This window comes from Halorubrum sp. FL23, assembly GCF_052439115.2.
Classification (GTDB): Archaea; Halobacteriota; Halobacteria; order Halobacteriales; family Haloferacaceae; genus Halorubrum; species Halorubrum persicum.
Genome location: NZ_JBQVRO020000009.1, coordinates 57672 through 115342 on the forward strand (window position 1 = coordinate 57672; position 57671 = coordinate 115342).

Sequence of the window (57671 nt, forward strand, 5' to 3'; positions counted from 1 at the left end):
GAACTTAGCACTGTGTATCTGCCATCTCAACGCTATCGCCCCCACCGAACCCGATGCTAATGTCGATCTCCTCGTCTATCTGTTGCGAGTTCCGGTCTGTACAATCTATAGTCGTTTTGAGAGTCTGTATTTCGGTTCCATTGAGGAACAGGGATACGGTGTACGGCATCCTGCTCGGAATGCCGGAGACGGCGTTAGTCTCCGTGTGGACGTATGGATCTCCTCCGCTCGCACTCGGTAGTTGGTATGTCTGCTCAAACGCTGTTTGTCCGGCAACTCGAATCTCGACCCGTGCGTCGTGTGCTTCATCGGTGTAGTTCCGAAGTCTGAACCCAAGCGTTCCAACGAATGGTAACGACGTACAGCCGGCGAATCCTACGAGGACAGAGAGACTACAAAGCTGTAAGAGCCGCCGTCGTGACCAAGACATCTGTGTACTCAATACGTTACGGATGTCAGATAAGTTCTTTCTGGTAAGTTAACACTCTGTACTGAACGATCCGTGAGTTCCCTGTACTGACCACAACCGGGTCAGAATGTATCACCTATTGAGGATCTCAACAGAGACTCCGCAGAAGATCTCTACTCGTGTTCTGTTCCGATGGGGAGTTCAAATTCTCCATTCCGAGCTGCTTCAATTGTTCCTTCATCCGATTCAATGATTTTAACAAGAGTTTGAGCGTTAGCGAATTGATTGTCAAGAATTTGCTGAGAGTGGGTGTTGAGGGTCCCACGGATTCCTGATTCGACGATCTCCTCAACGTCTTTGCCGGAGTGTTCCGCGATGTATGGGAGGACAGTTAGCAGGTCTTCGTCAATGTCGACTGTTATTTTTGTCATCGATTGGGTGTCGCAGTAAGAGAAATTATAGCCGTGCCTTCCGGCGTTATTTGTCATCTTTTTGACTATTATTAAAAACACCGATTGTGAGGGTGCCGTTTACCGTGGTGATTCCGAGAGACAGACAAATCAGGGGAAATTCGGCTCTGTTGAAACCCTCGGAATTTGATATATCTGACTCGGTTGCGGTCAATATAGGTGATCTAAACACCGACACACAGCACGAATTTGCCTACATTGTGTCAGGAGCCTTGTGCGAGATACAGAAGACATAGTCAGGAAACCTATAGGATATTACATCTGAGGGGTTCAGTCGAAGAGAACGTAGGATACTCTGAGTACCTGTTCGGGATGTTCAATATACCACCGAGGTACCCCCCAACCGGGCCGTACTTCTTGATGTGGGAGTTCATATAGAGCTTCTACAGCTTCGTACAGGTCGTCTTGTGAAACATCGTCGTGGCCTATGAGTACCGTTTCAGGGCGCTCAGTGGTTTGGTTGTTACCGTTCGTTCGTGGCTCTGTATCTACTCCCATTTCGATAAGCGTCTGAAGAGCCGCAACTCCGTGAATTCGGTTGTCGGTGTAATGGACTATCGGCTCATCTTCGTAGCCCTCGGTAACAAGTACAGCATACACTCCTGCGATTTGGTCTACAGAGGGTATTTCGTCGCCTCCGCTGTCCGAACTAAACCCGTTCTGTAAGTCGGTACAACCCGCCAGAAATAGAGGCAATACAACTATTACATCACGTCGGGAGGGCATAGTCCATTTTGCCAATAGTGGCGTTATAATCTTTCTTCCCAATCGATAACCGGCTGTTTCATGCGAAGATCCGCCTGAAGATGGGATTTCAACAGAGCCAGAAAACTCAGTCGGCCAGTGACTCTGACTACGCCTCGCCCAGATCAGACGGGTAATACTTCCCGAGATCCGCATCCAGTTCATCCACCGCGTAATTGCTTATAGTCGCCACGAGACGCCGCGCCTCAATCAGCTCCGGTATATTATCAGAGTTGCCTGTTGCCGACTTCTCCAGTAAATCCAGTCGCCTATTCACGACAGCAAGCTGCCGCTCAACCCGTTGAAGTCGATGTTCGGGGGAACGGATGTCCGTGGCAGTCGGGTCGAGATTCCACTTCTCCGCCTTCTCCACCCCTTCATCGGTGAGCGTAGCTCGCTTCGGGGGGATGGGCGTGGACGCCCGTTCATCTTCATCAATCTCCACAAGACCGGCCTCAGAGAGCTTCAGCAAGCGACGACGGGTTTTGTCATTATCCTCAATTCCGGTGAGTGTTCGGACTTCACTGGTGTTGAGGCGGTGGTCATCTTGCCGGTGAAGGGCGTCTAATGCGCGGAGTGCGTCACCATCGAGTTTCGTATTGTTATGTTCCATCTTACATTATTCGGTGTGGAAGAAACTCTCTTAAGGGTTGCGCGGATTCCCTACTCGAACCGCGTATGAAACCGATCAGGAAACCTCAGTGGTTCCGATTCACACCCGCGAGTAAGTTGCGCGTAGTGGTTGAGCGCAACGCGCAACGCGAGACGGGTAGCTCTCATTCAGTAGAATATCGGCCTACTCACGTAACTCACCAAAACGCCTCGCATACTAAGGTGGAAATAGAAATTAGAAGAGGAAAATGGGGTGAGAGAAAACGGAGGGAAAAGAAAGATCAGAGATCAAGAGGAGAAGAAGGGTGAATAGAGACGTGAGGGAGAAGAGGAGAGAAGAAACGGTGAGGGAGAGGAGAGGAATAGAACGGGAGAAGAAGAAGAAGAGAAGGGGTCACGGAAGGGAGAAACAGGAGATACAGGAACAGGAGAGAAAACGAACAAGAGGGGTCACGGAAGGGAACAAGAAAGAAGAATCAGAAGCAACCAATCACCCCCAGAAAAGCTGTAGCTGTCATTGCTGTATTGCTGATTATTGCGGAAGCGACCGTAGGGAGCGTCCGAGCCGCGACCGACGAATGGCACTCACGCCTCAACATCCGGCGCGTGTGCGGCACTTGGACACCCCAAACACGGCCATACAATCAATCGTGTTCTCTACAGTGGTGCAGCTGGTTCAGTGACTCTGGGAACGTTGACGACGAGTGAGTGCAAAAGTCACTGTACCTGTGTGCGTCGCCCAACATCTATTCTACCTGTTCTACCTATTACGTCTACTCCACCTAATATGCCAAAAATAGGCTACATAACTATTCTAACCAGTGATTTGGACAGTTTTTATTCCCCATGATTGTACAAGCGAATGCTCCTCACACGAGGAGAAGCCTACCGCTCGTGAGGTCTGTCCAAGTGTTTGATGGAATCCCTGATGAGAGAATCGAGGTTGCTGGCCGCTCAGCGAACAATTGGCCACGTGAACTGAGGCCATCGATTCTTCTTGGGGATTTCCCTTTTGAATGGGTCAAACTACCCAGAATCAGCGTTCCAGTCAGTACACCCAATTCCGAGCCACTGACGCAGGGTTGTTCATTCAGCGCACACGTACAGAAGTACCATGATCGAAAGGGGTGGAGCCGTTCCGAGGAAGTCCAGGAACTGGCCGAAGAACACACCCACGAAGGACTTGAGCAACTGCGCCGAGACATCGAGGCAGAAATTTCGGTCGCCACCGATCGGGAGGCGTTACTGCTGAAGTGTTTCAACGAGTTAGGCAGTTCACAGCGACTTCAATTTCTCGTTGCCCCGTACCCATTCTTCGACCTTCTCGACTCCCTCCTCGCGTGAAACAGGTTGCTTGACACTATCTCCAGTACCGCCCTCATTCACTTCTGTCAGCTGTACAGTAGTGTAAAGGGAAATTCGCCCAAGATTCTGCGGAGGGTCGGGATCATGTTCGACGTCAAAGCAGAACTGAGCATCATCAATTTCTACCGCGTCAATCCCTTCTACAGTAGCCTCCAGCTCTTCTTCCGTCGATGTAGTGTTCACGACGAACAGAAGACCAGAGAAGTCTTCATAGAGAGCAATCTGGGAAGGCTCTACCTCCTCAACAAGCAGATCGATGAATTCTGCCATCGTGACAGAATCCCGGGTGTCAGCAAGAAGATCAGAGATCAGATCGTCAACTGAATTCTGGCCATCATTCCGCTGGTCGAGTTCCCGAATGGTTGCTTGTGTGAGCTTGACCGTCTTCGCTGCAGCAATGTTTGACATTGCGATTAATAATAGTCCACACATACTTATGAACGCTTTAGTAATGACACCTGGCAACTTAGAGAATGAATCGATTAGTTGGCGTGTTGAACAGGTATTATTGATGCTGCTGAACATACGCTTTTTATTTCGGGGTATTGCCGGGGAGAGCAAAGAGTAGACGAAAGCGAAAAAGAAGAGGACGGAAGAGTTACGTGAGGGAACAAGTCAAGGGAATCAGAACTGAAGCGACCATTCACCCTCGGAAAGCTGTAGCTGTCATCACTGTTATCGGATTGCTGTAGTGACCGTAGGGAGCGTCCGAGCCACACCCGAGGAATGGCACTCGCGCCTCAACATCCGGTGCGTGCGCGGCACCTGGACACCCTGCGTGCGACCGTACAATCACTCGCGTCCACCATGGAAGTCGCAGTGACTCGTGGTCGGTTCGCGTCGACGCCATGCGGTGCCGGGAGCAAGAGTCACTGGAAGAGCGGAACAGCACACGCACAAAATAAGAATCCAGATTCAGTGACTCTGGGCAATCGTCACATCCAGATTCAGGCGCGCAGCATTCACGTTCTTCGATACCGTGGACGGGTCTACGTTGCGCGACTCAGCCCATTCCGACTGCGACATGTCGTGAATCTCAGTCATCAGGTAATCCCCCGCTTCGGCAGAGCTACACGCGGCTTCTACCAACGCCCGGTACCGGTACCCATCCGGCAGCCTGTCTTCATTTTCAGACACACCATAATAGAAATGAATCCGGTCGTTCACATCGAACACGTCTCGGAGATTTGTGACTAACTCATCCACGAGATCATCATCTACCACACCGTCTTCTGACGAAATACGGTGTCTGACAAGCCCATTGAGATTTTTGTTGTTGTCTATGTCGGCAGTCACACGACCGTGCTGTCCGGTAATAGATTCGAGATCGTTGGGGTCTGATTGGTCATTCAATTCAGATTTGCCGTAGGTTTGTAGGACATTAAACCAAAATTGCCCAAACTCGTCCCAGTTGTCGAGTAGCTTCGTTGCTACCTCTTTGAGATCCGGGTTCTCATCCTCATCGAGCGACTCAACCCACTCCACAACCCCCTCTCGATCCAAGACTCCAGATTGAGGCTTGAGATAAAGCGATCCGAGAGTCTCCACGGTGTACGTTGCTCCGGACACAGGGCCGGTAGGCCGAGAAACAGACACGAACACGTCTGTCTCGGGGATTCTGTAGATGATGTGTCCACGGTCGGTGGCGAAGTGTTTCCAGTTCTTCGGGATTGTCCAGAGTTGTTCGCCTTCGAGGACTGCGGTGCGGGTGGCGGATGTCGTTCGGGTGGTTTGTCCGCGCTCGTCGGTGATTTTGATGATGTGTTCGTTTTCTTTTTCGTTGTTGTAGGCTTTGAGGGTGCCGTTTTCGGCGTATTCTCGGATCTGTGCGTCTTCTGCGAGCGTCTTAGAGTCATTCGTCATCACAAATGCGAGCATAGTCCATCCGCTTATAGCGGTTGGGCTTGGGCATTCACTATATACATGTTTGGTACGAGATCAAGAGTCACTACAAACCAGATAGAAATCACGAGTATGAGAAAGCCCGCGTATCGCCCCTCCGTCTGTCAGCCGCAGGGACGTTCTGGAAGCGGGCTGCGTCAATCAACAGTGCCCGATGATTTGACGCGAAGCGGCAGACCGTGATAGTCCGCCGTACTGCACTCTATACTACCAGATCCCGACGTAAATAGTTAGTGACCAATCATCGATCACGGTTCGCGTCGACGCCATGCGGTTCCGGGAGCAAGAGTCACTGGAATCCACGGGATCACCACGTAGTCAATCGTCACGCCCGCGATTAACTGAAATCCTTATACGTGTATCTACGCAGACCTGAACCCACTGAGGCCCGCGAATCACCCCGTTTATAAAAATCGAGGAGATTTTTGTGTGAGCAGTTTCGGTGATTCGACCGAGCAGTGACACCCCACCCAGACACTCGGTGATTCTCGTTATCTAAACACCCCGAGAACCCTCGCGTGCCGACCGTGACAGGGGTAAAACCCGTGATCTGTTCCTCCAGCTCACCGTGTTTTCTCGGGTTCAATGTGTGATTCTCGTGATCGGCGTCGATTTTCCGGTGACGGTCGGGGAGTTTAGCCGAGGATTCAGTGACTCTTTCTCCCGGCACCGCACTCAACCTCCTTTCTTCGTCGGTTATCGCGTCCCTGATGTGGGTGAGAAGGTCGTTCTCTACCACTTAAGATATATCACTTAAGTTATTTGTTTATAAATATAATTCCTGAACAGCCTTCTCAAGTCGTCTTCACCTTTTCAAAGAAATCAAGGTATTTTTTGTGTGAGCGATCTCGCGTCTGCGGCCCGAGCCTGCTGACCACGCTCGTTCCACCAACTTTCGCTGATCTCGCGTGTTACCCACGTCACTCGTAGCTTAACTGTATTTACTCGTAGTTCAGCAGGGTCGGGACAGCAACAACCACAGCTACAACAAACCCTTTCTCTAATAGTAAGTTAAATTACGGAAAGACTTAAGTAAGTATGACTAATACTGGCCCGTAGGACGAGCTTTTTCGTTTGAGGATTACCAGAGAGAATCCGAGGACGAGGTAGGACGGGTTTGAGACCGTCCTAACCGCCGAATAAGCAAAAGAGGAGAGGCAGCGCGTCCGAGAACTGTTTTCGGCGTGTTTTCGGGGGGATTGGACGGGGTCGAGAATCTGTCTGGGCTTGGCTCCGATAATGCTCACACAAAATTCTCCCGTGTTTCTTTGAAAGAGAGTAGAACGTCTTTACCATCTGTTTTGAAAGTGAATTTATAAAATAATAACTAATATGATAATAAGAAGGGCGGGTTGGAATCGGATTAGACGACGAAAACTGAACGTAGAGGTCGCGAACCGACACAAATCAGTCCAGAATCACTTACAAAGTCAATTCCGCGCGTGACATCCCGAGTTTGGGGTCGAGTGCGGTACCGGGAGCAAGAGTCACTGGATCCCTCGTGGTGTGTCGCGTGCGTGTATCAATGATTTCTGTGTCGGGGTGTGACTGTTCGGGCGAATCACCGAAACTGCTCACACAAAAATCTCCTCGATTTTTATAAACAGGGCGATTCAGGGATTCACCGGGTTTAGCCCCCCGTGAATGTACGTATAAGGATTCTCAGTTATGAGTTTCTGGGGGTATGATCAGGTGAAACCCGTGTTTTCAGGTGTTTCTGTCTATAGACGGCTGTTTTTGAAATGAAATCGCATCGAGGGTTTATATACGAGTGGACAGCAGTACCAGATAGGACACAACAGTGCCCGAAATTGACGCCCGCCTTTCTGCCGCTGTCAGCGGCGAAAGGGCAGAGTACGTAGAGTATCGTGTCGAAGACGGCGATAGCAAGACGCAGATCGTGCGTGATGCGTTGGATGCGCTGATCGAGCGCGACGGGATGCCGGGAGACGCAGCTGACGACCCGGACATTGACGAGTCTGACGAGGATGTGCTGGACACCGCCAGTGACTCTGACTTAGTCATCGAACCATCGAAGAGCGGTGCGGATGCTGTGAACCTCGCAGATCCGGATGACGACTTCTTCGATCCGGATGTTAGCACGCCGGTTACCGCACCGAATCTGACTGGGTGGAAGGAGTCGGACGCGATTGCGTCGACGTACAGCGACAACAAGACCGGCGAGAAAGGACGAAAGCACGTCTACCTGAGCGTGATCGAGGAGATGCACGAACCGACTCGGCTTGAGGTTCTGGATGCGATTCAGAAACTCGGGGTGGAGAAGGTTACGGCTGAACGCGCGCTGAAGAAGTTGGTGCGTGAAGGGCATCTGTATGCGCACCCGACCACCCCGGAAGGCCTGTTCACCGACGAATTGATGGAGCGAATCCGACTGAAATTGGCTGACAAGAGGCGGATGGGTGATGCTGAATCCGCCTTAACTGATAAGGAGAAGATTCAGTACCCGGATGATTGGTCGCACATGGTCTTCGGGTATGATGAGTTGGTTAGGAAGGTATACTACACGGATAAACAGTCGTACCTCCGCAGTCTCGTTAAGTTCGTGAATCGGTTCTTAGTTACGTCTCTCCACATTACTCCGACTCAGTGGAAGTCAGATAGCATTCACACGTCGCTGACGGCGGATGATCAAACTACTGTGATGAATACTATTGATAGTGAAATTCTTAGGCTTCTGGAGGCTGAGTTCGGCGATGACTTCGGTGACGCTGGTTCTGAATTTAGCCGCATCATGGCGCACACGAAGCGGCTTAATGAGAACGACAAGGGGACCCAGGAGTATGCTGATCTGTGGGGGGACATGAAGGAGTACCTCAATACCTTCAGAGACGTTGCCGACTCGTATGATGACGCCTCTGAGTCCTCTGATCGCTCTGTTCACTCTGACTCTGAAATGAGTGTCTCGGATGCGCGAGAGGTGATGGAGATGGGTGATGGTGATCTCACGGAAGACCGGATCGATTCCCAGTACCGTGAGTTGGCCTCTGAACGGCACCCTGACGTGGGCGACACCAGTGAAGCGTTCATCGAGGTGAAAAATGCGAAGGATGTGCTGATGGACGCTGCGTAATCACGAGATCAAACTCCGAGGATTGGCTTGTATCTGACGCGGCAGTATCTATTGGTTTCTGGCGTTCTGTTTTTTGGCGCGGTGTTTTTCGTAGAGTCACTGGCCAGTGACTCTGGGAGGGTTAGTTGAATTGGTCGGCATGTTTGAGGGTGGCGTCCCGGTCGTCACTGACGTATGACCGGGGTGGTATCCCGTGAGTTGTGTCATACAAGCTGCTCTTGGTGGAGAGTCACTGGAATCGGCTTGATTGTCAAAATAGTCGTAATAAATAGAGTAGGTGAAACAAGTGGAATCGATCCAATAGGCGAAACAGGTGAACTCGGTGAAAAAGAGGAATAGGGAGATAATGAAGTCGGATGAGTGATACGGATGATGAATCCGAGAGCGTTCCAGTCACAAACTGGATGACTCAGCAATCGCTGAAGTCATGCTGTATTGCTGTATGTGTACGACCGTAGGGAGCGCCCCCTGCGAGTCGTGGCGCGCGGTCAGTGTCTATGCTACTCCCGATTCATTCAGTGACTGCGTTCGGCCCGCGACACACCCCGCGTTTCCGCTCGGGATTCGAAGTCTGGAGAGATTTATCACCCACACTGAAGGAATGATATTCCACAGAAATACCACCTATTGGGTGTATTTGGCCGTCTCAATATCTCGGGGGAGGTGGATTAGCTCAGTAGATCTGCGACCTACTGCGTAACAGAGGGTGTCCAAAACCCTCGATCCCGCCAGTGAAGGTGTCGTCGCTCAAGGGTTTAAGCCCGGAAAGGCGGTGCCAGATGGTATGCCTAATTCAAAGGCTTCCGTCATTTGTGTCGCGATGCAGAAAGGTGGCGTCGGGAAATCTACTACTGCAATTAATCTCGCTGGTGCGCTTACAGTCACTGGCTCGGACGTCCTCTTCGTAGATCTTGACCCGCAAGGAAATGCCTCGGAGACACTCGGTTTTCGGGAGGAGTACATGAGCGAGAGTCAGAGTATCTACGATGCTCTCGTCGGTTCCAGTGACAGCGATCCTGACATCGGTGATCTCGTCGCGGAACATGACGAGATGGATGTGATCCCAGCTCACCGCCAGATGGTTATGGCACGTCAGGACATCACCGATCCGACGAGATTCAGGTCATGGCTTCAGAGTCAAAAGGGGAGTTGGGACTATGTTGTGGTTGACACGCCCCCATCACTGGGGCCAGTGACTGACAGTGCGGTCCTCGCTGGGGATGAGCTTGTGCCTGTTGCCCAGGCGAGATCATCGTCGAAACGATCAATCACCCTCCTGTTGGATCAACTCGATGAACTCGAGGATCACTTCGGGAAGGTGCCTGAAGTTTCTGCCGTCGTGTGTAATGGGATCCGTCCTGATAGCGAATCTAAGGAGATGGTTTCGTGGTTGGACGACTTTGGTGTTCCAGTCGTTGGTATTCGAACTCGGGTGGCTCTCCAGCGTGCTGAGTCAGCAGGGGTGTCGACGTTCGAGCATGGGGAGACGAGTGGCATGGAATCAGAGTATCGTCGGCTTGCAGAGGCAGTCACTGGGGGTTGTCGTGATGTCTGATGGTGATGAGGGTTCTCGACGACGAAAGCGTGCGACGTCTGAGCGAATGCGTCGGTATACAGATTCCTCTGGAGAATCAGAGAAGACGTCAGAAGCAGAAGGGACATCAGAAACAGGAGAAACGTCAGAAACGTTGGAAGCGTCAGAAACGCCAGAGACGGAAGAGAGAGTAGATCAAAATGGCACCATTGAATCACGGTTACAGTGGGTAGGCGGGACATCAGTTCGAGACCGAGCGAATCTCAATTTCTATCTTCCCGATGAGATCAAATCCGAGATCGAAGCTACGTACTTACAGCTCAACATTGAGTACCAAAAGCAGTATGGAGAGACGTTGAAGAAGCATGAACAGTACTACCCACATCTGCTTGAGCAGGGGCTGAATGAGGACGCCCTCCGGGAGCAACTCGGGTTGAGCTGACACGTCCACAGGGCAATAATGATCTTCTGTACCTGATACCAAGCTGCAGCCAGTGACTGCCTCAGAGATGGTTTATTCATATCTGACGCTGACTACCAGTCACTGTCGTTCATCGCTCAACTTTGCGAGTTCGCCCTCGACAGAGTCCACGAGAGCCGTGTATGTCCTGTCAGCTAATGTGTTGAGGTCACTCCAGTGACTCTGTCTTAGCCTCGATCATGTGGCGTTCTGTTGCCAGCCGAACACTCCTGTCGTCACTATCATTCCAGTCATGAACCCTGTTCCATGCGCAACCACATTCACGAACCGCCCTCCCTGAACGTCAATTTGGAATAACAGGGAAACCAGCACTACCAGGACAACCCACCCGGTACCGACACGTACACCGACATCACCGTTCTGCATCCAGACACGTCGTACCCGCTGCACCAGATCGACACGACTCACACCAATAATGAAGAGAACCCCGCTCGTCGCAACAAGGCCGATAGCCGCTGTTTCTGGTACTATATCGGATGTGATCGATAACCCTGTGAGCGACGCGACTGCCAGCGTCCCCGCCGTTACCACGCCAACAGAATATCCAAACTGCGCTGTCACCGTTGCGAGCAATACTACGTACAGCATGCCACCGAACGCACTCACTACAGCTGAAAACCCGGTTGCCGTCGTTGATCTGGCAACGACCTCCCACTGAACCATGAGAACCCAGTAATCAACGAGCTTTGTCACTGGCGGCCCAATCACGACACACGCAACTGTAGCGAGCCAGAATACGCGGCGATACCCCTGCTTAACGAGAAGTGCGTATGTGGAACTGATCACGATTCCGTACCACGCGAGGTTCGACAATAGGTGCGACCAACTATCATACAGTGTCGCCGCTGTCCATGCCGTCACTACTGACGGTTCACCATACGTGAACACGAACACTGTTCGAAGTGACTCGGGGAGTAACACATGTACCGCAATGAGGAACACGCCAAACCCAGCCAGTATCATCCCATCTACTGGCTTGTCCTGTACAGATGCCGGCAGTACTCCACTCATTATAGTGGCGCAATCGAGGAGGGCTAAAAACACTCAAAAATCAGTCGCTCTCGCTGGGGGTTGTATATTAGGGCTTTGTTAAAATCCTCAGTGACTGATGATTTAGCGGGCTATGCTGAATACAGAGCGCCTATAGTGAACAGTTACTTCCAATCTTACAAAGAATTTTCATATACTACGAGCATTTTATCCAGTAGAGTGAGGAAAGACATATTGCGTCTACTCCAGATTTCAGTACTCCCATCTACATACATCGGTAGGCAATCGGAAATTGAAGCCGCAGGAGTCTCAGAGCATGTATACTGGATACCAGCCGACATCATGCGTGCTCCGGCGAAAGCCACAGTGTTCAACACCATCAGATTAAACGAGAATCTTACTGAGCGATTCCCACAAGACGTTGTAGAGTACATTTTTCTCCATGAGCGGGGACACGCAGCTCGGAGTCGAATAAATCAGGTGTGGTTCCTTCTCGGGACAACGCTGACCTTCTTACTTGCTGGGGTAAGTGTTGGATTCGTAGTTGTGTTCGGCTTGTTTGCGGCAACGAACCCCATACCATAAGTGATTGGACTGCTGGTTCTCTCGCTGTGTTTGTCAACCGTCTTTTCGTGGTTGTTCTGTCGGGTGAAATTCAAAGAGGAACTCCGTGCGGAACGATATGCACTCAACCAGCTCGGCGAGGATGAGTTTCGACGCCGAAGCGAGACGTATGAGGAGATAGTCGATCGGAGTCGGTATGATCGATTCAAGCGGCGATTATTCTACCCATCAGTCGATACCGTGATTTCGGAACACGAAGACGGCCAGCGTGGACAGTGTGGGTGAAAGTAACCGGGTTAGATCAGGCAAGTCAATCATAGATAGATTAGACTTGCCGTGTGTAATCCCCCCGCCACTGGCTGCAAATGCTGACGAAACTGAATTTCAACAGGATTCGTATAGAATCTTCTCAGATGGATCTGAGCGGTCGGCCCACTAATCCGGGGCTACAGAACCCCAAACCGGGAGCTACCACCCCGTGTTATTGAGGTCAACTGCTGATCTTAAACCTGGGGAAGGAACCCGATTACTGCGTTGTTGAAACTGAATAGAGCCATGGCATCTCGTGTTAGTTATTTTCTATCGAGGGTTTAACTCACAAGATCGTGGATCAATATATGATGACATCACAAATTGAAGCCCAAATCCCACCACTCGCACAGATCAAGGACGCAGTCACTGCAGGATACGCTACAAGCCTGTACATCGCCGAACGAGACAAAGGACCCCATGGAAAACGTCTCGCGGTCTTAGAGGTTGATCCGGACTACCGGGTCGAATGTGTGCTCGATCTCCAAGATTTCGGCTTCGAAGAGCAAACGATGGAAGCGATGTACACCGTGCCAATAGAGGGTACCCCGCTGATGGTTGATCTTGGAGAAATTGAGTCAGATACGCAACTTCGAAAGCTGCTGTCGTGTTTGGAGGCTCGTGACGATAGCTGCTAATCCAAAAATAAAATCGGTGATACTCAGAAGTCGTCAAGACAATAATGCTCTTCGTGGATTCGCTCAACTGGGCATTACTTACCCACAACTAAGTTGCCATCCTTGACAATTCTCTCATCACAACGGTCGCACCCCAAGTGAGTCGCTGGAGGTGGGCTTGAGTCTCTGGAAGTGTATCTCACATCTTTATGACTTCTGTTCGGAAATGTAACAGATTCGAATTTTAGGCTTTCCGGCCAGAAGTCCTTAGAACCGCACGCTGGGCAGCGATAGCCGATTTCACGCGCCCAATTAGCGGCCTCTTCAGAAATGTTGCTCATCCCGAATAGAACCGAGATCGTTCCGTGCTTAGTGGTTGCGCGCTCAGTCCTAACCGTCGATTTACCAAGAGTCACTGAATTTGATGGGACCACTGAATCGAATAGTATTTAGATTTCTCAGGAAGGCCATCCAACAAAAGCGGCGGGATTACGGTCCTTGATACAGACCAATTAGATAGACTCCCCAGTCGCGAACCTAATTATGTCTACGCAAACTACAGGAGACGATAACCGAGAACAGCTTCAGGAACTGCTACGGGATCTCTTTCAATTCGACGCTGCCGATCTCGATTTTGGTGTCTACCGGATACTGAACCAGCGTCGAGATCGAATTGAGCAATTCATCGAAGAGGATCTTCTTGACGCTGTCGACGAGAGTCTCGAATCTCTGGCTGAGGCGAAGCGCACCGAGATAGAAGAGGAACTCGAAGAGAAAGCCGAAGAACTTCAGAAGGGCTGGGAAGACAACATCTTCAATCCTGATGGCTCCCTAAAAGATCAATACGCAAACCTGGGACAGAAGGATCTTGAAGAGTATCAGGACCTTTGGGAGACCCGAGAACATGTCGCCGTCGCTGAGGAGACAGAAGCCCGCATCTTTAACGACCTGTACCGATTCTTCTCTCGGTACTACGAGGACGGAGACTTTCACACCAAGCGCCGGATCTCCTCGAAGGACTCGAAGTACTACGTCCCGTACAACGGAGAAGAGACGTACTTCCACTGGGCGAACAATGACCAGTACTACGTCAAAACGAGCGAGCACTTCACGGAGTATCGATTTGATGCCAACGAGTGGACCGTCGAGTTCCGCTTAGAGGAGGCGGATGTGCCACAGGACAACGTCAAGGGGGACAGTCGATACTTCGTTCTCGGTCGTGGCAACCCGGTTGCGATGGACGCTGACGAGCAGATGGTGACGATTCGATTCCAGTACCGACAGATCACCGAAGACGAGGCGGACGACTACGTCGAGGCATACAACGAGGCGACGGGCGACGACCGAAGTTCCTTCGCGCACATGACGCCCGATATGCGGTGTGACGCCCTCGAAGGGCGTATCGTAGGTTACGTTGAGGAAACGGTAGCGGAACGCATCCTCACCGCTGAGAAGGATGACAACGCCACCTCGACAGTGCTAAAGAGCCACCTCAATCGGTACGTCTCGGAGAACTCGATGGACTACTTTGTCCACAAGAACCTCCAAGAGTTCCTTGAGGGCGAGCTTGAATTCTTCCTCCAGAATGAGGTACTCGACGTCGACGAACTGATCAAGGCGGATAACGGTTCGTCTCCTCCGGTGCTTCAGGCTCGGACAGTTCGTGAAATTGCGGAACGCATCATCTCATTCCTTGCGCAGATAGAAGACTTCCAGAAGCGGCTCTTCGAGAAGAAGAAGTTCGTCGTACAGACCGACTACATGGTCACGCTTGACCAGGTCCCTGACAACCTGTACGACAAGGTTCTTGAAAACGACGAGCAGCTGGAACAATGGCAGGATGTCTACAATACAGATCACTGGGATATGGATCTGAAGTGGCAGGGTGAGTTCGATCAGTCATTCTTGAACAACCACCCCTACGTGATGATCGACACCGCGTTGTTCGACGACGAGTTCAAGCTGAAACTCTTGTCTTCATTCGAGGATATTGAAGAAGCCACGGACGGAGTGCTGATTAATAGCGAGAACTTCCAGGCACTGAATCTCCTTATGGAGAAGTATCGTAATGAGGTTGACTGCACGTATATCGACCCACCGTACAACACTGGTGGACGCGAGTTCATCTACAAGGACAACTACCAGCACTCGTCGTGGCTATCTATGATGGCGGATAGACTTCAGATTGGTCGCCAGATCTTATCTGGTGAGGGAGCCTTCTTCGCAAACATTGATGATAATGAACATGGCAACTTACGCCAACTTATAGATAATATATACGGGGAAGAGAATTTCGTTGCCAATGTGGTTTGGGAGAAAAAATATGCCCGTCAAAACGATGCAACGTGGTTCAGTACATCGCATGACCATCTCTTGGTCACGGCGAAGGACAAGAAAAAATGGGAAATCCACCCTCTCCCTCGAACTGAGGATCAAAACAAAGCATACACAAACCCCGATGGTGATCCCAGAGGGCCTTGGCAGTCAGTTGTATACACTTGCAATAAGACTGCTGAACAACGACCTAACCTATACTATCCTATCGAACATCCGAAGACAGGAGAAGATATTTGGCCCAGTAAGACGCGAGTCTGGGCGTTCGATCAAGAAACACACAAAAAGAATGTAGAGGAAGATCGGCTTTGGTGGGGAGAAAATCAAGAGAAGACAAAGCCCAGACAGAAAGTATTCTTGGACGAAATGGGCGGTATTGTGCCGAAAACCATCTGGTCAAGAGATTTCGCTGGTGACAACCAGAAGGCACAGAGAGACCTCGCCTCACTCGGATTGGGAGGAACCTTTTCAAATCCAAAGCCGACCTCGCTCGTACAGCGGGTTAGCCAAGTCTCGATGTCCAAGGGGGACACACTCTTGGATTTCTTTGCGGGTTCAGGGACAGCAGCAATTGCAACCCTACAACTGAACCGCGAGGACGGAGGAAACCGCGACTATATCATGGTTGAGATGGGGAAATATTTCGATACTGTTCTCAGACCCCGAATTCAGAAACGTGTTTTCTCGGATGATTGGGATGAGGGTGTGCCTGAAGATCGAGATGGTCAGACACATCTCGTTAAATATCATCGTCTCGAATCTTACGAGGATGCGCTCAATAATATCGCTCTGAGAGAATCCAGTGGCCCCTTACAGGATTATTTGGAGGAGGAAGTAGAAGACTACACTTCGGGATATATGCTTGACTTCGAATCACAAGATAGTGCTTCACTTCTTCCCGAAGGCTCGTTTGAGGAGCCGTTCAACCACGAGTTGAAGATTGAGCAGAATGGGACGAGCCGAGAACCAACGACCGTCGACCTCGTCGAGACGTTTCACTACCTCATCGGAGCCGACGTCCGCCAATACTGGCGGGAGACGCATCAGGACCGAAAATACGTCGTTACCGAGTGTGAGGTCGATACAGAGTCGGGCATTGAAACAGCCCTCACAGCATGGCGACCGACAGAGGATATAGACTACGACGAAGAGGAAGAATGGTTCGACGACGAGTTTGACACCGAATCGTACGACCGCGTCTACGTGAACGGCGAGAGTCAAATCACGCAGTCAGAACCGCTCGAAATTACGTTCCGAGAGCAGATGGAGGAGGGTCCCAATGTCGCGTAGTGCGCTCGAGAAGCTCCGGAAGCGAATGGCGTTGACCGCCTACTTCCGTGACGCCTTCGGCGTCGACAACCCGAACGACCCCAGCTCAGTCCGCCAGTACTACGAAGAACTGGACAACCAAGAAGAGGGGTACGACGACGAAGGGCGTAGCGATGTCTATCGGTTCGTCTCGTTCAAATCCGACAGTGAGGTTCTAACGTCCGAACAGTTGCTTCGGTACGACGAGAACGTCAAAACGCACACTGAAGCACTCAACGAACGCCGATCGGACCCGATCACGCTGAAGCCATTCCAGGTTCTGGCGTGTCTGATGACGGAGGCGTATCTCGATAGGGTGGTGAACAACCGAGAGGCGTTTCTGACCAACCTCAACGAATTCGTTAACGAGCAGAACGACGAAAAGGGACTTATCAAATTCCCTGAGTTCGACGATAGCGACCTCGACAAACTGGCGTTCTGGATGGCAACGGGCAGTGGGAAGACACTGCTCATGCATATCAACTACTATCAGTACCTCGACTACGTGGAGGACTCGGATGACTTCCCTGAGAACATTCTCCTTGTGACACCGAATGAGGGTCTCTCAGAGCAGCACATTGAGGACCTGCGCGAGAGCAGTATTCCGTGTCACCACTTCAACGCCGATACTATCGAACTACAGAGTACAGGGAAAAACCCGGTCAAGGTCATTGAGATCCAGAAGTTGGTCGAAGAGAAGAGTGGTGAGGGTCTCAGCGTCGAAGTGGAGTCGTTCGGTCACAACAACCTTGTCCTCGTCGACGAAGGCCACAAGGGTTCTGGAAAGGGCCAGACATGGCGGAAGCTCCGCGAGAGTCTCGCCGAAGACGGGTTTACCTTCGAATACAGTGCGACATTTGGGCAAGCACTTTCGAAGGCAAGCGTCGATGTTGAGGAAGAGTACGGGAAGTCGATCCTCTTCGACTATTCGTATCCACGGTTCTACGATGACGGATACGGAAAGGACTACCACATCGTTAATCTCGAGAGTGAGGTCGACACCGACATCCGTGATCGGTACCTGCTCGCGAACCTACTCACCTACTACGAGCAGATCTACGTGTTCAACCAAGACCCAGAGACAATCCGAAACACGTACAATATCAGATACCCGCTTCTCGTCTTCATCGGTCACACGGTAAACGCAACGACAAAATCTGAGGTCAGCAAAAATGAAGACCGGACCCTCTCCGACGTCGAGAAATCACTGGACTTCATGGCAAGAGTCCTCAAGAACGAGGATAACTGGGTCCCGAAGGTTATCGATCGCGTTCTTCAGAAGGACGCTGGCCTGGTTGACGACGATGAAATCGACCCGTTTGGGGACGCACTTGAGGCACTCCGTGCCACCAGCCTTGACGGCGAGGAAATATATGCCCAGCTACTGGAGGAGATGTTCCACGTCCGTGCGTCATCAGGCCTTGACCTCGTCAATATCGAGAACGCAGATGGAGAGATTGGTCTTCGAGCGAGCGGGACAGATGACTACTTCGGCGTAATCAACATCGGTGGGGACCGGGTATTCCTCGATCGAGTCGATGGTGTATACGAACATATTACCGTCGAATCAGATCAATTCAAGAAGTCGCTCTTTCGCTCGATCAACAAGCGTGACTCATCAATTAACGTTCTCATGGGATCACGCAAGTTCATCGAGGGATGGGATTCCTGGCGTGTTTCTACGATGGGGCTAATGAACTTCGGAAAAGGCGAAGGCTCTCAGGTCATTCAACTCTTTGGAAGAGGGGTTCGGCTTCTGGGGAAAGACCGAACTCTTAAGCGATCTTCGGAACTCGAAGCCAATCCGTCATCGAATCTCTCTCTCTTGGAGACGCTGAATGTTTTCGGTGTTCGCGCCGATTACATGGCGCAATTCCGAGATTACCTCTCCGATGAGGGTATCGACACGGATCCGCGTGATGTGGTAGAGATCGAGACACAGACGCAAGATCATTTCAAAAATCAGGGACTACTTGTTGTACGCCCGGAGGTAGACTCGGAGTACGCTGACGAGGTCAGCCTTGAGCTTGAAGCAACAGCCGACCTCACACCTGAGATTGACATCATGCCCCAAGTTGGAGTCTTGTCGTCTCGCGATGAATCTGCCAATGACTTCGATGAGAAGGTGCCACGAACAATACCAGAAGAGTATCTTGATCTACTCGACTGGCACGAGATCTATCGAAAGGTCTGGCAATTCCGCAAACAAAAGGGCTACCGGAATCTCATCTCTGAGAAAAAAACGCTACAGGAGATACTCTCAAACGAGTACTATACCTTGTACTGCCCGCAGTCAATGCTTGAAGTCAATCACTTCGATGATCTTGAGCAGGTGCAGCAGATTGCCGTTATGATCCTCCGGAAGTACATCAAGGATTTCTATTCTGAGCAGCAGAGCAATTGGGAACAGAGTCAGTTGTCCTACGTTTCAATGGACGATGAGCTTAGTCGCGAGCAAGGAAACTTCCTCGAGAAGCACACACTGTCCGTCAAAACAAGCGCCGAAGACTTCCTGAGCGAGCTACAGGAGACAGTCGAGAATGACTCGTTGTATACAACTTCTAATGGAAAACCAAATCGGGTTCATTTCGATCGTCACCTGTACCTCCCACTCATCGCCGAGGAGACGGGCGTTGACGAAGATGACATTGACTATTCGCCACCACCGCTGAACGAAGGTGAGGAGCAGTTCGTGAGGAACCTAAGGAACTATTTCAGATCCGGTGACGGTGAGAAAATCCTCGGCTCGTGGGAGGTGTACTTACTCAGAAATCAATCTCGCGGAAAAGGAGTCGGATTGCTCAGTGATGGGAATCGGTTCTTCCCCGACTTCATCATGTGGTTACAGAACGAAGACGAACAGCATATCGTTTTCTTAGAACCGCATGGCATGGTTCGTGAAGGGGAACCGCTCGAAGATCACCGCGTCAAATTCTACGACGGGATCGATTCATATGAGAGCGAATTAGCGGAGCGCACGGACAAAGACCATGTCTCGCTACACTCCTACGTCATCTCTCAAACCGGTCTAAACAACCTTCGAGATTTGTCGCGGGTGGACACCCGCGAAGAGTTTCACGACGTAGGACTCTACTTCCCAAACGAGATCAATCAGATCGTAACAGATGTCCTTGGGGGTGTGTCTACAGAGCCTAAGGAAACGAACGCCGAATAACGGAAGTAGAATCTATATTCTATCGGACGGCATTCCAGAACCAGCTTCTGAGTCGTATTCGGTGTCGAGTGTAGTGTGTGCTGACCGTAACTGCGACTGATATTTTTTCCTCAGATAATGAAAATAAGATATTAGAATTTTTGACTGATATACTTAGTCAGCTTTAGATTGAGTTGGTTTATATCCCTTCGTTAGTTGAGTTCGGGCCTTATCGGTGGTTTCTATCTCTCCATAGATTGAGTCGTCTAATCTGTCGTACCACTTCCGGCGGAGATTGGGCATATCATCATTAAGCTCTCGTCGACGAGTTTCAAGATCATCATACTTCTCTCGTAGTTCCTCGGAAGTAGCTGAGTCATCGGGAAGATCAAGTGTTAGGAAATCCCGATACTCGTTCAACAGTTTGTGATAGGCCTCCCCAGCTCTATAATTCGCCTCAGCTTTCTTTTGTGGGTTTGTTGCTGTTTTGTATCCTGCTGCGACTGCTGTGAGGATAGCCAGTCCAACCGTTAGGTTCGGAAATTCATTCCAAACCAACGCAGTTGTGACGAGAGCTGCCCCAGCTGTCGTCCCGATGTCGAGAAGACGACTTCTACGCGAATAAGAATCTGCAGCCTCAAAATGCGCTTTATATGTCCACAGCGTGCTGTCAGCTCCATTGGCGGCCCGATCTGACAATCGGTCTAACGTGTTTGAATCCTCGCTGCTGACTTCCAGGGAGCTATTCATTTGTCAGAGAATCCGTCACCGTATACCTCACGAAGCCGTTCCTTCGCCGCTTTTGTTCGCCCCTCTTGTTTCAGTCTCTGCGCTGTTTCGAGGGCCTCCGCCGCTTCTTGAGCCTTCTGTACTGCCTCTCTTCGCTCAGCTTGGCTCATCCCAGAATCAACCGGTTCGTTATATATCGGTTCACGGGTTGTCTGTTGTATCCGATTCGGGAGTGATTCTACAAAATCCGATGCCAGATCATGGTAATTGTTCGGGACACGCCCGCCAGTCTTCGACTTATTAGCAAAGTAATTGTAGACCATCACCTCCATCGTGTATCCTCGCACAGGTACGTTGTTATTGTTGGCCCAGGTCTTCATGCTCCTCGCCAGACCCGCAACCTTCCCATTATGTACATCGTTCCGCGCCTCAAATTGCTGCTTGTACCTTCGAGGGTTCGTTCCAACCCATGACTGCTGTCCGTGAGTATCTGGAATTGCGTAACCATCGTTCTGGCTATCAAACGGATTGAGACCTTGGGATGGGTCCTCCGCATGAGGTACCTGATTATAATCGAATGCCGGAACGATTTCTATCGTCGAATCGTGATATTGCACGCAAACTGCGTTCTGGTCGATACTGACGTTTGTCTCGGAGAAGCGTGGATCATTTTCGATACGGCGCTTAATAGCTCGAAGACAGTTTTGAGGTCCATTTTCTTGCGTTATCCACTGCCGGTGCTGATCCGCGTCAAGGACAACCATCATATCGGCATCCGTGTCCTGGGACATCGGGCCGACCACAGTTTCTCTGGTGAAAGATCCGATAAGCTGGGAGTCAGTGACTCCAATTTCTTCCCGAAGGATCTCCTCAAGAACATCTCGACGACTCGAAATGGTCTCGCCTTGCAGGTCAGTGAGTCGTGTCTCGTCGACAAAATTTTGATAGGCTTCGTCGACCTCATCGCCCTGTGAGATTGTCTCCTGAATTGTCTCACCGAGTGGCCCCGTATTGGGTGAACCACGCCCATCGTCGCTGTAATTGTACCCAGAACCGGAACTACGTCCCATTGTTATGCCACCTCCTGTGGGCTATCAGCCCACATACCAAGCGTGGATTGACCAATTCCAAGTGCGGAGTTGACCTGATCTTGGAGTTCGACAAACCGGTTTCTATACACTTCTGACGATGCCTCACGTAGATGTACTCTCGTTCGCCACTGATTCAAACCAGCTGCGGCAGTTACCTGCGGTGGTAGTCGGCGGAGCATGGCCGGCGACAGAAGTCCAATCAGCAGGATGTCACGGTCGGGCATCATTGAAACGCCCAACTGAATATCCTTGAGTAACTCCCCGAATCCACCGCCTTCTAAGAAGTACTGCGTCCCATAGAAGGCATAGAACTCAACACCAAGCACGTCGAAAGCGGGTTTCACTACACTCCATTCTTCGCGTGTGAGGGCCTTTGGCAGCGGAATTATGCTAACAGAGGTATTGTCCGATTCTTGTGCGAATGCAAGCATTCGATTGAGGTACTTTCGTAGTCGATCTTTGCGTTCTGAACGCTCTGTGTCACGGTAAATCGGTATATCACAGGGGATGTGATAATCAGGAGCGAATTCGCTGATCATCTCGAATTCGTCCCGCCAGTGTAGTCCAGATAGGTACTCGTCAGTCACTGTTGATGTCGTGATTACGTCGATACCCGATGGGAAATATGATTCAGCCGTCTGAGACCGATTCAACAGCCGGTCTACGTCCGAGAGCCGAACGAGGATCTGTGAGATCTCAGGCACTGATTCAAGAAATTCGATGTGCGCTTGCTGTGGCTCAATCAGTGGAATACAACCGGACGGTGAATTGTCGGAGTTAACTATACTCCCCGGGGTCTGAACAGAGTTTTCTGGACTCATGATCTGGCTCGTCTCCCTGGTATTTTCGGACGGAGCGGGTGATTTCAGGTTGCTCCGAGTTTTTGGGAGACATTAGCGGACTGTACGGCGTGAGTGAATTTAATAGATTTGCTGATACAATCGATAGTAACACTGCAATTGAGACAATGAAGAATGAGATAACAGTCTCAGATAGGGTCCATATTGTTCCTCTGGGATACGAAAAAGACCGTATACTGGAACCGTTGCGCGAACTCAAGGCGGACCGAGTGATACTGCTTCTACATGAGAACGAAGGTCATGATCCATGGTATCACAAGGAAGTCAAAAAGACATTGCGTGAAAGCTCGTTAGATCTGGTAGAGCGAGATTGCAACATCTTCGACATGTATGGCTCAATCGAAAGGATCGCCAGTATCGTTGACCAGCATACAAGCGATGATGTGTATGTGAACTTAGCTACAGGGTCGAAGGTAACTGCTATCGGAGGAATGATTGCCTGTATGCTAACCAACGCCACCCCATACTACGTCCGCGCAAAAAAATACGGACCCGAGGACGAAGAAGGACCACCAAATGACCCAGTTAGCTCTGGTGTTGAAGGCATAGACAATTTACCCTCATTTCATATTGATGAACCCCCAGCAGAGCAAATCCGGATACTGAGATTTGTTTCCGAAAAAGGGCCAGTAGCGAAGAGTAATCTTAGCGAATTTGGAAAGGAGACGGACCTTCCATTCATGAGCAATCATAATTCTAAGCATAGAACTGGGGAATATCGGTTGTTAGACAGCCACATTATCAAACCACTACTTGAGCGGGATGCAATCAAGGTAGAAGAAATTGGACGAAGAAGTGAGGTCAGGATAACCGATGATGGGAAAAATACTCTCAGGGCCTTCAATTATCTATTATGAACCGACCTCATTGGATAGACAAAATAACGGTCCAAAGTTATAATTAATCCAGTAGGGATCGGTGGGGTGTGTCGATATTTCGTTTAGTTATTTCTCTTCCATTGAAGCCAAGAGACAGTCATTGATGCGGCCCCAACTTTCCGATAGATCGTATACACTGTAGAGAGTGTGATACCGATACTTGCGGCACCTATTCCATTCCCTAATTCAACCAGAATCATCACACGAGGTGCAGCTCGTCCTATGAGAGGTATTGAATTCAGTATTAATGATGAATCGAATACAAAGGGAATGAGGGTGTATATCGACAGAAGGAGTGCATCTGGGGAAGGTAATATCCCGGTTACAACACCTGCTGCGACTGCTAATACAATTACAAACGCATATTTTCGCACTACTTTTCGTCCCTTTCCGATGGTTGTCTCAGGTGAGTTTGAATCTACATTACGAAAATAATGGAAGGCTGAGAAGAAATCGTCAAGCATGGTTTAGATAGTTTGTCACATCAGTATAAAATTTCTCCAAGAAGTGGCGTGACGACTGCCAAATCTCTATATCGCCGATAGTACCGAACCCGGTAGTTCTCCTGAGCTACTCAACCCCGTTGATACTCCGTTCTCTATCGAACCCTTTTCTGTGAGATGTCACTCGACCCCAATCATTAAGTCGAATGCCGTTTTGGTTCTTCGCGAATCGACAGACGGCGTCGACCGCCGTCACGGAGCGTGACGAAATCACCCCCCAGAATGAACCCGAAATACCGTAGACCGCTACGCTGTCTGGTGGTTTGCTCTGTATCCACGGCGCGAAGGATTGTGACGGGCGCGACGGGATTTGAACCCGCGGCATCTTGGTCCGGAACCAAGTGCTCTGTCCGCTGAGCTACGCGCCCTCACGACCGGATATCCGCGGCGAGCGTTTAACGCTTCTGACTGCGGTCGTCCGAGTGGGTCGATGGCGGGGGATCGCCGCGGAAGATGCGCCGATCGATGGAGAACGATCGCCCGCAACCGTCGGGTATCGCCTCCGATTATCCCCGGTGATATTTTCAGGGCGCAACTTTATCCGATCGCGTTCGAAGGGGAAACCGAATCAGCGTGACTCTCCGCCCAACCGATCGCCCGTTGGCCGCCCGTCGCGACGCTCCCGCCGGCGATCGCCGGGAGTTGACCGACGGATGCGACGACCGATCCGATCGGGACTCGGCGGGAGAGAGGAGCCAATCGGGGGCGGGCGGTGGTGTCGACCCCGTCGAGGACGCCGCGCCGACCGACCCGCCCGTACCGGGTGCCGACCGGTTCGTCGCGGCCGTCGCGGTCGACGGCGAAGTGTTGTTCGCCGGGCCGTCGGTGCCCGCGGTGCTCGGAGTCGAGCGGGCGTCCCTCGTCGGCGAGGACCTGTTGGAGCACGTTCACCCGAACGACCGCGACCCCGTCGCCGACGCGCTCTCCGCGGTCGCGACCGACCGCGTCGTCACACACCGACTCCGCCACGCGAACGGCGGATTCGTCTGGGTCGAATCCGTCGTCGACGACGAGCTGGCCCCCGAGTTCGGGGGGCGCGTCGTCACCGCACGCCGCGTCGACTCGGAGGCGGCCTTCCCGGAGCGGTTCCGGGAGTTCCTGGAGTACGGGTCGGATCTCGTCACCGTCGTCGACGCCGACGGTCGGGTCCGGTACGAGAGCCCGTCCGTCGAGGAGGTGCTCGGCTACGAGCAGGGGTCGACCGTGGGGCGCTCGCCGCTCGGCTACGTCCACCCCGACGACCGCGAGCGCGTGACGGAGCGGTTCTACCGCGCCCTCAACGACCCCGACGAGACGCCCACGATGGAGTACCGCTACCGCACCGCCGAGGGCGACTGGGTCTGGCTGGAGTCCCGGACCCGGTCGCTGCCCGCCGACGCCGCGGTCGGGCGCCTGCTCATCAACTCGCGGGACGTGAGCGAGCGGAAGGCGCGCGAGCGCCGGCTCACCGACCGCAACGCGCGGCTCGACCGCTTCGCCAGCATCGTCTCGCACGACCTCCGAAACCCGCTGTCCGTGATCCGGGGGTCGATAGAGATGGCGAAGCTGAAAGACGACACCGAACCCCTGGAGCGCGGGGAGCGCGCCGCCGACCGGATCGACCAGCTGGTCTCGGAGCTGCTGACGCTGGCGCGACAGGGCACCGGGATCGACGAGCCGACCGAGTTCGCGCTCGGGGACGTCGCCCGCGAGGCGTGGGACACCGCCGGACATGCGGACGCGAGGCTCGTCGTCGGCGCGGACGCGCAGGTGCGCGGCGACCGCGGCCGCCTGCGACAGGCGTTCGAGAACCTGTTCCGGAACGCGACGGAACACGCCGTACCGGACGGGGAGAAGGGCATTCGGCCGGGCGACGGCTCCGGCGACCCCCGGCTGACCGACGGCGGCGAGGACGCCGTCCTCACCGTCGTCGTGACCGCGACCGACGAGGGGTTTCTCGTCGCCGACGACGGGCCGGGAATCCCCTCGACACACCGCGAGGAGGTGTTCGCCCCCGGCTTCACGACCCGCGAGGACGGGACGGGGTACGGGCTCGACATCGTCCGCGAGGTCGTCGAGTCGCACGGCTGGACGATCGGTCTCCGGGGCGAGAGCGCGGCGCCGCCGTGTCCCGAGGAGGTGCCGGTCCCTGACGGGGCCTGCTTCGTGGTCCGAGGGCCCGACCCCGACGCGGCCGAAACGGGCGAGCCGTGGATCGATCGGTAACCGGCGTCGGCGCATCGTGTCGCTTCGGCGCGTTGTGTCGTCCCGTCGCGTTTATTCCTCCCGCGCGCCAATCCGACCCGTGCCCCCCGTGGACGTGACCGTCCGGCCGGTCGAGCGCGCCGACCTACTCGCCGTGGTGCGGATCGAGCGCGAGTGCTTCTCGGACCCGTGGCCGTACGACGCCTTCGAGCGGCTGCTCGACGAGCCCGCGTTCCTCGTCGCGGAGCGGGAGGGGGCGGTCGTCGGCTACGTCGTCGCGGACGCCACCCCGAACCACGGGCGCGACATCGGCCACGTGAAGGACCTCGCGGTCCACCCCGAGGCGCGCGAGCGGGGGATCGGCCGGACCCTGCTCCGGTCCGCGCTCGCGCGGCTCCGCGCGGTCGGCGTCGCGGTCGTGCGGCTCGAAGTGCGCGAGAGCAACGCGGCCGCGCGGTCGCTGTACGCGGACGAGGGGTTCGACCCGATCCGCCGCGTCTCGAACTACTACCGGGACGGGGAGGACGCGCTCGTGCTCGTCATCGACCTCGCGGAGTGGACGGCGGGGGAGTGACGCACTGCGCCGCCCACGCGGGCGCCCTCGGTTGACAAGCCTTAGTGCCCCGGAGGCCAACCCCGTGGTATGAGTTCGGTTCCCGAGCGGGCGGATATCGACGAGGCGTACAAGTGGGACCTCCAGAGCATCTACGCCGACGACGAGGAGTGGGAGACCGCCTACGAGGCGGTGTCGGAGCGGATCGAGGAGCTGACGGCGTACGAGGGACGGGTCGCCGACGACGCCGCGACCCTCCTCGAACTGCTGGAGCTGCGCGAGGAGATCTTCCGCGATCTCCAGCAGGTGACGACGTACGCCCGGCTCCGCAGCGCCGAGGACACCCGGAACCAGGAGTATCAGGCGATGTCGGCGAAGGCGTCCTCGCTCGGCTCCGAGGCGTCGAGCGCGGTCTCCTATCTCGAGCCGGAGCTCCAGTCGCTCACCGAGGCGGAGGTGGAGTCCTTTATCGACGCCGAGCCCGCGCTCGCGGAGTACGAGCACTACCTCGACGACGTGTTGCGGATGAAAGAACACACGCGCTCCGCCGAGGTGGAAGAGGTGCTCGCGGACCTCTCCGAGGTCACGGACGCGCCGAGCGAGATCTACTCGATGCTGACGAACGCGGACATGAGCTACGGCGTCGTCGACGACCCCGACGGCGAGGAGGTCGAGATCACGCAGGCGAACTTCACGAAGCTCCAGAAGAACCCGGACCGCGCGTTCCGCGAGCGCGTCCACGAGACGTTCTACGACGAGTGGGCGAGCGTGCGCAACACGGTGGGCACGTCCTTGGAGAAGGCCGTCCGAGAGCACGCGACGAGCGCCGAGATCCGCGGCTACGACTCGGCGCGGCAGGCCGCGCTCGACGGCTCGAACGTCCCGGTCGAGGTGTACGACACGCTCGTCGACAGCGTCGACGACAACCTCGACGTGCTCCACCGCCACGCCGGCCTGAAGGCCGAGGCGCTCGGCGTCGACCGGCTGGAGAGCCACGACCTGTACATGTCGCTGACCGGCGATCAGGGGCCCGACGTGGAGTACGAACAGGCCCGCGAATGGGTGATCGAGGCGGTCGCGCCGCTGGGCGAGGCGTACCAGGAGCGGATGGCCGAGGGGCTCGACTCGCGGTGGGTCGACGTGTACGAGAACCGCGGGAAGCGCTCCGGCGCGTTCTCCTCGGGGACGTACGACACCCAGCCGTTCATCCTGATGAACTACCAGGACGACATCGCCTCGATGTTCACGCTGGCGCACGAGCTCGGCCACTCGATGCACTCGGAGCTGGCCGGCGACGCCCAGCCGTGGCACGACGCGAGCTACGAGATCTTCGTCGCCGAGATCGCCTCCACCGTCAACGAGACCCTGCTCACCCACCACCTGCTCGACACGGTCGAGGACGACGAGCTGCGCACCCACGTGCTCGACGAGTACCTCGAGCGGTTCCGCTCGACCCTCTTCCGGCAGACGATGTTCGCGGCGTTCGAACAGCGGATCCACGAGCGCGTCGAGGCCGGCGAGGCGCTCACCCCCGACGCGTTCGACGAGATATACGCCGACCTCAAGGGCGACTACTACGCGCCCGCCGAGCTGACCGGCGGCATCGAACGCGAGTGGGAGCGGATTCCGCACTTCTACTACAACTTCTACGTCTATCAGTACGCGACCGGCATCTCCGCGGCGGCCGCGATCGTCGAACGCGTCCTGGAGGAGGGGGAGGACGCCGCCGCCGACTACCGCGAGATGCTCGCCGCGGGCGGCTCCGACTACCCCCTCGACGTCGTCGAGCTCGCCGGGATCGACATGGCCTCGCCGGACCCGATCGAGTCCGCGGTCGGGATCTACGACGACTACCTCGACGAGGTCGCGGCGCTGCTCGATCTGGAGTAGTCGGGGAGCGCCCCGGACGACGCCCGCCGTTAACTCGTCGCCGCCGCGCGCGACGGCGGACGGAAAATCGACCGCAGCGAGGGGGTGATATAAGTATCCGCCGGGGCGTTTACGATGGTAATGAATGACAGTCAGGAGGAGGCGGTCGGAGTCCTCCTCGATGCGCTTCCGGATCTCTTCTTCGCGGTCGGCGAAGACGGGACCATGGAGCTGTGGAACGACGCCGTTCCGGAGGTCACCGGCTACGACGAGGCCGCGTTACGGCGGATGACGCCGGCGGAGTTCGTCCCCACCGCGGACGACGATCGAGTGACCGAAACGATCGCGGAGGCGCTCGAGGCCGGAGCGGGAACCATCGAAGCGGAGCTCACGACGGCGACCGGAGAGCGCATCCCCTACCAGTTCAGCCTCCGCCCGGCGCCCGACGAGAGCGCGCTCGCATTCGTCGGCATCGGACGTGACATCGCGGCTCGAAAACGCGCCGAGAGAGACCGGGACGGGATCCTCAACCGGATGCGTGACGGCTTCTTCGCGGTCGACGACGAATGGCGGATCACCTACGCCAACGAGAAGGGCGAACAGCTCCTCTCCCGAGCGATGAACCGCCCTCGCGAGACGACGCTCGAGGGGTTACACCTGTGGGAGGAGATCCCGGACGCCGTCGAGACGACGTTCTATCGGGAGTACAACCGCGCGATGGAGACCGGGGAGCCGGTCTCGTTCGAGGAGTACTTCCCGCCGCTCGAGGACTGGTTCGAGGTCCGGGCGTTCCCGGACGACACCGGGCTCTCGATCTACTTCCGCGAGATAACCGAGGAGCAACGGTACCGCGACCGGCTCGAACACCGCGAACAGGTGTTAAAGGAGCTTCACGACATCACCGCCGACCGCGACGCCAGCTTCGCCGAGCAGGTGCAGCGGCTGCTCGTGCTCGGGCGCGACGAGTTCGGCACCGAGTTCGGCTCGCTCTCGGAGATCGTCGGCGACAAGTACCGGTTCGAGGTCGTCGACGCGGACGACGACACCATCCAGGCGGGCGATGTCGTCCCGCTGGAAGCGACGAACTGCGAACGGGTGGCGGGCCGGAGAGAGACCATCGCCTGGGGGGACGTCGCACGGGACGCGCCCGAGGAGACCGACCGCGCCGGCTACACCGACTGGGGGATCTCCTGTTATCTCGGGGGGCCGGTGTACGACAACGACGGGGTTTACGGCACGTTCTGCTTCTACGGGACCGACACGCGCGCCGATCGGTTCTCCGAGTGGGAGGTGACGCTCGTCGATCTGATGAGCCGGTGGGTGAGCTACGAGCTGCAGCGCGAACAGATCACCGAGAAGCTCCAGCGACAGAACGATCGCCTCGAGCAGTTCGCGAGCATCGTCAGCCACGACCTCCGCGGTCCACTGAACGTGCTGCGGGGACGGCTCGAACTCGTCGAGGAAACCGGTGACCCGTCGGATCTGGCGGGGTGTTTCGACGCGGTGGAGCGGATGGAAGCGCTCATCGACGACGTGCTGTCGCTGTCGAAGGCGGGGGACGCGATCGACGACATCGAGCTGATCGGCCTCAGAGAGTGCGCGACGCTGGCGTGGGACGCCGCCCCGACCGAAACGGCGAGCCTCGAGCTCGCGACCGACGCGACGGTGACGGCGGACGCCTCGCGGCTGCAACAGCTGTTGGAGAACCTCTTCCGGAACAGCGTGGAACACGGTTCCACGGGCAACCGGACCTCGTCCGGTGACAGCGTGGAACACGGCGGCGAGGACGTGACGGTGACCGTCGGACGGCTCGAAGACGGCTTCTACGTCGAGGACGACGGCCCCGGTATCCCCGAGTCGGAGCGGGGCGACGTGTTCGACAGCGGGTACACCACGACGGACGACGGAACGGGGTTCGGGCTCGCGATCGTCGCCGACATCGCCGACGCGCACGGGTGGACGATCCGGGTCGCGGAGGCGGAGTCCGGCGGCGCCCGGTTCGAACTCACGAACGTCGGGGTGCGAGACGGAGCCGCGGACGGTCAGCGAGCCGGGTGAGTCGGCGGAGTCGCGGTCGCTGGACGGGAGTACCGGAGTGACGAGCCGTCGCCTCCGCGACCCTCCGACGCAACCCTTACGCCTCGTGACCGTCAAAACCGGGTATATGACCGACGAACGCGACGGCGACCGCCACGAGTTCTCCGCCGGGCAGGGCGTCGACGCCGACTACGAGGAGTTCACCCTCGACCCCGAAGAGATCGACGCCGACCCGAACACGGTCGACCCCGTCGACTCGCGCGTCCTCACCGACATCATGGACAAGCGCAACGTCGAGAGCGACGCGATCGACGTGGAGCGGCTGATCGACGTGGGGCTGTCGTACATGGGGATCAACCGCTTCGAGGAGGCGACCGAGACGTTCGAGCGCGCCGCCAGCTTCGCCGAGGAGGACTCGCTGGAAGCACAGGAGGCGTGGGTGAACAAGGGCGCGGCCCACGCCGAGTTAGAGGAGTACGACCGAGCGATCGGCGCCTACGAGGAGGCGCTGCGGATCGACGACGACTCCGAGCACGCCGCGACCGCCGAGACCAACCTCGCGTACGCGCTCTGGGAGTCGGGCCGCGGCGAGCAGGCCCTGGAACACGCGGAGCGCGCCGTCGAGACCGACCCGCGCTTCGCGGAAGCGTGGTACAACCGCGGGTTCCTGCTGGTCGAGCGCGGGCTCGCCGAGGACGCCGTCACCTGTTTCGACAACGCGGTCCGGCTCGGCTACCGGAGCGCGGGCGTGTTAGAGGAGAAGGCCCGCGCGTTGGAGGAGGCGGGCGAGCACGAGCAGGCCGAAGAGGTGGCCGACCGCGCCGAGGAGATCCGCCGCGAGGCGGAAGAGCAGATGGTCGAAGAGCAGACCGGACAGGCGCCCGGTCCCGGCGGACAGGCCGGCGGTCGGCCCGGCGCAGGCGGACAGCCCGGTGGACAGCCCGGCGGGCGAGGCGGTCGCGGCGGCGGACGCGAGGAGCCGGAGCGAGAGCTCCAGGGCGAGGGGCCAGAGGGGTTCTAGATGCTCCTCCGCGAGCGTGAGACCGCCGAGGGGCGGCTCGTCTCCGTCTGCGACGCCGACTGCCTCGGCGAGACGTACGACAACGGGCGCGCGACGATCACCGTCACCGAGGAGTTCTACGGCGGCGACGACGCGGTCGAAGCGACCGCGGAGGAGGTCGTCGCGGGGCTCCAGCGCGCGCAGGTGGCGAACATCGTCGGCACGGAGGCCGTCGGCGTTGCCGTCGATGCGGGGCTCGTCGACGAGGAGACCGTACTGGAGTTCGGCGAGACCCGACACGCACAATTACTTTGGCTCTGACCTGCGGGTATGAAGCGACTCACGCGATCGGAACTGACGGCGGTGTTGGGTCCGCATCCGCCGTCGGACGCGTTCTGGAACCGCGCGATCGACGCCGAACGCGCCGTCATCGGCGTCTCCGCTGAGGTCGTGGCAGGCGAGGCGGACGGTGAGAACGCGGAGCAAGCGCGTCGGAACCGCCGGCGACGCGGGGGGAGAGGGCCGGACGGACCACTCTCGACGGGCGACATCGTCGACGTGGGAGCCCACGCGTTCGTCGTGGTCGGCGTCGAGGAAACCCGATCCGGCGGACGGCGGTACCCGATCGAGCTGGTCGAGCCGCGCCGAGACGACCGACGAAGCGGGTGACCGGGCGCGCTACAGGTCGGCGACGTCTTCGATCGCGTCGGTGAGCGCTTTGACGCTCTCGACGGTGTGCTCGCCCATGTGGCCGATGCGGAACGTCTCCTCGCCGAGCTGCGAGCCGTAGCCGTTCGAGAACGCCATGTCGTACTCCTCGCTCACGTCCTCGATCGTCGCGGCGACGTCGATCCCCTGCGTGTTCTCGATGCAGGCGACCGTCTGCGACTCGTACCCCTCCTCGGGGAACATCGCGAAGTGCTCGTCCGCCCAGTCGTGGACGTACGCCATCATCTCGCGGTGGCGCTCGTCGCGGGCGCGGTGCCCCTCGTCGAGCATGTGTTTCATCTGCTTGCGGTACGCCAACATGATCGGGATGGCAGGCGTCGAGTGCGTCTGGCCCTTCCGGTCGTAGTAGTCGATGGTGCGCCGGAAGCCGCCGTACCACGAGGAGGTCCCCTTCTCGACCTCGCGGTCGTAGGCGTCGTCGCTGACGACGCAGACGGCGAGTCCGGGCGGCATCGCGAACGCCTTCTGGGTGGACGCGAAGATCACGTCGATGTCGTGTTCGTCGATGTCGACGTAGTCGCCGCCGAGCGCGGAGACGGCGTCGACGACGAAGTACGTGTCCGGGTAGTCGGCGATCACGTCGCCGATCTCCTCGATGGGGTTGCGGACGCCGGTCGACGACTCGTTCATCACGGTCGCGACCACGTCGTAGTGTTTGTCCGTCGATTCGAGGTGGTCGCGGATGTCCTCGGGTTTGACGGCCTCGCCCCACTCGTACTCCAGCCGATCGACGTCTTTGCCGAGCCGCTCGGCGACGTTGGCGTGGCGCTCGCTGAAGCTCCCGCAGGTCGGCACGAGGATGTTCTCGTCGACGAGGTTGAGCGTCGACGCCTCCCAGAACTCGGTGCCGGAGGCAGTGAGGACGATCACGTCGTTGTCGGTGCCGAGGAACGTCTTCGTATCCTCGACGATGGTCGTGTACAGGTCGGTCATCCGGTCCATCCGGTGGCCGAACGTCGACTCCGTCATCGCCTCGATCACGTCGTCGCGGACCTCGGTCGGGCCGGGGATGTACAGCGTCTTGTCGTCGTAGTCGTCGCGGTATTCGCGTTTCTTCGTCACGGGATCCACCTGATGATTGCTACGGGGACGCGTGGGGGTATGTTCCTTGTGATACGCTCAAAACGACGGTGTCGTCCGTCGGGCGGGTCGCGGCGGTGCCGTCGGCGAGCCGCGGCGGTGCCGGGGTCGGAGCGCGTCTCACTTCCAGTGCCAGAAGTCGTTCCCGTCGTCCTCGACGGGGTCCGTGCGTTCGCGGAGGGCGGCGACATCCGCCTCGGTGGGCTCGTGATCGTCCGGGAGCGCCTCCATACACTCGAAACAGAGGAAGAACTCGGAGCCGTCGGTGAGCTCGAGCGTCAGTCCCTGCGTCGACTCGAACGCGAAGTTCCACAGATCGCCGATCCCGCCGGCGATCCTGACGGACCGCTCGCAGACGTCGCACGACTCCGATGCCATGCGCGAGATAGCGGTTCGGGGCGCTAATGCGTGTCGCTGTCGTCCGTGGTCGGCGAGGTGTGTTTCGCCGTCCGTCAGCCGTCGTCGGCGGCGATCACGTGCGCGTCCGCGGGGTCAAAGCCGACGACGACCTCGCCGGAGAGCGGGTCGCGCGTCCGGACCACGAGGTCGCGCCCGCCCCAGTCGAGGGTCACCCGCGTCGTCTCGCCGAGGAACTCGGCGCTGGCGACGGTCGCTCGGAGTCGGCTCGCTCCGTCGCCGATCCGCAGGTACTCGGGCCGCACGCAGAAGGTGAGGCGGTCTCCCGGTGTGACGCCGGAAGCGGTCGCTTCGTCGATCGCGACCCGCAGGGTCTCGCCGTCAACGTCGACGGCGGCGATTCGGGTGGTGCCCTCGCGCTCGCCGTCGCGCGCGACAGGCTCGCCGACGTCCACTACCCGCCCCGCGAACACGTTGTTGTCGCCGACGAACGCCGCGACGAACCGGCTCGACGGCTCCCGGTACACCGTCCGCGGGGGTGCGACCTGCTCGGGGGTCCCGTCGCGCATCACCGCGACGCGGTCGGAGATCGCCAGCGCCTCCTCCTGATCGTGGGTGACGTAGACGGTCGTAATCGAGAGCTCCGACTGAATCGTCCGGACCTGCACCCGGAGGCGCTCGCGGAGCTGCGCGTCGAGCGCGCTCATCGGCTCGTCGAGGAGGAGGAGGTCGGGTCCGGGCGCGAGCGCGCGGGCCATCGCGACGCGCTGCCGCTGCCCGCCCGAGAGGCTCTCCGGGTCGCGGTCGGCGGCGTCGGGGAGGTCCACCAGTTCGAGCAGCTCCGCGACGCGCTCCTCGCGGCTCACCCCGTCGGGCGGGTCGGCGAAGTTGAGCCCGTACCCGACGTTCTCGCCGACGGTCATGTGCGGGAACAGCGCGTAGTTCTGGAAGACGACGCCAACGTCGCGGTCCTCGGGCGGCACCCCCGCGACCGAGTCGCCGGCGAAGCGCACCGTCCCCGCGGTGGGCTCCTCGAACCCCGCGATCAGCCGGAGCGTCGTCGTCTTCCCGCAGCCGGAGGGGCCGACGAGCGTGAAGAACTCGCCCTCGCGCACCCGGAGGCTCACGTCGTCGACGGCGGCGGTGTCGCCGTACCGCTTGGTCACGCCGTCGAGTTCGACGGCCGGGTCGGCGCGAGACGGCTCGGCGTCACGCTCAGAGTCCACGCATCTCACCTCCGAGCCGCTCGATGACGACGAAGCTGAGCCCGGTGACGACGAGGAGGACGACGCCCATTGCGGTCGCCGGTCCGATCCGACGCCCGATGAACCGTTCGATGGCGACCGGCATCGTGTACGCGTCGGCGCCGGTGGCGAGCACCACCGTCGCCGTGAACTCGCCGATGGAGATGGCGAACGCGAACGCCGCGCCGGCGACCACGCCGGGCCACACGAGCGGGAGCTCCACGTCGCGGATCACCCGCGCCCGCGACGCGCCGAGCGCTCGCGCGGACTCGATCAGCGAGCGGTCGAGCCCCTCCAGTCCGGGCGCGACCGTCCGGACGACGAAGGGGTAGCCGGCGACCGCGTGCGCGACCACGATGGCGACCGCGCCGGTCGCCGCGAACCGCCACCCGGCGACCTCCACGCCGAAGACGAGCCCGCGGAGGAGCCCGAGCCCGACGATGATCCCGGAGACGGCGAGGGGCGCCATCGCGGCCGTGTCGACCAGCTTCCGCCCCCGGTACCGCCGCGTCGTCAGCACCGCGACCACGACGCCCATCGGGAGCGCGAGCAGCGTCGCCGCCGACGCGAACGCCAGCGAGTTGCGGATCGCGGGCCACGGGCGCACCTGAAACGCCGCCCCCGTGCGCTGGCGGTCGAGGAGGAACCGGTAGTGCTCCAGCGTGAGCGCCCCGTCCCCGCCCGTGACGCTCGCGAGGACCATCGAGGCGATGGGCGCGACGAAGACGAGCCCCGCGACGACGGCGTAGGCGGCGAGGCCGAGCCGGGGGAGCACCTCCCGTGCGGTCGGCGCCGTCGGGACGAGGGGTTTGCGCGGAAGGGGCCGAACCCCCCGCGAACTGACGCTGTTTCGCGCCTCGTACCGCAGGTACGCGAGCAGGACGCCGAGCGAGATCGCCAGCTCGACGATCGCCAGCGCCGCCGCCTCGGCGTAGTTCAGGTCGCGGACGAGCCGGTAGACGAACACCTCGACGGTCGCCAGCTCGAACCCGCCGAGCGCGAGGACGATCGGGAAGGTGCCGAAGGTGAACACGAAGGTGAGCGCCGCGCCCGTCAGCACGGCGGGGTACACCTGCGGCGCGACCACGTCGAAGAAGGCCCGGACCGGCCCCGCGCCGAGGCTCCGGGCCGTCTCGACCGCGCTCGCGTCGACCGACTCCCACGCCGCGGTCGTCACCCGAGCGACGAGCGGCGCGTTGTAGAACGCGTGGGCGATCACGATCGCCTCCAGCGTGAACATGAGGTCGACCGGCGGGAGCCCGGCGGCACCGAGAACCCGGTTGAGCGTCCCGTTGGTGCCGAACGTGGCGACGAAGCCGACGGCGACCATGATCGACGGGAGGACGAACGGGACGATCGTCAGCGACCGAAGGGTCCGGCGGCCGGGGAACTCGAAGCGCGCGAGGAGGTACGCCGCGGGGAGCCCCAGGGCGACGCTGGCGACCGTCGACAGCGCGGCCTGGTACGCGGTGAACCCCACGATCCCGAGCCGGCGGTCCGGCGAGAGGAGCCCGCGCGCCACCGCGACCGGTGACTCCCCCGCGAACAGCCGGGCGAGTTCGCCGAAGTAGAACGGGTCGCGCAGGAGCTCGCCGAACACGGCGAGCGTGGGGGCGCCGTCGACGAGCACCGCCTCGATCAGGACGGTGCCGACCGGGTAGTAGAACGCGCCGACGAGCAAGACGCTCGTGACGGCCGCGAGCGCGGTCAACAGGCGTCCTCGGAGGCGCCCGTTGAGCCGGTCGCGGAGCGTCCGACCGCCGCCGGCGGCGTCGCGGTTGGCGTCTGGCACGCCGCCGTCAGTTCCCGGCGAACTGCCGCTCCCAGTCTTCGACCCACTCACTGACGGAGCCTTGGAGCTCGTCGTACGTGAACGTCACCGGTTCGGAGGGTTCCTGCGCCAGTTCGGCGTAGTCGTCCGGGAGCTCGGCGGTGTCGGTCGCGGGGAAGGCGACGTTGCGCTCGGCGATCTGCCCCTGCACGTCCGGCTCCAGCATGAACGACATGAACTCACGGGCGAGCTCGGGCTCGTCGGCGTCGGCGAAGACGGCCATCCCCTCCGGGGTGGCGTACGCCTGATCGTTCAGGAATCGGATCTGGTGTTCCTCGAGGTCCGCGCCCTCCATGTCCGCGAACACCTGGTCGGTGGAGTAGGAGACGACCATCGGCGCCTCGCCCTCGCTCCAGGCGGAGTAGGCGTCGTCCCACGAGCCGAGCACGCGCACGTCGTTGTCCTGCAGCTCCGCCCAGTAGTCGAGGTAGTCGTACTCCGGGTCGCCGTCTCCGCCCTCCACCACGCCGTCCGGCCCGTCGCCGAACCGGTGGACCGTGTGGAGCAGGAACGACCGGCCCGTCGCGGAGGCGCCGGGGTTCTGGGCGATGAGCGCGCCGGCGTGCTCGTCGGCGAGCAGGCCATCGAACGTCTCCGGCGCCTCGGTGGCGGTGCCGTCGTACACGAGGCTCACGTAGCCGGTGTCGAAGGGGACGGCGCGGTCGAACGGGTCGAACAGCAACCCCTCGCGCACGTCGTCGAACCCGGCGACCTCGCCGCGCTCGGCGAACAGGTCGTCGTCGAGCGTCTCGTCGACGCGCACGAGGTCCTCGGTGGTGAGCCCGACGTAGAGGTCGGCGTCGATCGACACTCCCGAGCTGGCGCGCTCGACGTAGTAGTTCAGCTCGTTGTCCGGGGTCGCCCACTCCAGTTCGGCGTCGACGCGCGACTCGAACTCCTCTTTGAGCCACTCGCCGGGGCTCACCGAGGGGGCGTCGATGAAGCTACTGTAGGTCGCGACCGTCAGGGTGGGCGTCTCCTCGTCGCCTTCCCCGCCGTCCTCGCCGTCCGTCCCGTCTTCGCCGTCCTCGCCGTCTGTCCCGTCCCCGCCGTCGCCGTCAGTCCCGTCGGAGCCATCGGAGCCGTCCGTCGGCTCGGCGCTGCACCCCGCGAGCGCGATGGCCCCCGCCGCGCCGCCGAGCGCGAGGAACCGACGCCGGGTCTCGGTCGTGTCGTCGTAGCCCATTACCGAGTTGTTACACCCGGTGGTTACATAAGGGATCCGTGTCGCCGGCTCCGGATGCGGACCCGCCGGCCCCGGCGATTCCGGAGCCGGCGACGGGGACAGCGGCGGGACCACTCTCGGGGGGGATCGGGGGAGACGCGACACGCGATCGAGCGGGCCGTCTCACCGCCGATAGCGCCGCCGACACCGATTTAGCGCGTCTCCCCCTTCGATCCCCTATGAGTAAGCGACCGACCGGACGAGAAGCGGCGGCGTCGAGCCGAAGTACCGCCGGGGTCACGCGGCGACGCCTGCTCGCGGGCGGCGCAGTCGCCGCGGTCGCGGGGCTGTCGGGCTGTCTCGGGGGGCGCGACGGACCGGTACCGAAGCCGGAGGTGACCAGCGACCGAATCGACGACTGGCGACAGATCGACGAGTCCGAGAGCACCGTCTTCGAGCGGTCGTACGGGCCGATAACGGTCCGCGCGCGGGAGTCGACGCGAATCTACGAGTACGTCGACGTCGCCGAGGCGCTCGCGGAGACGGTCGACGCCTCGGGATCGCCCGTCGTCTTCTTCGCGACGCGGATCGACCTCCGCCCGGCGGTCGACCAGCTTCCGGCCGGCGTCGGCCGCGACCGGCTGATGACAGAGGTGGAGGCGGCGGCGACCGACGCGTTCCGCGCGCAGCTCCGGAACAGCGGCATCGAGAACGTCGAGGTCGTCGACGAGGGGATCACGACCGTCCGAAGCGGGCACACGGCGACCGCGTGGAAGCTCACCGGCGAGTACGCCGTCGACGGGTCGGTCCCGCTGCCGGACGGGTCGACGACCGCGGTCAGCGAGACGGTCGGGATCGAGTCGCGGCTCGGCGTCTGGCACGACGGCACCGACGTGATCGTCGCCGGCGGCGCGTACCCGACGGAGCCCCTGATCGAGGTCGTCGACGACGCGCTTCCCGACCCGATCGACGCGGAGACGTCGGTGACCGAGCTCGGCGACGCGGAGAGCGCCGACGCGCTCGCGACCGACCCCGCCGCGTTCGACGAGGACGTCTCGCAGCTGCTCATCTCGGTGACGTGAGCCGACGGGGAGGACGGCCGAACCGACCCGTTTAATCGGCGGCCGCGGCTGTACCCCGGTATGAGCCACTTCCCTTCCTTCGAGGTGATCCCCGCCGTCGACGTGCAGGACGGCGAGGTCGTCCAGCTGGTCGGCGGCGAGCGCGGCACGGGAAAGCGGTACGGCGACCCCGTCGAGGCCGCCGAGCGCTGGACCGAGGCGGGCGCCGAGACGCTCCACCTCGTCGACCTCGACGGGGCGTTCGAGGGCGAGCGCGTCAACGCCGACGCGATCGAGGCGGTCGTCGAGTCGGTCGGCGGGGACGGGGTCGGCCTCCAGCTCGGCGGCGGCATCCGGACCGCAGAGGGGGCGAGAGAGCTCCTCGAGCTGGGACTCGACCGCGTCATCCTCGGGACCGCGGCCGTCGAGACGCCCGAGATCGTCGCGGACATCGACGAGACTCATCCCGGCAGCGTCGTCGTCAGCCTCGACGCGAAGGACGGCGAGGTCGTCGTGAGCGGCTGGACCGAAGGGACCGGCCTCGACCCCGCCGAGGCCGCGACGCGCTACGAGGAACTGGGCGCGGGCGCGATCCTCTTCACGAACGTCGACGTGGAGGGGCAGCTCGAGGGGATCGACCGCGACGCGGTCGAGAGCGTGGTCGCCGCGGTCGACGTTCCGGTGATCGCCTCCGGCGGCGTCGCCAGCGTCGACGACGTGGTCGCGCTGCGAGACGCCGGCGCGGCCGCGGTGGTCGTCGGCACCGCGCTGTACGAGGGGCAGTTCACGCTGCGGGAGGCGCAGGCGGCCGCGGACGGGAACTGAGTCGACCTCGCCGCGCGCTCGATCGCGGCGCTCCGCTCACTCCTCGGGTCGCTGGCGTTGGACGACCAGCACCGGACCGAGGAAGCGCTCGGCCACCTGCTCGGACGGCATCCCGAAAACGAACGTGGTGACCGACGGATCGGTCTCGCCCATCACCACCGCGTCGTGGGATTCGGCCCGGCTCGCGATGGCGTCGATCGGGACGTCCTCCGCCTCGATCGTCGTCTCGATCCGGTCGGGCTCCACCCCGCGCTCGACGAGGTCGGCTTTCACCCCGTTCAGGAACGACTCCCCGTCGGCGGGGGACTCGTCCCCGCCGAGGATGTGGTACAGCGTCACCGCGACATCCGCGTCGGCGAACAGCCCGGCGACGAGCCGGGTGTTCCGCCCGACGCCGACGGTCCCGCGGAGCGCGACGAGCACCGACTCGACGCCCTCCGTGCTGTTCGGGACCAGCACCGCGAGGCAGTCGTGTTCGTAGCTGAGCCGGTCGATGGTGGTCTCCTCGTCGTGGGTGAACACGAGCCGCGTCTGGACGTCGGCGCCGGCCGCGACGAGCTGCTCCGCGAACTCGTCGAGCTTCGACATCGCCGTCTCGCCGAACTGCTCGCGCGCCTGCTCGGTCGCCGTCTGGTCGGGGATCGTGTGGTATCCGAGCAGCACGACGCGGGCGTTCGCGAGCAGTTCGGGCGTGCCGTTGGGGATCGACTCGCCCTCCAACACCTCCAGCGGGACCAGCACCGACGGTCGGTCGGCCCGGTCGGCTTCGTCGATCTCGCCCCGACCGTCGTCGATCTCGGGCTGTGCGCCGTCGTCGTCCGTGGGTGTCTCGGTCATCTCAGAAGTCACCTTTGAGTTCGACATCGGTCGCGTAGTACCGGTACCAGCCGTAGGCCGCGACCATGATGGCGGCGCCGATGCCGATCGACGCCGGCTGCATGAACGCGATGAGGGCGAAGCTGGCGAGCCCGCCGACCGCTGCGACCGTGAACCCGGCCGGACAGCGGAAGGAAGGCGTGTACCAGTCGGGCCGCTCCCGGCGGAGCTGGATCAGCGCGACGCAGATCAGCCCGTACATCACGAGGTGGAGGAAGGAGGCGACCTCCGCGAGCAGCTCCACCTGCCCCGTCGCGGCCAACACGACGATCGGGCCGCCGGCGATGCCGAGAGCGACGTGGGGCGTGCCGTACGCGAGGTTGAGCCGGCTCGCGGCCTCGGGGATGATCCCGTCGCGGCTCACGGCGTACACCGCGCGGGAGGCGCTGAGGATCGAGGCGTTCGCGCTGGAGAACGTCGCCAACAGCCCGGCGACGACGATCGCAAGCGCCCCCGGAAACCCGATGAACGACCGCGCGACCTCGACCATCGCCGTCTCCCCGAACTGCCCGAGGCGGGCGCTGCCGAACGCGCTCGTCGCGACGAAGATCGTGACGACGTAGAAGACGCCGACGAGGATCACGGAGCCGACCATCGCCAGCGGCAGGTTCCGGGACGGCTCTTTGATGTCGCCGGCGACGGTCGCGACCTGCGCGAAGCCGAGATACGAGGTGAACACGAGCGCGGCGGTCTGTAACACCGGGAGCGCCCCGCCGGGCGGGAAGAAGCGCTCGGGGGTGCTCTCGGCGCCGAACACGCCGAGGGCGTCGAGGCTCCCGTAGCTTAGAAACAGCGTGAGGATGACGAGCAGCACGATGACGATCGCGTTCTGGAGCGCCGCGGTGTTCTCCGTCCCGAAGAGGCTGAGCGCCGTGAGCCCGACGCCGAAGGCGACGCCGAGGGGGACCGCGGGGTCGATCGGGAGCGCGATCCCCGCCTCGAGGAACACCTGTCCCGCGTAGCTGCCGAGCCCGACGAGGTAGAACGCGGAGGCGAACACGAGGCCGAGCCAGAGCCCGAGCCCGACGATCGCGCCCGGACCGGTGCCGAGCCCGCGCGAGATGAAGAAGTACCCGCCGCCGCTGCGCGGCATCGCGGTCGCGAGCTCCGACGCCGGGAGCGCGACGAGCAGCGCGACGACCGCGCCGATCGCGAAGGAGAGCGACGCCGCTGGACCCGCGTTCTCAGCCGCCAATCCGGGGAACACGAAGATCCCCGCGCCGATCATCGTCCCGACGCCGATCGCGAGGCCGCCGACGAGTCCGATCGTCCGTTCGAGCTCCCCTTCGCCGGTGTCGGCGTCGACGACGTCGGCGAGGGCGTCGGAGGCCTCGAGATCGGGCGGTGCCGGCGCTGACTCGCGCGTGTCGGCGGAGTCGGATCCGTCCATACCGTGCGGAGACGATTCGCCGACGTGCCAAATATCCACCGCCGAGGACGGGACACCTGATTCCGGCGCCGGGGCGGGCGGGGGTCGTCGATCGGTCGCCGGGGAAACGCCCCGCCCCCGCCCGATCCACCCATCGCGTCCGGGCTCCGGTCGGGTCAGCACACCCGCAACCCACTTACGAATCGCCCGCGACGGGCCGGTATGAGCGACCACGAGCGCGCGGCCGCCGTCTCGCGGGAGACCGGCGAGACGACGATCGACCTCACCCTCGCGATCGACGGCGACGGCGACAGCGAGATCTCGACGGGGATCGGCTTCTACGACCACATGCTGACATCGTTCGCCAAGCACGGCCTCTTCGATCTCACCGTCGACTGCGACGGCGACCTCGAGATCGACGACCACCACACGGTCGAAGACGTGGCGATCTGCCTCGGCGAGGCGTTCGACGATGCGCTCGGCGACAAGCGCGGGATCCGGCGGTACGCCGACCGGCGCGTCCCCCTCGACGAGGCGGTCGCGAGCGTCGTCGTCGACGTGGCCGGGCGACCGTACTACGAGTTCTCCGGGGAGTTCTCCCAGGAGTCGGTCGGGGAGTTCACGAGCGTCATGGCCGACCACTTCGCGCTGTCGCTGGCGCACAACGCCGGCCTGACGCTCCACGCCGCGGTCGAGACGGGCGACAACGCCCACCACGAGGTCGAGGCGCTGTTCAAGGCCCTGGCGCGGGCCCTCGACGACGCGACGCGGCTCGACGGGCGCCGCAGCGACACGCCGAGCACGAAGGGCGAACTGTAGGGTCGACGGCGGCCGCACGGCCCTCCGAGACACCCACCGCCCCGTTCCGACGCTTTAAATCGGGTCGGGACCCACCCTCCACCAATGCAACCGAGTTCGCTCTCCGGGCTCCCCGCGGGCGTCGGCGAGGCGCTCGAAGCGGAGGGCGTCGCGGAGCTGTACCCACCGCAGGCGGCCGCGGTCGAGGCGGGCGTCGCCGACGGCGAGAGCCTCGTCGCCGCGGTGCCGACCGCCTCCGGGAAGACGCTCATCGCCGAGCTCGCCATGCTCTCCGCGGTCGAGCGCGGCGGGAAGGCGCTGTACATCGTCCCCCTGCGCGCGCTCGCCAGCGAGAAGAAGACCGAGTTCGAGCGCTGGGAGGAGTTCGGCGTCACCGTCGGCGTCTCCACCGGGAACTACGAGTCCGACGGCGAGTGGCTCGCCACGCGCGACATCATCGTCGCCACCTCGGAGAAGGTCGACTCGCTGATCCGCAACGGCGCCCCGTGGATCGACGACCTCACCTGCGTCGTGAGCGACGAGGTCCACCTCGTCGACGACCCGAACCGCGGCCCGACCCTCGAAGTGACCCTCGCGAAGCTCCGGAAGGTGAACCCCGGACTGCAGACGGTCGCGCTCTCGGCGACCGTCGGCAACGCGGACGTGATCGCCGAGTGGCTCGACGCCGAGTTAGTCGAGTCCGACTGGCGCCCCATCGACCTCCGGATGGGCGTCCACTTCGGCAACGCCGTCGACTTCGTCGACGGGAGCAAACGCGAGGTGCCCGTCGAGCGCGGCGAGGACCAGACCGCCCGGCTCGTCGCCGACGCCCTCGACACCGAGGAGGACGGACGGGGCGGCTCCTCGCTCGTCTTCGTCAACTCCCGGCGCAACGCCGAGTCCTCGGCCCGGAAGCTCACCGACGTGACCGGCTCCCGGCTCACCGACGACGAGCGCGACCAACTCCGCGAGCTCGCCGACGAGATCCGCTCCGGCTCCGACACCGACACCGCCGCCGACCTCGCTGACGCGGTCGAGCGGGGGTCCGCCTTCCACCACGCGGGGCTCCGGAGCGAGGACCGCGCCCGCGTCGAGGACGCGTTCCGCGACCGACTGATCAAGTGCATCTCCGCGACGCCGACGCTCGCCGCCGGCGTCAACACCCCCGCCCGCCGGGTGATCGTCCGCGACTGGCGCCGGTACGACGGGGAGTTCGGCGGCATGAAACCCCTCGACGTGCTCGAGGTCCACCAGATGTGCGGGCGCGCCGGGCGCCCCGGGCTCGACCCGTACGGCGAGGCGGTCCTGCTCGCGAACGACGCCGACACGAAAGAGGAGCTGTTCGAGCGCTACCTCTGGGCCGACCCCGAGCCGGTCCGCTCGAAGCTCGCGGCCGAACCGGCGCTCCGGACCCACGTGCTCGCCACCGTCGCCTCCGGGTTCGCCTCCACCCGAGAGGGGCTCCTCGCCTTCCTCGACAACACCCTCTACGCCACCCAGACGGACGACGAAGGCCGGCTCGCGGCGGTCACCGACACCGTCCTCGACTACCTCGCCGTCAACGACTTCGTCGACCGCGACCGCGACGGCGGGACGGAGAGCCTGACCGCGACCGGCATCGGCCACACGGTCTCGCGGCTCTACCTCGACCCGATGAGCGCCGCGGAGATGATCGACGGGCTCCGGTCGGTCGCTCGAGACGCCGGCGGGGCGACCGCGGGCGCCGGGGGAGAGACCGGCGAGTTCGTCAGGACCGGCGACGCCGACGGCGACGAGCCGGGGTTCGGCACGTACACGCGTCCCGGCGAAGGGGGAGAAGCGGGCGGAGACGGCGAATCGGGCGGAGACGGCGAAGCGAACGAGACGGGCGGGGAGGGGTCGGAGGCGCCCGCGGTCACTCCCCTCGGCCTCTACCACCTCGTCAGCCGCACCCCCGACATGTACGAGCTCTACCTGAAGTCGGGCGACCGCGAGGAGTACACGGAGCTCTGCTACGAGCGCGAGGGCGAGTTCCTCGGCGCCGTGCCCTCCGAGTACGAGGACGTGCGCTTCGAGGACTGGCTCGCGTCGCTGAAGACGGCCCGCCTGCTGGAGGACTGGGCGAACGAGGTGGACGAGGACCGGATCACGGAGCGGTACGGCGTCGGGCCCGGCGACATCCGCGGAAAGGTCGACACCGCCGAGTGGCTCCTGCGCGCGGCCGAGACCCTCGCGCGCGACGTGGAGGGCGTCGACGGCGACACCGTCGTCGCGGTCCGCGAGGCCCGGAAGCGGATCGAGTACGGCGTCCGCGAGGAGCTGCTCGACTTGGCGGGCGTCCGCAACGTCGGCCGGAAGCGCGCCCGGCGGCTGTTCGAGGCCGGGATCGAGACTCGCGCCGACCTCCGCGAGGCCGACAAGGCGGTCGTCCTCGGCGCGCTTCGCGGCCGCGAGCGCACCGCCGAGCGCATCCTCGAACACGCGGGACGCGAGGACCCCTCGATGGACGGCGTGCGGCCGGACAAGTCGGCCTCCGCGGCGGCGACCGCCGGCTCCGCGAGCGACGAGGACGGCGAGGGACAGGCGAGTTTGGGTGATTTCCGATGAGCGACGGTGACGCGGGAGGCGACGGCACGCCCCCCGATCCGTCCACCCCGCCTCACCGGCTGGTGGCGGGGACCGCCGCCATCGACGACCTCGACGCGTTCCTCGCGGCGCTCGACGAGATCGCGGGCGAGACGGGCGCGGTCGTGCAGGCGTTCGACGCGGATCTGGTCGTCTCCGCCGCGCACCTCCGGGAGGCGACGCGTCTCGCCGCGCGCTCGATCGCCCGCGGCGAGGCCGTCGCTCGCGATCCGGGCGTCGAAATCATGTTGTACGCGGCCGGGAGCCGCCAGATCGACCGCGCGCTCACGCTCGGGGTCGAAGCGGGCGAACAGCGCGCGGTCGTCCTCGTCGCGGAGTTCGGTGCGGTCCCTGGCGCGGGCCGATCCGACGCGGACCTCGACGCGGCCGCCGCGTCGGTCGCGGCGCTGCTCTCGTCGCCGACGGCGCCCGTCGCCGAGCGAGGGGCGTTCGACCCGTCGTTCGATCCGGAGCGGGTCCGGGAGTTCTACGACATCGGCGAGCGCGAGATCGCGGCGACCGCCGGGGGAATCCCCGATATCGTCCGCGAGCGCGTCGCGTTGCTCGACGTCGAAAAGTAGGGATCTGAACCCCCTTTCTTCGATTGGAAAACGCAGTACGTGGCGGTGTTTATGTTCCAGTCGAAACGAGATCCGATGGCGGTCGAGCGGCCGCATCGCGGGCCTCGGTGCGTCGGGGACACGGGACCGACGGCGGGCGCGATGGGAGTCGGTCGGCACGGACCGAAGCGAACCGCGAGAATAGTCCATCCTGGATTCGAACCAGGGTCGTTGCCCCCAGAAGGCAACAGGATTGGCCACTACCCCAATGGACTGTGCGCACTCACCGATAGCCAGTGGGTGTTTGTAAGCGTTGCGCGTCGGCGGCCCTCTGTCACGCGTTCACAGACGTTCCGAGCGGAGCGAGATCGATCGGGGAGGGCGGACGCCGCGGCTCCGCAGGAAACCGATCGCCGAACGTGTGTATATCGATGCGCTTTAGCCGGTCGGATAACCACGAACCTGTATGTACGTCGGACGATTCGTCGTCGTCGCTCCCGGTATCGGCGCCTACCGCGTTTCCTCGCGCTCGTTCCCGAACCGCCGCGTGACCGATCGCGACGGGACGCTCACGGTCGGCCCGACGCCGGACGCCCCCGAGACGGACAACCCGTACGTCTCGTACAACTGCGCGCGCGCGGTGCGCACGCCCGCCGACGAGCCGCTGGCCGTCGTCGGCAACGGCTCGCACGTCGACCCGATCGCGGAGAAACTCGAACTGGGCTACCCCGCCCGCGACGCGCTGGCGACGCCGCTGCTCGCGCTCGACTTCGAGAAGGACGACTACGACACGCCCCGGATCGCCGGCGTCGTCGGCGCCGAGACCGCGACGGTTGGGGTCGTCCGCCGCGACGGGCTCGTCGTCGAGGCGGTCGAGGAGCCGACCATCGTCGCCACCTACGAGACGGACAGCCCCGAGCCGTACGCGTTCGCGGCCGCAGACGCCGAGACGCCCGACGCCGCAGCGGCCGCGACGGAGGTCCTCGGTGCCGACTTCGAACACCCGGTGTGCGCCGCGGGCGCGACCGTCACCGCCGACGATGTGAGGCTGGCGTTCGACAACGACGCGGAGTAACGGGCGGTGAAGAACGCGGTGCGACCGACCGCCCGTCCGGCTTCAGACGCCTTTTGAGCCCGGCGGGCGACACGCGGGCATGGAACGGATCACCGCGGCCGATTACCGCGACATCGCCAAGCCGGGAGACCCGCGACTCTCTCCCGACGGCGACCGCGTCGCCTTCCTGCGACGAGAGCCGGTCGACGACGAGACTACGGAGTCGACGGTGTACCTCGCCGATGTCGACGGGGACGACCCCCGGCGGCTGACGCTCGCCGAGGGCTCCGACGCGGAGCCGCGGTGGAGCCCCTCGGGCGACCGGATCGCGTTCACCGCCACGCGGGGGGCCGACGACGACCGCCAACAGCTGTGGGTGCTCCCGCTCTCCGGCGGCGAGGCCCGACAAGTCACCGACGTGGTCGGCGGCGTCTCCGAGATCGCGTGGTCACCCGACGGCGAGCGGCTCGCCTTCGTCCAGTCGGTGACCGACGCCGACCGCGAGGCCGACCGGGATCTCGCGGTCCCGGAGGAGTACGAGCCGAACGACCACCCGGACCCGCGCGTCATCGACCGCACCGTCTACCGGTCCGGGCAGCGCTACTTCGACGGCCGTCGGTCACACGTCTACGTCGCCGACGCCGACGCGGCGGTCGACGGCGCCACCGGCGGCGATCCGGCCGCGGGGATCGAGCGCGTCACCGGCGGCGACGCGGACTTCGGGACGCCCGAGTGGGGCGACGCCGAGACGCTCTACGTCACCGAGCAGGTGGGCGAGGACCCCGACGACTCGGTCGAGATCGCGATCTGCGCGCACGACTTCGCGACCGGCGAGACCGAGACCGTTCACGAGACCACGGAGTGGGAGGCGGCGCTCGCGGCGACCGGAGACGGCCGAATCGCGTTCACCCACGCGGATCCCGAGCGGGTCTCGATGCAGCAGACGGATCTCCGCGTGCTCGACCGCAAGAGCGGGGAGGTGACGGAGCTCACGGCGACCCTCGACCGCGGCGTCGGCCGCGCGATCGCCCCGCAGTGGGGCCCCGACGACGCGACGCTGTACTTCGCGACTCCGGACGAGGGAAAGACGGCCCTCTGGCACGTTCCCGGTGACGGGAGCGCGGAGCCCGAGCGGCTCTGTCGCCCCGGGGCAGTGTCGGGTGGCACCGTCGGCGGCGACGCGGGCGCCGGTCCCGACGAGGTGACCGTCGCGTTCGCCGGCAGCGAGTGGGACCACCCGGGAGACGTCTTCGTGTTCGACGCGGGAGCCGGCGAGACGACGCGGACGACCGAGCTCAACGCCGACTACCTCGCCGAGCGCGCGGTGGCCGAGCCCGAGGAGGTCCGGTTCGAGTCGGGCGGGACGGAGATACAGGGGTGGCTGTTGCTGCCGCCGGAGACCGGTCCGGACGGCGAGGGGAGCGAGGCGGACGAAGCTGAGGAGCACCCGCTCGTGGTCGAGATCCACGGCGGCCCGCACGCGATGTGGTCGACGGCGGGGACGATGTGGCACGAGTTCCAGACGCTGGCGGCACGCGGGTACGCCGTCTTCTGGTCGAACCCGCGCGGCTCGACCGGCTACGGCGAGGCGTTTCTGCAGGCGATCGAGCGCGACTGGGGCGCGGTCACCCTCTCGGACGTGATGGCCGGCGTGGAGATGGTGGCGGACCGGCCGGATGTCGACGAGACGAACGCGTTCGTCACCGGCGGCTCCTTCGGCGGGTTCATGACGGCGTGGGCGGTCGGACAGACCGACTACTTCCGCGCGGCCGTCTCCCAGCGCGGCGTGTACGACCTGACCGGGCTCTACGGCTCGACCGACGCCGCCTACAAGCTGGTCGAGGGCGATTTCGACACGGTCCCGTCCGACGAGCCAGCGTGGCTGTGGGAGCAGTCGCCCACCGGCCACGCCGACGGGGTCGACACCCCGACGCTGCTGCTCCACGCCGAGGACGACACCCGGACGCCGATCTGCACCGCGGAGCTGTACCACCGAATACTCCGGAAAAACGGCGTCGACACGCGGTTCGTGCGCTATCCGCGCGAGGGACACGAGCTCTCCCGCTCCGGCGAGCCGGCCCACGTCGTCGACCGCATCGAGCGGATCGCTCGCTGGTTCGACGGCTACTCCGAACACCACGACGCGCCGCGCGCGCTCGACCGTCCCGACGAGGAGGGGCTAAGCGCCGACACGGAGGAAGCGGACGGTGAGAAAACGGACGGCGAAGAATCCGGTTCGGAGTAACCCGGGGAACGAGAGAAACGCTACGCCCGGTCGTTCGGGTCGAACTCGTCGATCGCGGCGTGGACGCCGCCGACCCACTCGTCTAACGCGTCGTGGAGGCGCTCTTTCGCGTCGGGGACCGGAACCGCCGTGTACTGATAGACGTAGCCGCCCGAGTCGAGCAGGCGGCGGCGGCGCTCGACGAGCCCCTTCTCCCGCAGCGTCGACAGCGATCGGTTCACGTTCGACCGGTCCCGGTCGAGGGTCTCGGCGAGTTCGGCGACGGTGCTCCCCGGGTGATCGAGCAGCGTCAGATACGTGCGGCTCTCGTGGTCCCGGACGCCGAACACGCAGGAGAGCACGTGCTCGAAGGAGGGGGACACGTCGCCGACGAGGTCCTCGATCTCGGGGTCGCTCATGGGCGCGATTCGGTGGCGGGCGGGTTAAAAGTCGCCATCCGGCCTCCCAGGTGGCAGCGGTGCTCAGTCGTCGTCAGAGGCGTATCCCATCCGCCGGACGCATCCGCGCATCCCCGACTCGTCGCTGTGACGGTGGAGGTTCGTCGGCGTGTCGCAGTGGTAGGTCTCGCCGTCGTACCGGAGCACGACCTCGTGATCGCCGCCGGCGACCTCGACGTCGACGAGAATCCGCTGCCCCTCGTTGAGGGCGTCGATGATCTCGTCGGCCGACAGTTCGCCGGCCGCCACCCGGAGTACCTCGGTCATTGGCGTCCGTTCGCGGCTCCGCGAGTTAAGTTCGGCGTGTTCGCGTTGGCGGGACGGGATCAGGTCATCGTCGAGTCCGGACCGCCCTCCTCCTGTGGCGGTTCGACGCCCTCGGCGGCGGCCACGTCCTCGGTGCGTTTCTCGGCCTCGACGTGCCAGCGGTCGATCTCGGACTCGTACTCGGCGAGGATGTCGCTCACCTCGGCTTTCAGCTCGTCGTCGTTGATGTTCACCTCGAAGACGAACGTCTCGCCGTCCTCGCCGCGCCCCACCTCCTGAATGTTGGCGCTGACGAGCTCGTTGTCGAAGTAGTACGGCGCCATCTGGGTCATCACCTTCCGGTAGACGGCGTCCTCGACCTTCCGGAGCGCCTTGCGGCTCGCGGAGTCGGCCGCGCGGGCGACGTGGCCGATCGACTCACCCCAGCTCTCCACGGCGCTCTCGGTGTCGTTCTCCTCGACCTTCTCGTAGGACTCGGTGAGCTTCTCGCCGGCCGTCTGGAGGTCCTCACCGGGTGACTTCCCGGCCTGTTCGCCCTCGCCCTCGTCGACGGACGCCTGCTCGGCGGTCTTCGCCGACACGTCCTCGTCGATGCGCTCGTGAGACTTGGGACGCCAGTCGTCGAACTCGTGGAACGGGTCGCCGTCGGCGCCCGTCTCCCGGAGCGCCAAGGCGATCCGCTCGCCGTGCTCGACGACGTCTCCCCAGTCTCCGCGCACTTTGAAGCCGGAGATGCTCTCTTCCATCGCTTGCACCCGCTACGGCGCGAACGCGTATAAGTCCCTGCGACCTGACGCGAGCCGACGGCTATCGTCGGTACGCGATTCGGCGACCGAGCGCGTCGATTCGGTCTTTGAGATCGCTCAGGAACCCCGCAGGCGAGACGCGCCGGATCGATGTCTCGTCGACCTCGATGCGCTCGCCGGCGAACGGGTCGCGCTCGGCGCGCTCGTCGCTCGACTGGTCTTCGGACACCGCGCCGACGACCGTCGACATCGAACACCGGCCACACGCCTCCGTGCGGATCTCTTCGTCAGTCATGTTGCGTCTACCCGTGTGTGAGGGCCGCAGCGGGTTAAATTCCGGTGCCGACGCGGATCGACCGCAGTTCGCCTCCGATCGGCTCGTCCGCGCCGACGGCTGCCGCCCCCGACGGGCTTTTCACGCGCTCTGTGGAACGTGCTCCCATGGGATACCGCCTCGTCGACGTGGAGTCGGTCGAACCGGCGTCGGACCGCCCCTGCGAGTGTCGAAAGTTGGCCGATCCGGGCGGCCTCGACGCCGCGGCGATCAACCGCTTTCGCGCGGCGCCGGGGGAACAGCTCCCGCTCGCGTACCACTACCACGAGACGCAACAGGAGGCGTTCTACGTCCTCGAGGGGAGCCTCGCCGTCGAGACGCCGGACCGGACGTACGAGGTCGCGGCGGACGACCTGTTCGTGGTCGACCCCGAGAGCCCGCAGCGCGCGTACAACCCGTCCGACGCGGACGGAGCCGTGACGGTGCTGGCGATCGGCGCGCCGCCGGTCGCGGACGACGCGGTCGCGTACGACCCGGACGATGAGTGAGCGGGCCGAGCCGGGCGACGACGCGCCGGCCGCCGCCGGCGACCGCCGCGACACGGAGGAGCTACCGGCGGAGATCCGCGAGGCCGTCCCCGATTACGACGACGAGTACTTCGACCGCGTCTCCGACCGGCTCATGTACAGCTACGACCTCGATCGCGACGTCGTCGTCGACGGGGAGCGGTTCGGCCTGTACGCCGAGATGCGCGTCCGCAACCAGAAGCAGTTCCTCCACCCAGCGCTGAGCTACGCGGACCACGACATGCGGGAGTTCGTGTTCGCTCGCCGGGTGTCGCGTCCGCGCGTCGACGACCTGGAACGCCTCGTCGAGTTCGCGCACGAGGTCGCCGACGAGCGCGTCGACGGCGACGAGGAGCACTACGGCACCGACGTCACCGTCGTGCTCGTCGCCGATCGGATCTCGGACGGCGTCGCCGACTTCGTCGACGGCTTCCGAGACCGCACGCTGTTGAAGTTCGGCTACTACGGCCACTACGAGGTGAACCTGATCGTCGTCGCACCCGACGCAGAGCGGCTCGTCGCCAGCGAGACCGCCGACACCGCCGACGCGTTCCGACTGTGGGAGCGCATCGATCAGCCGGACGAGGGGCTCTTCTCGCGGGTCGCCAAGCGGTTCTGGCGGTAGGGACATCGCTCGCGGGGGCGAGAACGGCGGCGGAAAGCGGACCGCGCGGGGAACCGGTCGGCCGGGTCAGTCGTCGCCCGGTTCGGCGGCCGGGCGGTCCCCGCCACGGACGCTCGTGATGTTACCGTAGCCGATGCGCACGAGCGACAGCGCGAGGTAGACGAGGACGACCGCGAGCAGGATGCGGACGACCATCGAGATCTGATTGCCGATTCCGGTGACGCCGCCCTGGATCAGGTTGACGAACAGCCACTGGTAGCCCGCCAAGAACGCCAGGGCGATCACGGTGATAACCACCATGATCGCCATCGGGACGCCCGTGCTGACGAGCTGTTTCTTCTCGTCCCAGTTGGCGAGCCAGACCGTCCCGGTGAGCAGCGCGAGCGCGGCGAGCAGCTGGTTCGCGCTTCCGAACAGCGCCCACAGCGTCGCCCACTCGCCGGAGATGACCAGCGCGTACGCGATCGCGCCCTGGAGGATTGGGTTCACGTAGCGGCCGCTGAAGAACGAGCCGAGGCCGGCCCCCGATCCGGTCCCGGTCGGGGTCGCCTTCGTGCCGACGATCTCCTCCATCATGTACCGACCGAGCCGCGCGGCCGTGTCAGTGGAGGTGAGCAGGAAGCTCACGAGCACGAGCGCCATGAACGGGGCGCCGAACGAGGCGGGGATGCCCAGGCTGGTGAGCATGATCCCGCCGCCGGTCGCGAAGTTCGGCAGCGCGCCGCCGATCCCGCCGGCCGCGGCGTCGGAGGCGAAGCCGGCGATGGCGAGCGCGGACAGCGCCGTCGCGGCGAGCAGCCCCTCACCGAGCATCCCGCCGTAGCCGATGAGGCGGGCGTCGCTCTCCTTGTTGAGCTGCTTCGCCGTCGTCCCCGAGGAGACCAGCGAGTGGAACCCGCTGATCGTCCCGCAGGCGATAGTGACGAACAGCATGGGGAAGAGCGGGTACGGCGCCCGGCTATCGACCCCCATGAACCCCGAGAACGGACTGATACTGCTGTCGATGACGAGCGGCTCCGCGGACGTCCCGAAGATCGTCCCGACGACGATCGCCACCAGCGCGCCGCCGACCCCCGCGTACAGCAGGAACGACGAGAGGTAGTCGCGCGGCTGGAGCAGCGTCCAGACCGGGAGCGCGCTGGCGATTATCGCGTACACGATGATGACGGGGACCCACGCGGCGGTGTTCCCGCCGAGCGCGGCCGCGCCGGGCACCCACGAGCCCGTGCTCCCCTCGAAGAGGACGAACGTTCCCGCGGCGTGCGACGCGTCGCCCGCCAGCTCGAAGAACGCGAACGGGTACTGGATACCGACCCAGACGCCCGCGAACACGGCGGCGACGAACACGACGGTGCCGGGAATGAACGGCCCGTCAAGCTGGTAGAGGTACACCCCGAACACCACCGCGAGCGCGATGTACACGAAGCTCGCCGTCGCGGCCGACGGGAACGCGTTCAACACGATCCCGACGACCAGCGCGAACACCGCGACGACGAGGATGATCGTGAGGAACGCGAACCACAGCAGGAGGTTCTTCCCGCGCTCTCCGACGTACTGACCGACGATGTAGCCGATCGACCGCCCCTCGTGACGGATCGACCCAGACAGCGAGATGAAGTCGTGGACTGCGCCCATCAGGGGGTTCCCGATGGCCACCCACAGCAGCGCCGGGACCCATCCCCAGATGGCCCCGGCCGTGATCGGGCCGACGATCGGCGCGCCGCCCGCGATGCTCGAGAAGTGATGCCCCAGTAGTACCGGTTTCTTCGACGGTACGTACTCCTGTCCGTCTTCGTACTTGTGTGCCGGCGTCTCCCGCTCGTCATCGAGGTCGACGAACTGTGAGAGATACCGCGAGTACCCCATGTACCCCACGGAGAACGTGCCGAGCACGGCGACGACGATCCAAATTACACTTGTCATAGGTTCCCTGCCTCGTGGTATCGATTCACGATCGACTACTTAAACATTATCTTCAATAGTGATACAACGGGGAAACTCCTCGCAGAGAAGCGATTTCGAGCGGCCGATGTCGGTTTTTTGTGTGCTTCAGCGAGTAAAATACACTACGTCCGGATTCGGTCCCTATCGCGCGCGATCACGGCGTTCGGTGGCTCCAGTACAGCTATCGGCGATCTCGCGGCGGCCGCGGTTCGGTCCGTTTCACCGATCGGCGCGCGCGGAGGGATCGTCGGCGGGGGCGCCGTCGCCGTCCGTCTCGATGTCGAGCGCGGCCGCGACCTCCGAGAGCACGTCGCCGCGGACCTCGGTGGTCCGCGACTCGATTTCGGCGACGAGCGGGGGGTCGAACCGCTCGCGGACCTGTCGCAGGCGGTCCCGCTCGGTCGCCACTTTCTCGCGGAGATAGCGCGCCCCCCGGCCGGCCTCGTCCTCGTCGGGTTCGGGAGTGAGCTTGTTCGCGACGAGCCCGCGAACGCGCAGGTCGCGCTCGTCGAACCCCTCGATCGCCCGTTCCGTCTCGTTGACCGAGAGCTGGTCGGGGTTCAACACGAGGAAGAAGGCGGCGTCGTTCCGCATCGCGTCGCCCGCGAACTCGAAGAACTCCTTGCGGCGCTGGAGCCGCTCGATGACGGGGTCGCCGTCCATCAGCCGTCGCGGTTCCATGTCGCCGATCGCGGCCTTCTCGAACAGGTCGATCGACTGCTTGCGCTTGTACAGCAGGCGGTCGATCCAGTCGCCGAGGAACTCCGGGAGCCCGAGCAGGCGCAGCGTCGAGCCGGTCGGGGCGGTGTCGAAGACGACTCGCTCGTACGCCTCGCCTTCCTCGCGCATCACGCTCACGAACGCGTCGAACAGCGCCGCCTCGTAGGCTCCGGGAGTCCCGTGTGACAGCTCCAGCTGGCGGTTGATCTCCGAGACCATCGCCGCCGACACCTGCTCGGAGAGCGACTCGCGGATCTCCTGGAGGTGCCGCTGCATCTCGTCTTCGGGGTCGATCTCCATCGCGTCGAGACCGGGGACCCCGTCGACCGGCTCGGGGTCGTCACCGAACTGCTGGTCGAACACGTCCGACACCGAGTGAGCGGGGTCCGTCGAGACGACCAGCGTCCGCACCCCGTCGGTCGCGCAGCGGGACGCGTACGCGCAGGAGACGGTGGTCTTGCCCACCCCGCCCTTGCCGCCGAAGAAGACGAACTGCTCCATCAGAAGTGGTACTGCTGCCCCTTCCGCTCTATCAGGCTCTCGCGGTCCCACAGCCGCCGCTCCCACGCTTCGAACTCGTCTTCGAGGTAGGGGAGCAGCTCCGCGGTGTAGTACGAGACCGGCGAGGGGATCCCGAACGCGTCGGGGAAGCACGCGAGCATGAACTCGTCTTCCGTATCCTCGGCCTCCTTCTCGATCTTCTCGTACGCCGGGTGCGTGATCATCCCGTGGTACAGCCCAGCGAGCCACTCCTCGAGAGTGGCCCGAAAGGTGGCGATCCGGTCGGCAACTGTCATGATTCATCGTGGTGCGCGGGTGCGGTAAAAGCTGTCGCGGGCCCGCGGACCGTCGCGCCGGTCAGGCCGAGTTGCCGTCGGCGGGGAGTTCGTTCTGCGGCTCGTCCGCCTCGTCGCTCTCGCCGAGTTCCGGCCGATCGCTGTCGTTGGGGGTGGGCGTGTGGATGCTGTTGCCGACCGCGCCCCAGACGAGGTACAGCATCGCGACGATCATGAGAGCGGTCACGACCGTCGCGGCAATCCCCACCATAGACACGTACTGGAACATGGTCCGCGGTCCGCGGGCCCGACGTATCAACGTATCGGCTTTCGACGGATAGAGTGGGTGGATCGCCCTGAGAGGGGTCCCCGTCGAATTGAAGGGTGCCGCCGACCGACCGATCCCATGGACGACCGGATCCCGGTGACCGTGCTCTCGGGGAGCCTCGGCGCCGGCAAGACGACCCTGTTGAACCACCTCCTGCGAAACGCCGGCGACCGCGACATCGCGGTGCTCGTCAACGACATGGGCGACGTGAACGTCGACGCCGAGCTGATCGCGGAGGAGTCCGAGGTCGACGTGGAGGGCGTCACGGAGCTGTCGAACGGCTGTATCTGCTGTGAGCTGCAAGACGACCTCGAAAGCGCCGTGGTGCGGCTCGCGAAGGAGCGCTCCTTCGACGCGCTGATCGTCGAGTCCTCGGGGATCTCCGAGCCCGCGCCGGTCGCGCGGCTGTTCACGACGGAGTCGCGCGCGGCGGCCCGGTACCGCGTCGACGCGCTGGTGACCGTGATCGACACGCGGCAGTTCCTCGACGCCTTCGCGGGCGAGGGAACCCCCGAGCGCCGCGTCGATCCCGACGCGGAGACCGGAGACGGGAGCACGGGCGACGACGATCGGCCCCTCTCGGACCTGCTCGTCGAGCAGATCGAGGTGTCGAACCTCGTGGTGTGTAACAAGGCCGACCTCTGTAGCGACGCGGAGGTCGACGAGGCGGTCGAGCTCGTGGGCGCGCTCCAGCCCGACGCGGAGACGATCGTCACGGAGTTCGCCGCGGTCGATCCGGAGCGTCTCCTCGGCGTCGGCCTGTTCGAGGAGCGCGAGATCGGCGATCTGCCGGGGTGGAAGCGAGCGCTGGCCGAGGGGGGCGAAGCGCACGGCGACGATCACGACGGCCGCGAGCACGCCCATCGCCACCCCGACGAGGTGTACGGCGTCACCTCCTTCACCTACCGCCGCCGCCGACCGTTCCACCCGGGGCGGCTCGCCGACCTCCTCCGCGATCTCCCGGACGACGTGGTCCGCTCGAAGGGAACGCTGTGGGTCGCGGGAACCGACCAGCGCCAACAGGTCGGACAGGCCGGACGGTCGGTCCGAGTCGAGGCGCTCGGCCCGTGGATCGCGAGTCTCCCGGCGGTCGAACGCGACATGCTCCGCTCGAACCGTCCGAACCTCGACTGGGACGACGAGCACGGGGACCGGCGGACCGAGTTCGTCGTCATCGGCACCGGTATCGACGAGGCGGCGCTCCGCGAGCGCTTGGACGACGCGCTCGTCACCGACGAGGAGTGGGCGGCCGTCGCGGAAGACGACGGCGAGACGGGCGAGAGCCTCCCCTTCCCGACCGAGCAGGGCGCGGAGGTGGCGCTCCGAGAGCCCTGAGGAGACGGGTGAGCGGCCGGAGCGCGGACGCCGCCCTCAGCAGGCGCACCCCGTCCCGCTCGCGCGCTCGAACTGCATCGGCTCGCCGCAGTCGGGACACGCGGGCGTGCCGTCGGCGTCGCGGTCGAGCCCCGCCGCGTCGACCTCGACGTCTCTGACCCGCACGCCGCAGTCGTCGCACCAGTACGAGCCCTCGGAGCCGTCGTCGCCGGCGCGTCCCGGGGCGCGCTGGGTCGACCCCTCCATCACGTCCGCCACCGTCTCGAA

Annotated in this window: 51 protein-coding genes and 2 tRNA genes (1 of these 53 only partly in view); 25 read left to right on the top strand and 28 right to left on the bottom strand. The window is 62.0% G+C overall.

Annotated elements, in window-relative coordinates; all coding sequences use genetic code 11:
- Positions 1-582: 582 nt before the first annotated feature.
- From ACT4MF_RS12065 to ACT4MF_RS12075, 3 genes are all read right to left on the bottom strand, one after another.
- Positions 583-840: a hypothetical protein gene (locus ACT4MF_RS12065; protein WP_444682786.1), complete on the bottom strand. Its 258-nt coding sequence runs from the start codon at positions 838-840 to the stop codon at positions 583-585.
- Between the two features lie 309 nt (positions 841-1149).
- A complete protein-coding gene (locus ACT4MF_RS12070; RefSeq protein WP_444682787.1) occupies positions 1150-1605 on the bottom strand; it encodes a hypothetical protein in 456 nt (151 codons plus the stop codon).
- Between the two features lie 127 nt (positions 1606-1732).
- Positions 1733-2236: a hypothetical protein gene (locus tag ACT4MF_RS12075; RefSeq protein ID WP_444682788.1), complete on the bottom strand. Its 504-nt coding sequence runs from the start codon at positions 2234-2236 to the stop codon at positions 1733-1735.
- 304 nt (positions 2237-2540) lie between these two features.
- On the opposite strand from ACT4MF_RS12075, the gene ACT4MF_RS12080 reads away from it, so the two are divergent.
- Entirely contained in the window at positions 2541-2918 is a 378-nt protein-coding gene (locus ACT4MF_RS12080; RefSeq protein ID WP_444682789.1) for a hypothetical protein, read from the top strand.
- A gap of 592 nt (positions 2919-3510) precedes the next feature.
- On the opposite strand, the gene ACT4MF_RS12085 is transcribed toward ACT4MF_RS12080, so the two are convergent.
- Together ACT4MF_RS12085 and ACT4MF_RS12090 are read right to left on the bottom strand one after the other, a co-directional pair.
- Complete coding sequence (locus ACT4MF_RS12085; protein WP_444682790.1) at positions 3511-4008, bottom strand: hypothetical protein; 498 nt, start codon at positions 4006-4008, stop codon at positions 3511-3513.
- 507 nt (positions 4009-4515) lie between these two features.
- Positions 4516-5466: a hypothetical protein gene (locus ACT4MF_RS12090; protein WP_444682791.1), complete on the bottom strand. Its 951-nt coding sequence runs from the start codon at positions 5464-5466 to the stop codon at positions 4516-4518.
- A gap of 1837 nt (positions 5467-7303) precedes the next feature.
- Here ACT4MF_RS12090 and ACT4MF_RS12095 point away from each other — a divergent pair.
- The 3 genes from ACT4MF_RS12095 (at position 7304) to ACT4MF_RS12105 (ending at position 10569) form a co-directional block, all read left to right on the top strand.
- The gene (locus tag ACT4MF_RS12095) at positions 7304-8593 is read left to right on the top strand and encodes a hypothetical protein (protein WP_444682792.1); all 1290 of its coding nucleotides are present in this window, start codon (positions 7304-7306) and stop codon (positions 8591-8593) included.
- A 784-nt stretch (positions 8594-9377) separates the two neighbouring features.
- Positions 9378-10148 carry a ParA family protein gene (locus ACT4MF_RS12100; protein ID WP_444682793.1) on the top strand — a complete coding sequence of 257 codons (771 nt, stop codon included), beginning with the start codon at positions 9378-9380 and terminating at the stop codon, positions 10146-10148.
- A 46-nt stretch (positions 10149-10194) separates the two neighbouring features.
- Positions 10195-10569 (top strand): DUF8160 family protein, encoded by a 375-nt coding sequence (locus ACT4MF_RS12105; RefSeq protein ID WP_512053295.1) that lies wholly within the window; start codon positions 10195-10197, stop codon positions 10567-10569.
- A gap of 216 nt (positions 10570-10785) precedes the next feature.
- Here ACT4MF_RS12105 and ACT4MF_RS12110 read toward each other — a convergent pair whose 3' ends face one another.
- Positions 10786-11619, bottom strand: coding sequence for a hypothetical protein (locus ACT4MF_RS12110; protein WP_444682795.1), 834 nt, complete (start codon positions 11617-11619; stop codon positions 10786-10788).
- A 1160-nt stretch (positions 11620-12779) separates the two neighbouring features.
- Here ACT4MF_RS12110 and ACT4MF_RS12115 point away from each other — a divergent pair.
- The 3 genes from ACT4MF_RS12115 to ACT4MF_RS12125 all read left to right on the top strand — a co-directional run bounded on the left by ACT4MF_RS12115 (position 12780) and on the right by ACT4MF_RS12125 (position 19905).
- On the top strand, positions 12780-13109 hold the full coding sequence (locus ACT4MF_RS12115) for a hypothetical protein (RefSeq protein ID WP_444682796.1): 330 nt from the start codon (positions 12780-12782) through the stop codon (positions 13107-13109).
- A gap of 522 nt (positions 13110-13631) precedes the next feature.
- The gene (locus tag ACT4MF_RS12120; protein WP_444682797.1) at positions 13632-16712 is read left to right on the top strand and encodes a site-specific DNA-methyltransferase; all 3081 of its coding nucleotides are present in this window, start codon (positions 13632-13634) and stop codon (positions 16710-16712) included.
- On the top strand, positions 16702-19905 hold the full coding sequence (locus tag ACT4MF_RS12125; protein WP_444682798.1) for a DEAD/DEAH box helicase family protein: 3204 nt from the start codon (positions 16702-16704) through the stop codon (positions 19903-19905). The genes ACT4MF_RS12120 and ACT4MF_RS12125 overlap by 11 nt, the downstream gene beginning before the upstream one ends.
- 153 nt (positions 19906-20058) lie before the next feature.
- Here the strand turns inward: ACT4MF_RS12125 and ACT4MF_RS12130 are convergent, their stop codons facing one another.
- From ACT4MF_RS12130 to ACT4MF_RS12140, 3 genes are read right to left on the bottom strand one after another with little or no spacing between them, the layout of a single operon-like run.
- Complete coding sequence (locus ACT4MF_RS12130; protein ID WP_444682799.1) at positions 20059-20634, bottom strand: SLATT domain-containing protein; 576 nt, start codon at positions 20632-20634, stop codon at positions 20059-20061.
- The gene (locus tag ACT4MF_RS12135; protein WP_444682800.1) at positions 20631-21683 is read right to left on the bottom strand and encodes a CBASS oligonucleotide cyclase; all 1053 of its coding nucleotides are present in this window, start codon (positions 21681-21683) and stop codon (positions 20631-20633) included. The genes ACT4MF_RS12130 and ACT4MF_RS12135 overlap by 4 nt, the downstream gene beginning before the upstream one ends.
- Before the next feature lie 2 nt (positions 21684-21685).
- Complete coding sequence (locus tag ACT4MF_RS12140) at positions 21686-22291, bottom strand: hypothetical protein (protein WP_444682801.1); 606 nt, start codon at positions 22289-22291, stop codon at positions 21686-21688.
- Between the two features lie 323 nt (positions 22292-22614).
- Here ACT4MF_RS12140 and ACT4MF_RS12145 point away from each other — a divergent pair, with 323 nt between their 5' ends.
- Complete coding sequence (locus ACT4MF_RS12145; protein WP_444682802.1) at positions 22615-23421, top strand: HFX_2341 family transcriptional regulator domain-containing protein; 807 nt, start codon at positions 22615-22617, stop codon at positions 23419-23421.
- 83 nt (positions 23422-23504) lie between these two features.
- Here the strand turns inward: ACT4MF_RS12145 and ACT4MF_RS12150 are convergent, their stop codons facing one another.
- Both ACT4MF_RS12150 and ACT4MF_RS12155 read right to left on the bottom strand, forming a co-directional pair.
- Complete coding sequence (locus ACT4MF_RS12150; protein WP_444682803.1) at positions 23505-23906, bottom strand: hypothetical protein; 402 nt, start codon at positions 23904-23906, stop codon at positions 23505-23507.
- A 334-nt stretch (positions 23907-24240) separates the two neighbouring features.
- Positions 24241-24313 (bottom strand) — tRNA-Arg (locus ACT4MF_RS12155).
- A gap of 205 nt (positions 24314-24518) precedes the next feature.
- Between ACT4MF_RS12155 and ACT4MF_RS12160 the strand changes: the two genes are divergently transcribed.
- The 7 genes from ACT4MF_RS12160 to ACT4MF_RS12190 all read left to right on the top strand — a co-directional run bounded on the left by ACT4MF_RS12160 (position 24519) and on the right by ACT4MF_RS12190 (position 32257).
- Positions 24519-26150: a PAS domain-containing protein gene (locus tag ACT4MF_RS12160; protein WP_444682804.1), complete on the top strand. Its 1632-nt coding sequence runs from the start codon at positions 24519-24521 to the stop codon at positions 26148-26150.
- A gap of 79 nt (positions 26151-26229) precedes the next feature.
- Positions 26230-26703: a ribosomal protein S18-alanine N-acetyltransferase gene (gene rimI / locus ACT4MF_RS12165; protein WP_099254395.1), complete on the top strand. Its 474-nt coding sequence runs from the start codon at positions 26230-26232 to the stop codon at positions 26701-26703.
- Between the two features lie 69 nt (positions 26704-26772).
- Complete coding sequence (gene pepF, locus ACT4MF_RS12170) at positions 26773-28572, top strand: oligoendopeptidase F (protein ID WP_444682805.1); 1800 nt, start codon at positions 26773-26775, stop codon at positions 28570-28572.
- A 120-nt stretch (positions 28573-28692) separates the two neighbouring features.
- Complete coding sequence (locus tag ACT4MF_RS12175) at positions 28693-30609, top strand: PAS domain-containing protein (protein ID WP_444682806.1); 1917 nt, start codon at positions 28693-28695, stop codon at positions 30607-30609.
- Between the two features lie 106 nt (positions 30610-30715).
- A complete protein-coding gene (locus tag ACT4MF_RS12180) occupies positions 30716-31609 on the top strand; it encodes a tetratricopeptide repeat protein (RefSeq protein WP_099254398.1) in 894 nt (297 codons plus the stop codon).
- Positions 31610-31909 carry a DUF424 domain-containing protein gene (locus ACT4MF_RS12185; protein ID WP_099254399.1) on the top strand — a complete coding sequence of 100 codons (300 nt, stop codon included), beginning with the start codon at positions 31610-31612 and terminating at the stop codon, positions 31907-31909.
- Between the two features lie 9 nt (positions 31910-31918).
- Positions 31919-32257: a hypothetical protein gene (locus ACT4MF_RS12190; protein WP_444682807.1), complete on the top strand. Its 339-nt coding sequence runs from the start codon at positions 31919-31921 to the stop codon at positions 32255-32257.
- 9 nt (positions 32258-32266) lie between these two features.
- Here ACT4MF_RS12190 and ACT4MF_RS12195 read toward each other — a convergent pair whose 3' ends face one another.
- From ACT4MF_RS12195 to ACT4MF_RS12215, 5 genes are all read right to left on the bottom strand, one after another.
- Entirely contained in the window at positions 32267-33379 is a 1113-nt protein-coding gene (locus ACT4MF_RS12195; RefSeq protein ID WP_444682808.1) for a pyridoxal-phosphate-dependent aminotransferase family protein, read from the bottom strand.
- 138 nt (positions 33380-33517) lie between these two features.
- Positions 33518-33775, bottom strand: coding sequence for a DUF7561 family protein (locus ACT4MF_RS12200; RefSeq protein ID WP_099254401.1), 258 nt, complete (start codon positions 33773-33775; stop codon positions 33518-33520).
- Positions 33776-33849: 74 nt separating this feature from the next.
- Positions 33850-34980 carry an ABC transporter ATP-binding protein gene (locus ACT4MF_RS12205; RefSeq protein ID WP_444682809.1) on the bottom strand — a complete coding sequence of 377 codons (1131 nt, stop codon included), beginning with the start codon at positions 34978-34980 and terminating at the stop codon, positions 33850-33852.
- Positions 34970-36790 (bottom strand): ABC transporter permease, encoded by a 1821-nt coding sequence (locus tag ACT4MF_RS12210; RefSeq protein ID WP_444682861.1) that lies wholly within the window; start codon positions 36788-36790, stop codon positions 34970-34972. The genes ACT4MF_RS12205 and ACT4MF_RS12210 overlap by 11 nt, the downstream gene beginning before the upstream one ends.
- A gap of 7 nt (positions 36791-36797) precedes the next feature.
- Positions 36798-38015 (bottom strand): thiamine ABC transporter substrate-binding protein, encoded by a 1218-nt coding sequence (locus ACT4MF_RS12215; RefSeq protein WP_444682810.1) that lies wholly within the window; start codon positions 38013-38015, stop codon positions 36798-36800.
- Between the two features lie 218 nt (positions 38016-38233).
- On the opposite strand from ACT4MF_RS12215, the gene ACT4MF_RS12220 reads away from it, so the two are divergent.
- Both ACT4MF_RS12220 and hisA read left to right on the top strand, forming a co-directional pair.
- Positions 38234-39076, top strand: coding sequence for a DUF6517 family protein (locus tag ACT4MF_RS12220; protein WP_444682811.1), 843 nt, complete (start codon positions 38234-38236; stop codon positions 39074-39076).
- Between the two features lie 60 nt (positions 39077-39136).
- Positions 39137-39880, top strand: a complete 744-nt coding sequence (gene hisA, locus ACT4MF_RS12225; RefSeq protein ID WP_444682812.1) for a 1-(5-phosphoribosyl)-5-[(5-phosphoribosylamino)methylideneamino]imidazole-4-carboxamide isomerase — start codon at positions 39137-39139, stop codon at positions 39878-39880.
- Between the two features lie 36 nt (positions 39881-39916).
- Here the strand turns inward: hisA and ACT4MF_RS12230 are convergent, their stop codons facing one another.
- Together ACT4MF_RS12230 and ACT4MF_RS12235 are read right to left on the bottom strand one after the other, a co-directional pair.
- Positions 39917-40717, bottom strand: a complete 801-nt coding sequence (locus ACT4MF_RS12230; RefSeq protein ID WP_099254407.1) for a putative universal stress family protein — start codon at positions 40715-40717, stop codon at positions 39917-39919.
- 1 nt (position 40718) lies between these two features.
- Entirely contained in the window at positions 40719-42146 is a 1428-nt protein-coding gene (locus ACT4MF_RS12235; protein ID WP_099254408.1) for an APC family permease, read from the bottom strand.
- A 201-nt stretch (positions 42147-42347) separates the two neighbouring features.
- Between ACT4MF_RS12235 and hisB the strand changes: the two genes are divergently transcribed.
- The 3 genes from hisB to cgi121 all read left to right on the top strand — a co-directional run bounded on the left by hisB (position 42348) and on the right by cgi121 (position 46108).
- The gene (hisB, locus tag ACT4MF_RS12240; protein WP_444682813.1) at positions 42348-42944 is read left to right on the top strand and encodes an imidazoleglycerol-phosphate dehydratase HisB; all 597 of its coding nucleotides are present in this window, start codon (positions 42348-42350) and stop codon (positions 42942-42944) included.
- 84 nt (positions 42945-43028) lie between these two features.
- Positions 43029-45509, top strand: coding sequence for an ATP-dependent DNA helicase (locus ACT4MF_RS12245; RefSeq protein WP_444682814.1), 2481 nt, complete (start codon positions 43029-43031; stop codon positions 45507-45509).
- A complete protein-coding gene (cgi121, locus tag ACT4MF_RS12250) occupies positions 45506-46108 on the top strand; it encodes a KEOPS complex subunit Cgi121 (RefSeq protein WP_444682815.1) in 603 nt (200 codons plus the stop codon). Before ACT4MF_RS12245 ends, cgi121 begins: the two co-directional genes overlap by 4 nt.
- A gap of 181 nt (positions 46109-46289) precedes the next feature.
- Here cgi121 and ACT4MF_RS12255 read toward each other — a convergent pair.
- Positions 46290-46362, bottom strand: a tRNA-Gln gene (locus tag ACT4MF_RS12255).
- Positions 46363-46553: 191 nt separating this feature from the next.
- Here ACT4MF_RS12255 and ACT4MF_RS12260 point away from each other — a divergent pair.
- Together ACT4MF_RS12260 and ACT4MF_RS12265 are read left to right on the top strand one after the other, a co-directional pair.
- Positions 46554-47162 carry an IMP cyclohydrolase gene (locus ACT4MF_RS12260; RefSeq protein ID WP_444682816.1) on the top strand — a complete coding sequence of 203 codons (609 nt, stop codon included), beginning with the start codon at positions 46554-46556 and terminating at the stop codon, positions 47160-47162.
- A gap of 79 nt (positions 47163-47241) precedes the next feature.
- Positions 47242-49386, top strand: a complete 2145-nt coding sequence (locus ACT4MF_RS12265; RefSeq protein WP_444682817.1) for a S9 family peptidase — start codon at positions 47242-47244, stop codon at positions 49384-49386.
- Between the two features lie 20 nt (positions 49387-49406).
- Here the strand turns inward: ACT4MF_RS12265 and ACT4MF_RS12270 are convergent, their stop codons facing one another.
- From ACT4MF_RS12270 to ACT4MF_RS12285, 4 genes are all read right to left on the bottom strand, one after another.
- Positions 49407-49784, bottom strand: a complete 378-nt coding sequence (locus tag ACT4MF_RS12270) for a helix-turn-helix domain-containing protein (RefSeq protein ID WP_099254414.1) — start codon at positions 49782-49784, stop codon at positions 49407-49409.
- A gap of 63 nt (positions 49785-49847) precedes the next feature.
- Positions 49848-50090, bottom strand: a complete 243-nt coding sequence (locus ACT4MF_RS12275) for a DUF8001 family protein (RefSeq protein WP_444682818.1) — start codon at positions 50088-50090, stop codon at positions 49848-49850.
- A gap of 59 nt (positions 50091-50149) precedes the next feature.
- On the bottom strand, positions 50150-50836 hold the full coding sequence (locus ACT4MF_RS12280; RefSeq protein ID WP_444682819.1) for a DUF5828 family protein: 687 nt from the start codon (positions 50834-50836) through the stop codon (positions 50150-50152).
- A 61-nt stretch (positions 50837-50897) separates the two neighbouring features.
- Positions 50898-51131 carry a DUF8007 family protein gene (locus tag ACT4MF_RS12285; protein ID WP_444682820.1) on the bottom strand — a complete coding sequence of 78 codons (234 nt, stop codon included), beginning with the start codon at positions 51129-51131 and terminating at the stop codon, positions 50898-50900.
- A gap of 146 nt (positions 51132-51277) precedes the next feature.
- Between ACT4MF_RS12285 and ACT4MF_RS12290 the strand changes: the two genes are divergently transcribed.
- Positions 51278-51658, top strand: coding sequence for a cupin domain-containing protein (locus tag ACT4MF_RS12290; protein ID WP_444682821.1), 381 nt, complete (start codon positions 51278-51280; stop codon positions 51656-51658).
- Positions 51651-52301: a DUF8052 family protein gene (locus ACT4MF_RS12295; protein WP_444682822.1), complete on the top strand. Its 651-nt coding sequence runs from the start codon at positions 51651-51653 to the stop codon at positions 52299-52301. The genes ACT4MF_RS12290 and ACT4MF_RS12295 overlap by 8 nt, the downstream gene beginning before the upstream one ends.
- Before the next feature lie 66 nt (positions 52302-52367).
- Here ACT4MF_RS12295 and ACT4MF_RS12300 read toward each other — a convergent pair whose 3' ends face one another.
- The 4 genes from ACT4MF_RS12300 to ACT4MF_RS12315 all read right to left on the bottom strand — a co-directional run bounded on the left by ACT4MF_RS12300 (position 52368) and on the right by ACT4MF_RS12315 (position 56030).
- The gene (locus tag ACT4MF_RS12300; RefSeq protein ID WP_099254420.1) at positions 52368-54224 is read right to left on the bottom strand and encodes a carbon starvation CstA family protein; all 1857 of its coding nucleotides are present in this window, start codon (positions 54222-54224) and stop codon (positions 52368-52370) included.
- Between the two features lie 240 nt (positions 54225-54464).
- Positions 54465-55466 carry an ArsA family ATPase gene (locus ACT4MF_RS12305; protein WP_444682823.1) on the bottom strand — a complete coding sequence of 334 codons (1002 nt, stop codon included), beginning with the start codon at positions 55464-55466 and terminating at the stop codon, positions 54465-54467.
- Positions 55466-55762 carry a DUF7990 family protein gene (locus ACT4MF_RS12310; protein WP_099254422.1) on the bottom strand — a complete coding sequence of 99 codons (297 nt, stop codon included), beginning with the start codon at positions 55760-55762 and terminating at the stop codon, positions 55466-55468. Before ACT4MF_RS12310 ends, ACT4MF_RS12305 begins: the two co-directional genes overlap by 1 nt.
- A gap of 61 nt (positions 55763-55823) precedes the next feature.
- Positions 55824-56030 carry a hypothetical protein gene (locus tag ACT4MF_RS12315; RefSeq protein ID WP_444682824.1) on the bottom strand — a complete coding sequence of 69 codons (207 nt, stop codon included), beginning with the start codon at positions 56028-56030 and terminating at the stop codon, positions 55824-55826.
- Positions 56031-56147: 117 nt separating this feature from the next.
- Between ACT4MF_RS12315 and ACT4MF_RS12320 the strand changes: the two genes are divergently transcribed.
- Complete coding sequence (locus ACT4MF_RS12320; protein WP_444682825.1) at positions 56148-57404, top strand: CobW family GTP-binding protein; 1257 nt, start codon at positions 56148-56150, stop codon at positions 57402-57404.
- Positions 57405-57440: 36 nt separating this feature from the next.
- Here the strand turns inward: ACT4MF_RS12320 and ACT4MF_RS12325 are convergent, their stop codons facing one another.
- Positions 57441-57671, bottom strand: partial view of a hypothetical protein gene (locus tag ACT4MF_RS12325; protein WP_444682862.1) — the 3' portion only. It continues 9 nt past the right edge of the window; only the last 231 of its 240 coding nucleotides appear in the window; its start codon lies beyond the right edge, outside the window — the gene reads right to left on this strand; its stop codon occupies positions 57441-57443.

Bases quoted from the DNA above. Each gene is read 5' to 3' on its own strand.
- ACT4MF_RS12065 (WP_444682786.1), bottom strand. From the start codon at position 840: ATGACAAAAATAACAGTCGACATTGACGAAGACCTGCTAACTGTCCTC.
- ACT4MF_RS12070 (WP_444682787.1), bottom strand. From the start codon at position 1,605: ATGCCCTCCCGACGTGATGTAATAGTTGTATTGCCTCTATTTCTGGCG.
- ACT4MF_RS12075 (WP_444682788.1), bottom strand. From the start codon at position 2,236: ATGGAACATAACAATACGAAACTCGATGGTGACGCACTCCGCGCATTA.
- ACT4MF_RS12085 (WP_444682790.1), bottom strand. From the start codon at position 4,008: ATGTCAAACATTGCTGCAGCGAAGACGGTCAAGCTCACACAAGCAACC.
- ACT4MF_RS12100 (WP_444682793.1), top strand. From the start codon at position 9,378: ATGCCTAATTCAAAGGCTTCCGTCATTTGTGTCGCGATGCAGAAAGGT.
- ACT4MF_RS12105 (WP_512053295.1), top strand. From the start codon at position 10,195: ATGCGTCGGTATACAGATTCCTCTGGAGAATCAGAGAAGACGTCAGAA.
- ACT4MF_RS12110 (WP_444682795.1), bottom strand. From the start codon at position 11,619: ATGAGTGGAGTACTGCCGGCATCTGTACAGGACAAGCCAGTAGATGGG.
- ACT4MF_RS12115 (WP_444682796.1), top strand. From the start codon at position 12,780: ATGATGACATCACAAATTGAAGCCCAAATCCCACCACTCGCACAGATC.
- ACT4MF_RS12120 (WP_444682797.1), top strand. From the start codon at position 13,632: ATGTCTACGCAAACTACAGGAGACGATAACCGAGAACAGCTTCAGGAA.
- ACT4MF_RS12125 (WP_444682798.1), top strand. From the start codon at position 16,702: ATGTCGCGTAGTGCGCTCGAGAAGCTCCGGAAGCGAATGGCGTTGACC.
- ACT4MF_RS12130 (WP_444682799.1), bottom strand. From the start codon at position 20,634: ATGAATAGCTCCCTGGAAGTCAGCAGCGAGGATTCAAACACGTTAGAC.
- ACT4MF_RS12135 (WP_444682800.1), bottom strand. From the start codon at position 21,683: ATGGGACGTAGTTCCGGTTCTGGGTACAATTACAGCGACGATGGGCGT.
- ACT4MF_RS12150 (WP_444682803.1), bottom strand. From the start codon at position 23,906: ATGCTTGACGATTTCTTCTCAGCCTTCCATTATTTTCGTAATGTAGAT.
- pepF (WP_444682805.1), top strand. From the start codon at position 26,773: ATGAGTTCGGTTCCCGAGCGGGCGGATATCGACGAGGCGTACAAGTGG.
- ACT4MF_RS12175 (WP_444682806.1), top strand. From the start codon at position 28,693: ATGAATGACAGTCAGGAGGAGGCGGTCGGAGTCCTCCTCGATGCGCTT.
- ACT4MF_RS12180 (WP_099254398.1), top strand. From the start codon at position 30,716: ATGACCGACGAACGCGACGGCGACCGCCACGAGTTCTCCGCCGGGCAG.
- ACT4MF_RS12185 (WP_099254399.1), top strand. From the start codon at position 31,610: ATGCTCCTCCGCGAGCGTGAGACCGCCGAGGGGCGGCTCGTCTCCGTC.
- ACT4MF_RS12190 (WP_444682807.1), top strand. From the start codon at position 31,919: ATGAAGCGACTCACGCGATCGGAACTGACGGCGGTGTTGGGTCCGCAT.
- ACT4MF_RS12200 (WP_099254401.1), bottom strand. From the start codon at position 33,775: ATGGCATCGGAGTCGTGCGACGTCTGCGAGCGGTCCGTCAGGATCGCC.
- ACT4MF_RS12215 (WP_444682810.1), bottom strand. From the start codon at position 38,015: ATGGGCTACGACGACACGACCGAGACCCGGCGTCGGTTCCTCGCGCTC.
- ACT4MF_RS12220 (WP_444682811.1), top strand. From the start codon at position 38,234: ATGAGTAAGCGACCGACCGGACGAGAAGCGGCGGCGTCGAGCCGAAGT.
- hisA (WP_444682812.1), top strand. From the start codon at position 39,137: ATGAGCCACTTCCCTTCCTTCGAGGTGATCCCCGCCGTCGACGTGCAG.
- ACT4MF_RS12230 (WP_099254407.1), bottom strand. From the start codon at position 40,717: ATGACCGAGACACCCACGGACGACGACGGCGCACAGCCCGAGATCGAC.
- ACT4MF_RS12235 (WP_099254408.1), bottom strand. From the start codon at position 42,146: ATGGACGGATCCGACTCCGCCGACACGCGCGAGTCAGCGCCGGCACCG.
- hisB (WP_444682813.1), top strand. From the start codon at position 42,348: ATGAGCGACCACGAGCGCGCGGCCGCCGTCTCGCGGGAGACCGGCGAG.
- ACT4MF_RS12245 (WP_444682814.1), top strand. From the start codon at position 43,029: ATGCAACCGAGTTCGCTCTCCGGGCTCCCCGCGGGCGTCGGCGAGGCG.
- cgi121 (WP_444682815.1), top strand. From the start codon at position 45,506: ATGAGCGACGGTGACGCGGGAGGCGACGGCACGCCCCCCGATCCGTCC.
- ACT4MF_RS12260 (WP_444682816.1), top strand. From the start codon at position 46,554: ATGTACGTCGGACGATTCGTCGTCGTCGCTCCCGGTATCGGCGCCTAC.
- ACT4MF_RS12265 (WP_444682817.1), top strand. From the start codon at position 47,242: ATGGAACGGATCACCGCGGCCGATTACCGCGACATCGCCAAGCCGGGA.
- ACT4MF_RS12270 (WP_099254414.1), bottom strand. From the start codon at position 49,784: ATGAGCGACCCCGAGATCGAGGACCTCGTCGGCGACGTGTCCCCCTCC.
- ACT4MF_RS12275 (WP_444682818.1), bottom strand. From the start codon at position 50,090: ATGACCGAGGTACTCCGGGTGGCGGCCGGCGAACTGTCGGCCGACGAG.
- ACT4MF_RS12280 (WP_444682819.1), bottom strand. From the start codon at position 50,836: ATGGAAGAGAGCATCTCCGGCTTCAAAGTGCGCGGAGACTGGGGAGAC.
- ACT4MF_RS12285 (WP_444682820.1), bottom strand. From the start codon at position 51,131: ATGACTGACGAAGAGATCCGCACGGAGGCGTGTGGCCGGTGTTCGATG.
- ACT4MF_RS12290 (WP_444682821.1), top strand. From the start codon at position 51,278: ATGGGATACCGCCTCGTCGACGTGGAGTCGGTCGAACCGGCGTCGGAC.
- ACT4MF_RS12295 (WP_444682822.1), top strand. From the start codon at position 51,651: ATGAGTGAGCGGGCCGAGCCGGGCGACGACGCGCCGGCCGCCGCCGGC.
- ACT4MF_RS12300 (WP_099254420.1), bottom strand. From the start codon at position 54,224: ATGACAAGTGTAATTTGGATCGTCGTCGCCGTGCTCGGCACGTTCTCC.
- ACT4MF_RS12305 (WP_444682823.1), bottom strand. From the start codon at position 55,466: ATGGAGCAGTTCGTCTTCTTCGGCGGCAAGGGCGGGGTGGGCAAGACC.
- ACT4MF_RS12310 (WP_099254422.1), bottom strand. From the start codon at position 55,762: ATGACAGTTGCCGACCGGATCGCCACCTTTCGGGCCACTCTCGAGGAG.
- ACT4MF_RS12315 (WP_444682824.1), bottom strand. From the start codon at position 56,030: ATGTTCCAGTACGTGTCTATGGTGGGGATTGCCGCGACGGTCGTGACC.
- ACT4MF_RS12320 (WP_444682825.1), top strand. From the start codon at position 56,148: ATGGACGACCGGATCCCGGTGACCGTGCTCTCGGGGAGCCTCGGCGCC.